94 protein-coding genes (1 of these 94 running past the window's edge) are annotated in these 52,180 nt (G+C 29.5%); 92 read left to right on the forward strand and 2 right to left on the reverse strand.

Going from position 1 to position 52,180, the window contains the following annotated elements; all coding sequences use genetic code 11:
- The 15 genes from ACIPKN_RS14060 to ACIPKN_RS14130 all read left to right on the forward strand — a co-directional run.
- Positions 1-327 carry the 3' portion of a hypothetical protein gene (locus ACIPKN_RS14060; RefSeq protein ID WP_400937018.1) on the forward strand. Its footprint begins 102 nt before the window's first position, so only the last 327 of its 429 coding nucleotides appear in the window; its start codon lies off the left edge, out of view; it ends in the stop codon at positions 325-327.
- A gap of 244 nt (positions 328-571) precedes the next feature.
- Positions 572-1,198 (forward strand): hypothetical protein, encoded by a 627-nt coding sequence (locus ACIPKN_RS14065; protein ID WP_400937021.1) that lies wholly within the window; start codon positions 572-574, stop codon positions 1,196-1,198.
- Positions 1,199-1,549: 351 nt separating this feature from the next.
- On the forward strand, positions 1,550-2,041 hold the full coding sequence (locus tag ACIPKN_RS14070) for a hypothetical protein (protein ID WP_400937024.1): 492 nt from the start codon (positions 1,550-1,552) through the stop codon (positions 2,039-2,041).
- Positions 2,042-2,078: 37 nt separating this feature from the next.
- Positions 2,079-2,618, forward strand: a complete 540-nt coding sequence (locus tag ACIPKN_RS14075) for a hypothetical protein (protein ID WP_400937027.1) — start codon at positions 2,079-2,081, stop codon at positions 2,616-2,618.
- Positions 2,619-2,711: 93 nt separating this feature from the next.
- Positions 2,712-3,044 carry a helix-turn-helix domain-containing protein gene (locus tag ACIPKN_RS14080; protein ID WP_400937030.1) on the forward strand — a complete coding sequence of 111 codons (333 nt, stop codon included), beginning with the start codon at positions 2,712-2,714 and terminating at the stop codon, positions 3,042-3,044.
- Positions 3,045-3,048: 4 nt separating this feature from the next.
- Positions 3,049-3,321: a hypothetical protein gene (locus tag ACIPKN_RS14085; RefSeq protein ID WP_400937033.1), complete on the forward strand. Its 273-nt coding sequence runs from the start codon at positions 3,049-3,051 to the stop codon at positions 3,319-3,321.
- 79 nt (positions 3,322-3,400) lie between these two features.
- Positions 3,401-3,712 (forward strand): hypothetical protein, encoded by a 312-nt coding sequence (locus ACIPKN_RS14090; protein WP_400937035.1) that lies wholly within the window; start codon positions 3,401-3,403, stop codon positions 3,710-3,712.
- Positions 3,713-3,822: 110 nt separating this feature from the next.
- Positions 3,823-5,052 (forward strand): hypothetical protein, encoded by a 1,230-nt coding sequence (locus tag ACIPKN_RS14095; RefSeq protein ID WP_400937038.1) that lies wholly within the window; start codon positions 3,823-3,825, stop codon positions 5,050-5,052.
- A 63-nt stretch (positions 5,053-5,115) separates the two neighbouring features.
- A complete protein-coding gene (locus ACIPKN_RS14100) occupies positions 5,116-5,445 on the forward strand; it encodes a hypothetical protein (protein WP_400937041.1) in 330 nt (109 codons plus the stop codon).
- 11 nt (positions 5,446-5,456) lie between these two features.
- Complete coding sequence (locus tag ACIPKN_RS14105) at positions 5,457-5,651, forward strand: hypothetical protein (protein ID WP_400937044.1); 195 nt, start codon at positions 5,457-5,459, stop codon at positions 5,649-5,651.
- A gap of 106 nt (positions 5,652-5,757) precedes the next feature.
- Entirely contained in the window at positions 5,758-5,916 is a 159-nt protein-coding gene (locus tag ACIPKN_RS14110) for a hypothetical protein (protein ID WP_400937046.1), read from the forward strand.
- Complete coding sequence (locus ACIPKN_RS14115) at positions 5,917-6,159, forward strand: YopX family protein (protein WP_400937421.1); 243 nt, start codon at positions 5,917-5,919, stop codon at positions 6,157-6,159. It begins immediately after the preceding gene.
- A 118-nt stretch (positions 6,160-6,277) separates the two neighbouring features.
- Positions 6,278-6,484, forward strand: a complete 207-nt coding sequence (locus tag ACIPKN_RS14120) for a helix-turn-helix domain-containing protein (RefSeq protein ID WP_400937049.1) — start codon at positions 6,278-6,280, stop codon at positions 6,482-6,484.
- 119 nt (positions 6,485-6,603) lie between these two features.
- Positions 6,604-6,747, forward strand: coding sequence for a hypothetical protein (locus tag ACIPKN_RS14125; RefSeq protein ID WP_400937051.1), 144 nt, complete (start codon positions 6,604-6,606; stop codon positions 6,745-6,747).
- Positions 6,748-6,789: 42 nt separating this feature from the next.
- Positions 6,790-7,062, forward strand: a complete 273-nt coding sequence (locus ACIPKN_RS14130) for a hypothetical protein (RefSeq protein ID WP_400937054.1) — start codon at positions 6,790-6,792, stop codon at positions 7,060-7,062.
- A 108-nt stretch (positions 7,063-7,170) separates the two neighbouring features.
- Here the strand turns inward: ACIPKN_RS14130 and ACIPKN_RS14135 are convergent, their stop codons facing one another.
- Complete coding sequence (locus tag ACIPKN_RS14135) at positions 7,171-7,956, reverse strand: abortive infection family protein (RefSeq protein ID WP_400937056.1); 786 nt, start codon at positions 7,954-7,956, stop codon at positions 7,171-7,173.
- A 168-nt stretch (positions 7,957-8,124) separates the two neighbouring features.
- Here ACIPKN_RS14135 and ACIPKN_RS14140 point away from each other — a divergent pair, with 168 nt between their 5' ends.
- The 45 genes from ACIPKN_RS14140 (at position 8,125) to ACIPKN_RS14360 (ending at position 29,784) form a co-directional block, all read left to right on the forward strand.
- A complete protein-coding gene (locus ACIPKN_RS14140; RefSeq protein ID WP_400937059.1) occupies positions 8,125-8,337 on the forward strand; it encodes a hypothetical protein in 213 nt (70 codons plus the stop codon).
- Between the two features lies 1 nt (position 8,338).
- Positions 8,339-8,587, forward strand: coding sequence for a ClpX C4-type zinc finger protein (locus ACIPKN_RS14145; protein WP_400937062.1), 249 nt, complete (start codon positions 8,339-8,341; stop codon positions 8,585-8,587).
- A complete protein-coding gene (locus tag ACIPKN_RS14150) occupies positions 8,584-8,799 on the forward strand; it encodes a hypothetical protein (protein WP_400937065.1) in 216 nt (71 codons plus the stop codon). Before ACIPKN_RS14145 ends, ACIPKN_RS14150 begins: the two co-directional genes overlap by 4 nt.
- A gap of 36 nt (positions 8,800-8,835) precedes the next feature.
- Positions 8,836-9,075, forward strand: a complete 240-nt coding sequence (locus ACIPKN_RS14155; RefSeq protein ID WP_400937067.1) for a hypothetical protein — start codon at positions 8,836-8,838, stop codon at positions 9,073-9,075.
- Positions 9,076-9,362: 287 nt separating this feature from the next.
- Entirely contained in the window at positions 9,363-9,716 is a 354-nt protein-coding gene (locus ACIPKN_RS14160) for a hypothetical protein (protein WP_400937069.1), read from the forward strand.
- 37 nt (positions 9,717-9,753) lie between these two features.
- Entirely contained in the window at positions 9,754-10,023 is a 270-nt protein-coding gene (locus ACIPKN_RS14165) for a hypothetical protein (protein ID WP_400937071.1), read from the forward strand.
- Positions 10,024-10,155: 132 nt separating this feature from the next.
- Positions 10,156-10,566, forward strand: a complete 411-nt coding sequence (locus ACIPKN_RS14170; protein WP_400937074.1) for a YopX family protein — start codon at positions 10,156-10,158, stop codon at positions 10,564-10,566.
- A gap of 157 nt (positions 10,567-10,723) precedes the next feature.
- Positions 10,724-10,927, forward strand: coding sequence for a hypothetical protein (locus tag ACIPKN_RS14175; protein WP_400937076.1), 204 nt, complete (start codon positions 10,724-10,726; stop codon positions 10,925-10,927).
- Positions 10,928-11,242: 315 nt separating this feature from the next.
- Complete coding sequence (locus ACIPKN_RS14180; protein WP_400937079.1) at positions 11,243-11,602, forward strand: hypothetical protein; 360 nt, start codon at positions 11,243-11,245, stop codon at positions 11,600-11,602.
- A 54-nt stretch (positions 11,603-11,656) separates the two neighbouring features.
- Positions 11,657-11,920, forward strand: coding sequence for a hypothetical protein (locus tag ACIPKN_RS14185; protein ID WP_400937082.1), 264 nt, complete (start codon positions 11,657-11,659; stop codon positions 11,918-11,920).
- Positions 11,921-11,933: 13 nt separating this feature from the next.
- Positions 11,934-12,146 (forward strand): hypothetical protein, encoded by a 213-nt coding sequence (locus ACIPKN_RS14190; protein ID WP_400937084.1) that lies wholly within the window; start codon positions 11,934-11,936, stop codon positions 12,144-12,146.
- 37 nt (positions 12,147-12,183) lie between these two features.
- Positions 12,184-12,909: an MBL fold metallo-hydrolase gene (locus tag ACIPKN_RS14195; RefSeq protein WP_400937087.1), complete on the forward strand. Its 726-nt coding sequence runs from the start codon at positions 12,184-12,186 to the stop codon at positions 12,907-12,909.
- Positions 12,910-12,931: 22 nt separating this feature from the next.
- Positions 12,932-13,501, forward strand: a complete 570-nt coding sequence (locus ACIPKN_RS14200; RefSeq protein WP_400937090.1) for a hypothetical protein — start codon at positions 12,932-12,934, stop codon at positions 13,499-13,501.
- Positions 13,502-13,559: 58 nt separating this feature from the next.
- Complete coding sequence (locus tag ACIPKN_RS14205; protein WP_400937092.1) at positions 13,560-13,850, forward strand: hypothetical protein; 291 nt, start codon at positions 13,560-13,562, stop codon at positions 13,848-13,850.
- 153 nt (positions 13,851-14,003) lie between these two features.
- The gene (locus ACIPKN_RS14210; protein WP_400937095.1) at positions 14,004-14,342 is read left to right on the forward strand and encodes a YolD-like family protein; all 339 of its coding nucleotides are present in this window, start codon (positions 14,004-14,006) and stop codon (positions 14,340-14,342) included.
- Positions 14,335-14,676 carry a YhjD family protein gene (locus ACIPKN_RS14215; RefSeq protein ID WP_400937098.1) on the forward strand — a complete coding sequence of 114 codons (342 nt, stop codon included), beginning with the start codon at positions 14,335-14,337 and terminating at the stop codon, positions 14,674-14,676. Before ACIPKN_RS14210 ends, ACIPKN_RS14215 begins: the two co-directional genes overlap by 8 nt.
- 88 nt (positions 14,677-14,764) lie before the next feature.
- Positions 14,765-15,667, forward strand: a complete 903-nt coding sequence (locus tag ACIPKN_RS14220; protein ID WP_400937101.1) for an ATP-dependent DNA ligase — start codon at positions 14,765-14,767, stop codon at positions 15,665-15,667.
- Between the two features lie 121 nt (positions 15,668-15,788).
- The gene (locus ACIPKN_RS14225; RefSeq protein WP_400937104.1) at positions 15,789-16,010 is read left to right on the forward strand and encodes a hypothetical protein; all 222 of its coding nucleotides are present in this window, start codon (positions 15,789-15,791) and stop codon (positions 16,008-16,010) included.
- A 178-nt stretch (positions 16,011-16,188) separates the two neighbouring features.
- Positions 16,189-16,674, forward strand: coding sequence for a hypothetical protein (locus ACIPKN_RS14230; protein ID WP_400937106.1), 486 nt, complete (start codon positions 16,189-16,191; stop codon positions 16,672-16,674).
- Positions 16,675-16,721: 47 nt separating this feature from the next.
- On the forward strand, positions 16,722-16,883 hold the full coding sequence (locus ACIPKN_RS14235) for a hypothetical protein (protein ID WP_400937109.1): 162 nt from the start codon (positions 16,722-16,724) through the stop codon (positions 16,881-16,883).
- Between the two features lie 36 nt (positions 16,884-16,919).
- Entirely contained in the window at positions 16,920-17,240 is a 321-nt protein-coding gene (locus ACIPKN_RS14240) for a hypothetical protein (protein WP_400937112.1), read from the forward strand.
- Positions 17,241-17,277: 37 nt separating this feature from the next.
- Positions 17,278-17,547 carry a hypothetical protein gene (locus tag ACIPKN_RS14245; protein ID WP_400937115.1) on the forward strand — a complete coding sequence of 90 codons (270 nt, stop codon included), beginning with the start codon at positions 17,278-17,280 and terminating at the stop codon, positions 17,545-17,547.
- Between the two features lie 44 nt (positions 17,548-17,591).
- Positions 17,592-17,768, forward strand: coding sequence for a hypothetical protein (locus tag ACIPKN_RS14250; protein ID WP_400937117.1), 177 nt, complete (start codon positions 17,592-17,594; stop codon positions 17,766-17,768).
- 41 nt (positions 17,769-17,809) lie between these two features.
- Complete coding sequence (locus ACIPKN_RS14255) at positions 17,810-18,124, forward strand: hypothetical protein (protein WP_400937120.1); 315 nt, start codon at positions 17,810-17,812, stop codon at positions 18,122-18,124.
- Between the two features lie 259 nt (positions 18,125-18,383).
- On the forward strand, positions 18,384-18,635 hold the full coding sequence (locus ACIPKN_RS14260; RefSeq protein ID WP_400937123.1) for a hypothetical protein: 252 nt from the start codon (positions 18,384-18,386) through the stop codon (positions 18,633-18,635).
- 242 nt (positions 18,636-18,877) lie between these two features.
- On the forward strand, positions 18,878-19,303 hold the full coding sequence (locus ACIPKN_RS14265) for a hypothetical protein (RefSeq protein WP_400937126.1): 426 nt from the start codon (positions 18,878-18,880) through the stop codon (positions 19,301-19,303).
- A gap of 185 nt (positions 19,304-19,488) precedes the next feature.
- A complete protein-coding gene (locus ACIPKN_RS14270) occupies positions 19,489-19,677 on the forward strand; it encodes a hypothetical protein (RefSeq protein ID WP_400937128.1) in 189 nt (62 codons plus the stop codon).
- Positions 19,667-19,912, forward strand: a complete 246-nt coding sequence (locus tag ACIPKN_RS14275) for a hypothetical protein (protein WP_400937131.1) — start codon at positions 19,667-19,669, stop codon at positions 19,910-19,912. The genes ACIPKN_RS14270 and ACIPKN_RS14275 overlap by 11 nt, the downstream gene beginning before the upstream one ends.
- A gap of 38 nt (positions 19,913-19,950) precedes the next feature.
- Positions 19,951-20,340: a hypothetical protein gene (locus ACIPKN_RS14280; RefSeq protein ID WP_400937134.1), complete on the forward strand. Its 390-nt coding sequence runs from the start codon at positions 19,951-19,953 to the stop codon at positions 20,338-20,340.
- 377 nt (positions 20,341-20,717) lie between these two features.
- On the forward strand, positions 20,718-21,791 hold the full coding sequence (locus ACIPKN_RS14285) for a tyrosine-type recombinase/integrase (RefSeq protein WP_400937137.1): 1,074 nt from the start codon (positions 20,718-20,720) through the stop codon (positions 21,789-21,791).
- A 67-nt stretch (positions 21,792-21,858) separates the two neighbouring features.
- On the forward strand, positions 21,859-23,205 hold the full coding sequence (locus ACIPKN_RS14290; protein ID WP_400937139.1) for a hypothetical protein: 1,347 nt from the start codon (positions 21,859-21,861) through the stop codon (positions 23,203-23,205).
- Positions 23,205-24,182, forward strand: a complete 978-nt coding sequence (locus tag ACIPKN_RS14295) for a phage lytic cycle repressor MrpR family protein (RefSeq protein WP_400937141.1) — start codon at positions 23,205-23,207, stop codon at positions 24,180-24,182. The genes ACIPKN_RS14290 and ACIPKN_RS14295 overlap by 1 nt, the downstream gene beginning before the upstream one ends.
- Positions 24,183-24,448: 266 nt before the next feature.
- Positions 24,449-24,898, forward strand: coding sequence for a hypothetical protein (locus ACIPKN_RS14300; RefSeq protein WP_400937144.1), 450 nt, complete (start codon positions 24,449-24,451; stop codon positions 24,896-24,898).
- A gap of 109 nt (positions 24,899-25,007) precedes the next feature.
- Positions 25,008-25,217: a hypothetical protein gene (locus tag ACIPKN_RS14305; protein ID WP_400937146.1), complete on the forward strand. Its 210-nt coding sequence runs from the start codon at positions 25,008-25,010 to the stop codon at positions 25,215-25,217.
- A 26-nt stretch (positions 25,218-25,243) separates the two neighbouring features.
- The gene (locus tag ACIPKN_RS14310) at positions 25,244-25,585 is read left to right on the forward strand and encodes a ribonuclease H family protein (protein WP_400937149.1); all 342 of its coding nucleotides are present in this window, start codon (positions 25,244-25,246) and stop codon (positions 25,583-25,585) included.
- A gap of 78 nt (positions 25,586-25,663) precedes the next feature.
- Positions 25,664-25,903: a hypothetical protein gene (locus tag ACIPKN_RS14315; protein ID WP_400937151.1), complete on the forward strand. Its 240-nt coding sequence runs from the start codon at positions 25,664-25,666 to the stop codon at positions 25,901-25,903.
- A 261-nt stretch (positions 25,904-26,164) separates the two neighbouring features.
- Complete coding sequence (locus ACIPKN_RS14320) at positions 26,165-26,338, forward strand: hypothetical protein (protein WP_400937153.1); 174 nt, start codon at positions 26,165-26,167, stop codon at positions 26,336-26,338.
- Between the two features lie 33 nt (positions 26,339-26,371).
- Positions 26,372-26,974: a 3'-5' exonuclease gene (locus ACIPKN_RS14325; RefSeq protein WP_400937156.1), complete on the forward strand. Its 603-nt coding sequence runs from the start codon at positions 26,372-26,374 to the stop codon at positions 26,972-26,974.
- A 38-nt stretch (positions 26,975-27,012) separates the two neighbouring features.
- Positions 27,013-27,192, forward strand: coding sequence for a hypothetical protein (locus ACIPKN_RS14330; RefSeq protein ID WP_400937159.1), 180 nt, complete (start codon positions 27,013-27,015; stop codon positions 27,190-27,192).
- A gap of 48 nt (positions 27,193-27,240) precedes the next feature.
- Positions 27,241-27,423 (forward strand): hypothetical protein, encoded by a 183-nt coding sequence (locus ACIPKN_RS14335; protein WP_400937161.1) that lies wholly within the window; start codon positions 27,241-27,243, stop codon positions 27,421-27,423.
- 406 nt (positions 27,424-27,829) lie between these two features.
- Complete coding sequence (locus ACIPKN_RS14340) at positions 27,830-28,021, forward strand: hypothetical protein (RefSeq protein ID WP_400937163.1); 192 nt, start codon at positions 27,830-27,832, stop codon at positions 28,019-28,021.
- 2 nt (positions 28,022-28,023) lie between these two features.
- Positions 28,024-28,479: a macro domain-containing protein gene (locus ACIPKN_RS14345; protein WP_400937166.1), complete on the forward strand. Its 456-nt coding sequence runs from the start codon at positions 28,024-28,026 to the stop codon at positions 28,477-28,479.
- A 37-nt stretch (positions 28,480-28,516) separates the two neighbouring features.
- A complete protein-coding gene (locus tag ACIPKN_RS14350; protein WP_400937169.1) occupies positions 28,517-28,774 on the forward strand; it encodes a hypothetical protein in 258 nt (85 codons plus the stop codon).
- Positions 28,775-28,785: 11 nt separating this feature from the next.
- On the forward strand, positions 28,786-29,412 hold the full coding sequence (locus tag ACIPKN_RS14355) for a sigma-70 RNA polymerase sigma factor region 4 domain-containing protein (protein ID WP_400937171.1): 627 nt from the start codon (positions 28,786-28,788) through the stop codon (positions 29,410-29,412).
- An 81-nt stretch (positions 29,413-29,493) separates the two neighbouring features.
- Positions 29,494-29,784, forward strand: coding sequence for a hypothetical protein (locus tag ACIPKN_RS14360; protein WP_400937174.1), 291 nt, complete (start codon positions 29,494-29,496; stop codon positions 29,782-29,784).
- Between the two features lie 12 nt (positions 29,785-29,796).
- On the opposite strand, the gene ACIPKN_RS14365 is transcribed toward ACIPKN_RS14360, so the two are convergent.
- The gene (locus ACIPKN_RS14365; RefSeq protein WP_400937176.1) at positions 29,797-29,958 is read right to left on the reverse strand and encodes a hypothetical protein; all 162 of its coding nucleotides are present in this window, start codon (positions 29,956-29,958) and stop codon (positions 29,797-29,799) included.
- A gap of 118 nt (positions 29,959-30,076) precedes the next feature.
- Between ACIPKN_RS14365 and ACIPKN_RS14370 the strand changes: the two genes are divergently transcribed.
- The 32 genes from ACIPKN_RS14370 to ACIPKN_RS14525 all read left to right on the forward strand — a co-directional run bounded on the left by ACIPKN_RS14370 (position 30,077) and on the right by ACIPKN_RS14525 (position 52,164).
- Positions 30,077-30,220, forward strand: coding sequence for a hypothetical protein (locus tag ACIPKN_RS14370; RefSeq protein WP_400937178.1), 144 nt, complete (start codon positions 30,077-30,079; stop codon positions 30,218-30,220).
- 124 nt (positions 30,221-30,344) lie between these two features.
- Positions 30,345-30,647 (forward strand): coiled-coil domain-containing protein, encoded by a 303-nt coding sequence (locus ACIPKN_RS14375; protein WP_400937181.1) that lies wholly within the window; start codon positions 30,345-30,347, stop codon positions 30,645-30,647.
- A 47-nt stretch (positions 30,648-30,694) separates the two neighbouring features.
- Positions 30,695-30,895 (forward strand): hypothetical protein, encoded by a 201-nt coding sequence (locus ACIPKN_RS14380; protein WP_400937183.1) that lies wholly within the window; start codon positions 30,695-30,697, stop codon positions 30,893-30,895.
- A gap of 48 nt (positions 30,896-30,943) precedes the next feature.
- On the forward strand, positions 30,944-31,501 hold the full coding sequence (locus ACIPKN_RS14385) for a phage tail tape measure protein (protein WP_400937186.1): 558 nt from the start codon (positions 30,944-30,946) through the stop codon (positions 31,499-31,501).
- A 36-nt stretch (positions 31,502-31,537) separates the two neighbouring features.
- Complete coding sequence (locus ACIPKN_RS14390; protein WP_400937188.1) at positions 31,538-32,137, forward strand: hypothetical protein; 600 nt, start codon at positions 31,538-31,540, stop codon at positions 32,135-32,137.
- Positions 32,121-32,336 carry a hypothetical protein gene (locus ACIPKN_RS14395; RefSeq protein WP_400937190.1) on the forward strand — a complete coding sequence of 72 codons (216 nt, stop codon included), beginning with the start codon at positions 32,121-32,123 and terminating at the stop codon, positions 32,334-32,336. Before ACIPKN_RS14390 ends, ACIPKN_RS14395 begins: the two co-directional genes overlap by 17 nt.
- 57 nt (positions 32,337-32,393) lie before the next feature.
- Positions 32,394-33,632: an RNA ligase gene (locus tag ACIPKN_RS14400; protein WP_400937192.1), complete on the forward strand. Its 1,239-nt coding sequence runs from the start codon at positions 32,394-32,396 to the stop codon at positions 33,630-33,632.
- Positions 33,625-34,437 (forward strand): hypothetical protein, encoded by an 813-nt coding sequence (locus ACIPKN_RS14405; RefSeq protein WP_400937194.1) that lies wholly within the window; start codon positions 33,625-33,627, stop codon positions 34,435-34,437. The genes ACIPKN_RS14400 and ACIPKN_RS14405 overlap by 8 nt, the downstream gene beginning before the upstream one ends.
- Positions 34,430-35,413, forward strand: a complete 984-nt coding sequence (locus ACIPKN_RS14410; RefSeq protein ID WP_400937196.1) for an AAA family ATPase — start codon at positions 34,430-34,432, stop codon at positions 35,411-35,413. Before ACIPKN_RS14405 ends, ACIPKN_RS14410 begins: the two co-directional genes overlap by 8 nt.
- Positions 35,414-35,455: 42 nt before the next feature.
- Positions 35,456-36,175 (forward strand): DNA cytosine methyltransferase, encoded by a 720-nt coding sequence (locus ACIPKN_RS14415; protein WP_400937199.1) that lies wholly within the window; start codon positions 35,456-35,458, stop codon positions 36,173-36,175.
- 9 nt (positions 36,176-36,184) lie between these two features.
- Positions 36,185-36,352 (forward strand): DNA cytosine methyltransferase, encoded by a 168-nt coding sequence (locus ACIPKN_RS14420; RefSeq protein ID WP_400937202.1) that lies wholly within the window; start codon positions 36,185-36,187, stop codon positions 36,350-36,352.
- A 151-nt stretch (positions 36,353-36,503) separates the two neighbouring features.
- Positions 36,504-36,746: a hypothetical protein gene (locus tag ACIPKN_RS14425; protein ID WP_400937204.1), complete on the forward strand. Its 243-nt coding sequence runs from the start codon at positions 36,504-36,506 to the stop codon at positions 36,744-36,746.
- A gap of 47 nt (positions 36,747-36,793) precedes the next feature.
- Positions 36,794-37,354 (forward strand): hypothetical protein, encoded by a 561-nt coding sequence (locus ACIPKN_RS14430; RefSeq protein WP_400937206.1) that lies wholly within the window; start codon positions 36,794-36,796, stop codon positions 37,352-37,354.
- An 84-nt stretch (positions 37,355-37,438) separates the two neighbouring features.
- On the forward strand, positions 37,439-37,600 hold the full coding sequence (locus ACIPKN_RS14435) for a hypothetical protein (RefSeq protein ID WP_400937209.1): 162 nt from the start codon (positions 37,439-37,441) through the stop codon (positions 37,598-37,600).
- A 30-nt stretch (positions 37,601-37,630) separates the two neighbouring features.
- Positions 37,631-37,999, forward strand: coding sequence for a hypothetical protein (locus ACIPKN_RS14440; protein ID WP_400937211.1), 369 nt, complete (start codon positions 37,631-37,633; stop codon positions 37,997-37,999).
- 106 nt (positions 38,000-38,105) lie between these two features.
- A complete protein-coding gene (locus ACIPKN_RS14445) occupies positions 38,106-38,693 on the forward strand; it encodes a hypothetical protein (protein WP_400937213.1) in 588 nt (195 codons plus the stop codon).
- The gene (locus ACIPKN_RS14450; protein ID WP_400937216.1) at positions 38,686-39,099 is read left to right on the forward strand and encodes a DUF1064 domain-containing protein; all 414 of its coding nucleotides are present in this window, start codon (positions 38,686-38,688) and stop codon (positions 39,097-39,099) included. Before ACIPKN_RS14445 ends, ACIPKN_RS14450 begins: the two co-directional genes overlap by 8 nt.
- 237 nt (positions 39,100-39,336) lie before the next feature.
- Positions 39,337-40,368 (forward strand): hypothetical protein, encoded by a 1,032-nt coding sequence (locus ACIPKN_RS14455; protein ID WP_400937219.1) that lies wholly within the window; start codon positions 39,337-39,339, stop codon positions 40,366-40,368.
- 75 nt (positions 40,369-40,443) lie between these two features.
- The gene (locus ACIPKN_RS14460) at positions 40,444-41,583 is read left to right on the forward strand and encodes a hypothetical protein (protein WP_400937221.1); all 1,140 of its coding nucleotides are present in this window, start codon (positions 40,444-40,446) and stop codon (positions 41,581-41,583) included.
- Between the two features lie 66 nt (positions 41,584-41,649).
- The gene (locus tag ACIPKN_RS14465; RefSeq protein WP_134020738.1) at positions 41,650-42,330 is read left to right on the forward strand and encodes a hypothetical protein; all 681 of its coding nucleotides are present in this window, start codon (positions 41,650-41,652) and stop codon (positions 42,328-42,330) included.
- A 10-nt stretch (positions 42,331-42,340) separates the two neighbouring features.
- Positions 42,341-43,795, forward strand: coding sequence for a replicative DNA helicase (locus tag ACIPKN_RS14470; protein WP_134020735.1), 1,455 nt, complete (start codon positions 42,341-42,343; stop codon positions 43,793-43,795).
- A gap of 26 nt (positions 43,796-43,821) precedes the next feature.
- On the forward strand, positions 43,822-44,859 hold the full coding sequence (locus ACIPKN_RS14475; protein WP_400937224.1) for a hypothetical protein: 1,038 nt from the start codon (positions 43,822-43,824) through the stop codon (positions 44,857-44,859).
- Positions 44,860-46,533: a DHH family phosphoesterase gene (locus ACIPKN_RS14480; RefSeq protein WP_400937227.1), complete on the forward strand. Its 1,674-nt coding sequence runs from the start codon at positions 44,860-44,862 to the stop codon at positions 46,531-46,533.
- Between the two features lie 13 nt (positions 46,534-46,546).
- Entirely contained in the window at positions 46,547-49,732 is a 3,186-nt protein-coding gene (dnaE, locus tag ACIPKN_RS14485; protein ID WP_400937230.1) for a DNA polymerase III subunit alpha, read from the forward strand.
- Between the two features lie 63 nt (positions 49,733-49,795).
- Entirely contained in the window at positions 49,796-50,098 is a 303-nt protein-coding gene (locus ACIPKN_RS14490; protein WP_400937232.1) for a hypothetical protein, read from the forward strand.
- Between the two features lie 56 nt (positions 50,099-50,154).
- Positions 50,155-50,313, forward strand: a complete 159-nt coding sequence (locus ACIPKN_RS14495) for a hypothetical protein (RefSeq protein WP_400937235.1) — start codon at positions 50,155-50,157, stop codon at positions 50,311-50,313.
- A gap of 36 nt (positions 50,314-50,349) precedes the next feature.
- Complete coding sequence (locus ACIPKN_RS14500; protein WP_400937238.1) at positions 50,350-50,529, forward strand: hypothetical protein; 180 nt, start codon at positions 50,350-50,352, stop codon at positions 50,527-50,529.
- A gap of 46 nt (positions 50,530-50,575) precedes the next feature.
- Positions 50,576-50,770, forward strand: coding sequence for a hypothetical protein (locus ACIPKN_RS14505; protein WP_400937241.1), 195 nt, complete (start codon positions 50,576-50,578; stop codon positions 50,768-50,770).
- Between the two features lie 28 nt (positions 50,771-50,798).
- Positions 50,799-51,203, forward strand: a complete 405-nt coding sequence (locus ACIPKN_RS14510; RefSeq protein WP_400937244.1) for a hypothetical protein — start codon at positions 50,799-50,801, stop codon at positions 51,201-51,203.
- 52 nt (positions 51,204-51,255) lie between these two features.
- The gene (locus ACIPKN_RS14515) at positions 51,256-51,507 is read left to right on the forward strand and encodes a hypothetical protein (RefSeq protein WP_400937247.1); all 252 of its coding nucleotides are present in this window, start codon (positions 51,256-51,258) and stop codon (positions 51,505-51,507) included.
- A gap of 26 nt (positions 51,508-51,533) precedes the next feature.
- On the forward strand, positions 51,534-51,749 hold the full coding sequence (locus ACIPKN_RS14520) for a hypothetical protein (protein WP_400937250.1): 216 nt from the start codon (positions 51,534-51,536) through the stop codon (positions 51,747-51,749).
- A gap of 31 nt (positions 51,750-51,780) precedes the next feature.
- The gene (locus ACIPKN_RS14525) at positions 51,781-52,164 is read left to right on the forward strand and encodes a hypothetical protein (protein WP_400937253.1); all 384 of its coding nucleotides are present in this window, start codon (positions 51,781-51,783) and stop codon (positions 52,162-52,164) included.
- Positions 52,165-52,180: the final 16 nt, after the last annotated feature.

Consider the following 52,180-nt stretch of genomic DNA (forward strand, 5'->3'; position numbering starts at 1 on the left):
TTTATGATGGGAAGAGTTATCGGAGTTGAAGATGCTAATTATAGTGATAGTTATGGGTATATTTTAGATATGAGTGAATTTGTAAAATACAATAAATCAGTGACTATTACAAGGTGGAAAGATGATTTAGGCTTTGGTACTAAGACTTGGTTTGATACAAATCATTACCCTGAAGACCATAAAGAAACTTTATACTTTAAATTAGAAAATGATATTCCTTTTGAAATTGTCGATAATTATGATCTAGTAAAAGAATACTTAGACAGTGAAGAAAGTGCACCTTATATGACATGGTTAGAAAATTTGGTTATAAAGCTAAGAAATTAAATTTTCAACTTTCATTAAAACACATCTATTATAGAGAGTGAGGTGAATTGCATTGCAGTCATGTGAAGAAAAGTCAGAGAGACTACATGGTAAATTAAAAGAAGGATTTAATTCTATTTGTTGGAAGTGTGCTGAAGAGGAAAATTTTCATCATAACATTGTTGAGTCGCTTAAAAGCAAAACGATACAAGACTGTGTGCTCTGTCAATTTAAAATAGAAAATACATAAAAGGAATCAAAATGAATGAGTGAGGAGAAAGCAATCTGGTTACAAGTACCAACTGAAATTGTAAGAAATATAGGATTCAATGTTGATGAGAAGTCTTTTGCTATTTATGCATTTTTGTTATTTAAGAAGTTTAAAGCATTTAATAATTGCAAAATAGACGTTTCACTTAAAGATATAAAAGTTGTAACAGGAATTACTGATAATAGAACTATCAAGAAGTGTTTTGTAAATTTACATGACCAAGGTTTAATTAAGTACGAACTAGACAAAGACAAACTACCGATTAATAAACCATTACAAATTATAATGTTAGAACCTTATAAAAGTGACTATTTCACACAAATTCCTTTAGAATTAATCAAATCAATTGATAGAATAGGCTTAATTGGATTTAGATTAATGTATTATTATGAGTCCTATATTAACAGAAGCAATATTACAAAGCTATTTTGCTATCCAAGTTATGAAACTATTCAAATTGATTTAGGAATAAGTAATTTCTCTGTAACAAAGTACAATAAATTATTGGCAAAAGAAAAACTAATTACTATTACTAAACACAAAGCAGAATACGATCCATTTGGAGATGGAGGATTAGAAAAGTTTAATAACCATTATACTGTTAATTTAGATAAGTTATAGAAGTCTCAAAAAGGAAGAAAAGGAGGAAAATTAAACGATTAGAATTTTACCTGAAAAGGTGAAATTATAAATCGTAAATACTGTATATTATGTATCTTAATATCTTATTCTTTATATACAAAGATTTATGCAACCTTTACTTGCATTTCGCTTGGTCGATACTGGTAATCTAACTTTCGGAAATGTTGCATACGGCTTTACTAATGAATTAACGCTTATTTAATTCATATAGAGCTCCAATTTATTTGATATATAAAGTGTGCTGAATAGTAATAAAATGTCTAAAATCAATTGGAAATAATATTAAAAGTTAAATAAAAGATAGATATTATCGAAAATGGAGAGGTTAATATGAAAGAGGTTTATGTAATTACTTGTGGTTGTTATTCGGATTATGGAATTGAATGTATTTTTACAGATATTGATAAAGCAAATAAGTATGTTGAATTAAAAAACAATTCTGGTGGAGATGAATATAGAGTTGAGGTATATCCATTAGATGAAATTGTATTCGATTCTTCAAAAATCATTGAAGTAAAAGCCATGAAAGAATTAAATAACGATGAATATGAATTTAACTATAAAATTATTGATGTTGTCGATGAGGATTTCGATGTCAATCGGACTTGGGTTGATGTTGAGGATTATAGTCATAAAAAAAGTTCTAAAATTACATTACGTAGAAAATTTAAAGGAGATGAAATCAATGTTGTAAATAAATATAAAAAAGTTATTGAGGATTACTTCTTTAAAGTTGAAGCAAATTGGGATCTATATAAGACATATGAAGGTAGAAAGTTAATTGAGGCTGAGACAAAAAATAACGTTGATAGTATTAAATAATAACTGAATATTATTAAGTAAGGAGGGATGAAACTTCATGACTCATGAGGTAGTTTATAAAGGTGATATTGTAATTTTCAATAATAAAGATAAGGTTTCGACATCCGATAATAGGGCAATTTTAGAGAACGGAGTTCCTTATTTTGTAGTAGAGTTAGGAGCAAGTAAAGGTGCTTTTTATATTCAAGTTTATGGGAAAGAAATTCTTCTATTTGATACAGATATGAAATATATAGAGCATGTACAAATTGCAAATAGATACAATTTTGGAGTTAACAATTATGTTAAATTATTAAATATTAGTAGAATAGATAATGCAGAAAAGAATAACTTCAATAGTTCTGAAATTTATAAAATTACAAAATTAATTATGGACAATGGATTTTTAATTACGAATGGTGAATCAGAGTTATGGATTAAGGATAATGAATTACCATACGTTGAATTAATTAAAAACAATATAGCTATTGAGCCAAATAAAGAAAGTGCTATTACAGATATTCAAGCATTGATTGATAAAGCATTAGATGAAAGAGATTTTAAAATGTTGGAGAGACTGCATAAAAATATTAAATAAAAGTGATTTATTATAAAAATATACTGTAGGAAAATAATGTTTATTTAAAAAATGGTATAATGACATGAAAACAATAAATAAGGTGGTAATGTCATGGAAAAAAGAAATCAATTTTCAAAAGTATTAGGAAATGAACTAAAAACTCTAAGAGACGAGTCTAACTTGACGCTTGCTGAAGTTGCTAAAATAATAAATGTATCTCATTCACTAGTTAGTTATTATGAGAAAGGTATGCGTATTCCATCAGTAGATGTTCTTAAAGGGTATGGTAATAAATTTGATATTGACTTTAATTTGCTATTTGAGTTGAGAGTACAGTGCATTAAAGAAAGTTATGACGTATTAACAGATGATGCAAATGTTAATTTAAAAAATGAATATGAGTTGATCATGTATTATGAAGAGAAATTAAACAAAAAGGAATGATTAAATGGAAATTAATGCAGAATATTTACGTGAGTTATCAGGTGTAAAAGCACCAATATTAGAAGTAGTTGATAATGTTCTAAGCGAATGCGAAATAGTTGCGAAAGAAGGGCGTTACAGAAAATTATTTAAACACTTTGATTGTATACTGGATACTGACGGTATGAATGAAGTAATGATTGTCTTAAAAAAGAAAGGTTTACAAGTGAATAAATTTGAAATGGATTCAGTAAGTTTAAAGTATTCATTTGAAGTATCTTGGGGTAATAAATTATAAAATACATAATAAAGTAAATTTAACTATACAATATTATAAAATGTTCATATTATATAATGAAGAGGAGTGGACGGTTACAGTGAATGCAAATGAAGCGAAGTCATTAACTGATAAAAATTTTGAAAATGAAAGAAATAAATTGTTAAAAGATATACTTAATTCAATTAAAAATCATTGTAAATCAGGACTATATAGCTGTGACTACAGATTTAAAGATAAAATATCATATATGGATTATAATTACATAATGACTCAATTAGAATCTTTAGGGTATATTGCTGAAAGGATTGAAAAGCCTATAAGGAGAGGTAGTAAAACCAGACCCATTACTTTCAGTATAGAAAAATTTGAGAATATGAGAACTGAAATACGTATTTTCTGGGGAAATTAAGTATCGAATATTGGATAAAAGATTCGTATTATAGAATAGAAGGAGAATATTGTAAAAACAAATACTTTTTAGTACGATATAACAAACAATAAAAAGGATGGTTGTTATCTTTGTCTTATCTAGAAAAAAGATTATTTGGTAAAGAATTATACCCTTACTTATTTTCTAAAAAAGAAATTATTAAAACTTCTATTCAAGATGAGAGTGAAGATTATATCTTGAATATTGGGCAAGAACAGTATATTGATTATTTATTCGAAAAAAATAAAATTGATATTATTGAAATTTTTGATGAAAACATAATTGGTGATGAAATAGAAGAATCTTTACCAGTAGAATTATCTTATCAAATGTTCAATTCAAATTCTAATAGTAAAGTGCCTATTATTTACTACAAGATACCATTTGCAGGCGAGGAAGAAACTGTTAACTACATTTCTTCATCCGTACGATATCATTCAGTAATTAATGCGTATGTAAGTAATAATGAAATAGTAAAGAGGATCACAGTCACTAAGAATAATTATTCCGAAGCAGAAAGAAAGTTTAAAGATTTTAAAGTCAACTTAGATAATCATGTTAGAAGTTTAAATTTTGATTTAAAAGAATTTAATTCAAATCTGAAGGAATATATTACAGACATTTTTATGTCAAGGAAAAATGAATTCTTAAAAAGAAGGGAGATAAAAGCAGGATTAAATATACCTGTAAGAAAGAAAGACGATATTTCTAAAACATTTTCCATTCCTAGTGTAAAGGTGAAGAAGAAGATTACTGTTAAACCGATTGAAACAACAGAGAACTTTATTCCAGACCCAACATTAGATGATAAAACCTACAACGATATCTTGAAAATAATAAATGATATGGGTAAACAATTCGAAAGAATTCCATCAGTATTTAGAGATAAAGGCGAAGAAGTATTAAGGGATCATTTCTTAATGATGTTAGAACCAAACTTTGAAGGCAGTGCTACTGGAGAAACATTTAATAAAAGTGGTAAGACTGATATCCTATTAAGATATAATGGAGGAAATGTTTTCGTAGGTGAGTGCAAATTTTGGACAGGGGGAAATGGCTTTTTAAAAACAATAGACCAACTGTTGGGATATTTAACTTGGAGAGATTCTAAAACTTCTGTGATAATGTTTGTCGATAATAAGGACTTTACAAATGTTATTAAAACGGCAAAAGAATCAATCCAGACTCATAAAAACTTTATTAAGTTTGTTGATGAAAAGGATGAGAGTTGGTTTAATTATATCTTCCATTTAAACGGTGACAGTAATAAAGAAATTAAAGTAGCAGTAATGCTGTACCATATACCAAAAGATGAGTAGCTTATGTAGTTACTCATCTAAATAAAAGGATAGTTTTATAAAAAGTTAAGGGAGGGGTATAAGGTGAAGAAATACGAATATCATGAAGACAATCAAACGTATATTTCTATAAGTATTGATAATGATTATATGGTTCACTTGTACAATACAGTAGGATATGAATCCGCAAGTGTAACAATGACACTAGATGAAATGAAGGACATGGTTAAATCATTACAAAACATGATTAATATTTCAGAAAAAGAAATTACGGATAAAGAGTGGAGTGAATGGGATTTAAAGAATTTCTTATCTCAAACTCACTATTTTAGAGAGGAAGAAGAGTTTGAACTAACTTGTATCGAGAAAGGATTTGAAAAAACTGAGTTTGGAACTTATAAAAAAGTTTACTAGGAGGTACTAAAATGAACACAAGAGAGTTAAACAGAATTGTCAGTGGTATAGGTTCGAATCCGTTAACTACAATTGCAGCTATGATGTTAAGTGCAAATAGAAATTATAATGAAAAGTACACAAAAGAAGAACTACTAGAAATGAAACAAAAACGAGATGCAATTCGAACAGAAGAAATACGTTGCTCACATGTAATGGTAAATTAATTAGAGGCAAGAAAGATAAGAGAAATAATTATAAAAGATCATGGGAATGTAAAGAGTGTAAGGAAACACATTTAGTATAGTAGTAAATTAAAGGAGGAAATACATAATGAGAGAAATTAAAATTCGTGGATATGCAGTCGAGGAAATGGTTAACAGTCAATGGATATATGGTACAGGAGTTCATACAACAAAATTTACGAAAGAATTTGCAGAAGAAGTGGGTAAGTCTGGTGAGACACTTGTTTTTACTGAAAGTGGAGGTTGAATCGAGGTTTATCCAGAAAGCGTAGGACAGTATTCTGGATTAAATGATAATAACGACAATGAGATTTATGAGAATGATGCTGTATCGGTTTATAGTGACCGTGTTAATGGCGTTGTGAAATTCCAAAATGCCATGTTCGATGTAATTGAAGAAGGTGGTAATATTTCTTACTTAGCTGAACATAAAGACAATATTAAAGTTATCGGAAACATTTACGAAACCCATGAATTACTAAAGAAATGAACATTATAGGACTAATAGTAAAAAATAACAATAGAATAATATGATTCTATTATCAAATCATAAAGTGTTGTTTAAAGTACTTTTAAGTGTTAAAGTAATACTGAAAGGAGTGGTTAAAATGAAATTAAACCTTAGAGTATTACTAGCAGAAAGAAAACTGAAAATGACAGATGTGATTAGAGATACTGGATTATCTAAAACTGCAATAAGAGGTATTTTTCATGAAACATCTAAAGGAATACAATATGATACTTTGGAGACATTATGTGAATATCTAAATTGTGGAGTTGAGGAATTATTAATTTTAGAAAGGAAGGATGAATAATAGATAGTCTATATTACCAAAAGAAGCGCAAAGATGAAAATAAGCATCAACCAAAAGAAAAGTGGATAAGCAAGAATGATATATCTCTAGCACTTGTAATAATATTTGGGTTCATTTTCATGATCGGTTTATTAACTATAACAACTATTGCAAGTAAAGAATCAGAAATAGATTGTAAGTCAATTGGTGGAGAATATAAAGTTATCGATAGAACATTTGCTGGTAAATCAGTAGTTGATGTTTATGGGTGTGTTAAGAATTAAAAATAATGGTCACGTTTTATGAAAAGGTAGGAGGTTGTTTATATGGATAAATTTATAAATGAAAAGATTATTGAAATAGATTTTGAATTATCTAAGTTAGATGAGGAAATGAATAAAAATATTCATGAGTTGTACGAAGCTTTACCTGTTATTTATGATATAGATTGTAATATTAATCGTATTAAAAAAGTTATGGAATCATTTGAAATCGGTACTTTAGGATATAAAGAAAATTTAAAGCTTATAATTAAATTAGAGAAAGAAAAATTACAGCATATGAGTGACTATGCAAATAAATTAAAATATATAAATTAAGCTTAATAAAATATTTGGAATATTTGTTTTATAAAATACATATCAAAATAACTTTAAAAGCAACCAATCGACGTAATTATACAACAATCATTGGTTGCTTTTAAATATTTAAAATGACTTTTGAACAGTACTGTTTTCTTCGATTTCATCAATAAATTTTAGTAAGGATATAACATGATTACAAATTAATTTGCTTTCGCTTTTATTTAGAATTACATTATCATGTGCGTAACTTTTGTCGTTTCTAACGTTATTAAAGTTATTCAATATATTCGTATTTGTTTTTAGGATCTGTATTGTCATATCTGACTGTATACTTTTAGATTTTTCTAATGCTTTCCAATACGATGCTATCAAAGTATGCAAAGCATCATCTTTTTCAAATTGCAAATCATGCTTTATGCAAAGCTCTCTAAAGAACTTCACACTATATGTATGTAATCTATCTAAAGCTAATTCTGGATTGTTTTCTAACAACTTTTCTTTAATTTCGGAAGATAATAAATCAACTCCTTGAGTATTATTAATTGCTGAAATATTATCAATATCTTCTATTGCATTATTATCATTTAGTGTAGTTAAGATCTTTTTACATCTTTCGAATGACTCATCATTATTGAATTCATAATCATAAGCAACCATCTTTTTATACCAGATTGAGAGTAATTCCGACAATAATTTTTGTACAACAAAATTACTTTCTGTTTCTATAAACAAACGTAATCTACTTGCATCTGACATTCTAATACCAGAATAGTAGCCGTCATAAATATCAATACCAGTGGATTCAAGAACAAAAATCCCAAATGGTAAATTGTTGAAATCTAACACACGTCCACTTCTGACCAAAAGTTTTTCGAACAAAAGTCTATCTTCACTACTTAAAGAACTCACATAATCACCCTTCAACATATACAAATCTTTTATCTATTTTATTATACAGATAAATTGTTAGATTGTAATAAAATCCAAAAAGTAATTAAATTATAAAATACATAAAATTGGTTGTATATATTATAATTGTGTGGTAATATTTAGTTAAATAATAAAGGAGTGATTGAAATGAACGAACAAGAAAGAATTGATTACCTACAAGGATTGGCAGATAATGGATTAATAAGTGAGTTTAATAATGACGATATTAATTTCCTTCTTAGTATTGCGGGACAATTAAAACAGGTGGCAACTGAATTCGATCCAATAATTAGTGAAAGGCAAATGAACGCTTATGCTGAAGCTTTTAAAGTTGAGATGATGGAGGGGAGTAATCATTAACATGGAAAAATATAATAATGAACTTATGAAAATGTTTAAGAAGGCTGAAAAATACGATGAGCTATCATTTTTAAGTGAGGAGAAAGTTTTACATTGTTCATTTTGTGGAAAGCGACAAGAAGACGTAAGGAAATTGATAGCAAGTCCATTAGCAATTATTTGCGATGAATGTGTTGCTGAATGTAATAAAATACTTAAAGATGAATTTGAAGATAAAGAAGAGGACACTGAAGAGAAGGTTACTAAATGAGTATATTCTTAATAATACTCATCTACATCTTTACTGTTCTATGGGCTAGATACGAAGTAAGAAGAAATTTAATTAAAGAAGGGTTAAAGGCGGAATTAAATGATGTGCTTTTTGTAATGATGCCTTTTGTGAACATAGGGGTTGCTATTGGAGCAATGGTAAATAATAATGAACTACCAATATTTTCGAAAAAGTTTTTTAATATTAAATGAAACCAATATATATTATTAAATGTAGGAGTGAATTAAATGAGTAAAAATGCAATCATTGATACAGGTAGAAGCCTAAGAGAATCATTGGACATGTTATCCAGAACTTTAATAGAAGTACATAAAAATGACGATACCAATCCGATTAATTTAGGTATCACGATGGAAGAATATATTGAAATGACTGAAGCTATGAATTCTAAATCTAAATCTAAAAAGAAAAGTAATGGATTCCTAGAAGGTAAGAAAATGAATAAGATATTAGGCAAACGAAAATGATGAACTTAAATATAAAGGAATTGATATTGTGAGCGTTTATTTATGTCATATTGATAACCTTCATAAGGATTCAGTTGGGTTCAAAGGAATACTGTATAGGATTAAATTTAACAACACAGAAGAAGTTATAGAAGAAATGAAACAGCGTAATTATAATGGAGAATTCGTTGAAGATGACAATGGTAATAAACTAGATCTTAATTTAAGAGAAGTTTGTTCCAAATGATTTAAGTAATATCACGCTTTTATAAAAGAAAATACATAAATTATAATACGGAGTGGTTCAGTTGAAACTTGATGTTATAAATATCTACAAAAATCAATTATCTAAGAAGAAGTATTTGAAATTAATTACCGAAATTACAGGTGTGAAAAAATTTAAAGGTACAAATTCATTTCAATCATTCATCGGAGAAGACTATATAATAACTGTTACAGATAGATTTAACATTAGTATAAGCTCACTAAATGATGAGTGTGCAATTGCTAATAAGGTTGTAGATGGATTAGTGAGTAAATTAAACGCAGAAAAGATATGTCATTCTTTCAATGGTCATGATACTTGGTATGACTTAGATAAATATAAACCGAAATTAATCAATCGCATTAGATATAAATTAATAGAGATATTAAAGGATTAGATAATACTAAACTTTTATGAAAGGTGGTAAGGTATGCATGAATCACATAGAAGTTAAGGAATTTACATCGCAGGAAGATCATGATGAATACATAAATAGGCTTAATGAACAAATAAAGATAATCATGCATAGCGTCTATCAACATTGCATGAATGAATTACCTTATTATCAACAGAAGAAGATATTTCATGATTGGTGGCATGGGAAGTCTGTATATACAGATGAATATCGAAAAGGTATTGATGAAAAATTATTATATGAAGTTGATAGTTGCATTTTAGAAGCTTGTAGTAGAGGGTTTGGATGATGAAGAAATTAGAACGTGTTCAACAGGTAATTGTGTAATTGCGGGTACATAAAGAGGATACGAGTATTATCGTGTTGAAAACTCCATCTTTAATTTGTACAATTAACTTATCAAAAGTTAGGAGAGAATGCTATGCGTGAAATAAAATTTAGGGCTCAGGATAAAGTAAATAAAAAATGGATTTATGGAAATTTAGAAATACCGTTATTAACTCAAAGTAAAAGCAAACACTATATTCTTGGGTACTCCTATGGTCAATATCAAAAGCATGAAGTAGAATCCAAAACTGTTGGACAATACATCGGGCTATCTGATATTAATGGAATGAAAATCTATGAAGGTGATATCGTAAGACTATTTGTTCCGACTGACCCTGAAATGCCAGAGTATATTTCAAAAGTATTCGATTATCACGGAGCTTACACTGTTAAATGTGAAGGTATGGATATTTATAATGATCACTTTGTAATGGGGTGGATTGAAGAATATGAGTTTGAAATTATCGGCAATGTCCATCGGAATCCAGAGTTGGTGAAATCTTAATGGTTGACTTTTTAAACCTCTATAATTCAACACCAAATTCATCTTTATGATGTTGAATTATATGAATCGCAAACGAACATGATTTATTTACTTAAACAAGATTTAGATCCTCTACAATATATATTTATTATATAAAATACATAAACAGGGTGATTGTATGTTATTTTTTAAGTTATTATTTTTGGCAGATGGCACTAGTGAATATGGTCAAGCAATTAGATGGACTTACCTACTTGGTCATTTTGGTAAAGATCCTAAAGCTTCTAAGAAAATGGACAAAATCGATAAAATAAATTTCAAAAAGTGGAATAAAATTAATAAAAAAGACTTTGATGAATATTTAAAAGTAACAAGAGTTTAAATAATATTGGATTTTTATAAAAAAAGAAAACGAGACAGAGAAATAAATCCCTACCTCGTTCCTTTAGGACATCTAACGACATTACATTAGAGAAGCTCTTGCTTCTTTATAATTATATGGAACTTTCTTAGGTTTTATACATTACATTTAGTCATTTCTTGAAATAATAGTGAAAGCAGATACTTAATGATACAGTCATGTTATAGAAAGGATGAGTGTATGGAGAGATGGTATGTGAAAGCTAAACATATTAAAAATAAGCCAAAATTTAATGAAAGATACTACAAAAACACAAGAAGTAATAGGAACTTTAGAATGGGTTGCTATACTGTTTATCAATACTTCGGACATATTTCATACGGTATTTATCTGGATTTAGAATGTAGTAGAGAGGATATTTATTTTGAATATCAAGGAGATAAATTGATTGTAGGGGACAACCTAGTCGCAAATGGAATTAAATATAAAGTGAAGAGTATTGAGTATAACATTGATGATAATTATGGTGTATATATCATGGAAGACATAATTAACGATAACATTCCATCTAAAGACTTGTTAGAAGTTGAAATAGAAAAGTTGTACGAGTACATACCTAAGTTCAGAAGAATGATTGAAAGTAAACTTGCTAAACGAGCATTTTCTGAGGTGATCAAAGATTGGTTCAGATATTAAAAGGTAATTACATAAAAACAAAGCATTATTCAATAGTAATAAGGAGGAAGATGTATGATTGATTTAGATAAAGCAGAAGTATTGTTAGTAGATAGTGAAACAAATGAGGTATTACTAACAGCAAAACCACTTCGAACTATTAGTATTAAGCAACTACCAAAGAAAAAGTTTAAGGTTGAAATTAAAACTGAAGATGGTCAAGTCTTCACAAGATATACTGATTACTTTGATATTAGCGATGACGGTAAAACAATTCATATGGAAGGTATGAAAGCTGAAGGATGCGAAATCAATTTTGATAAAACGAGCCTATTATAAAGGAGTTGATTAGATGATTAATCATTTTATCGGAACGAAAAGGCAAATGAAAGTAAAAGATATGATTGATAATACTATGAGAATAATTATGCTACCAATCACATTTCCAATATTTATTCTAAGATGGTTGGCTTATAATGTTGAGCAGATAATGTTTGGATTAGATAAATATATTTATGAACCATTCATATTGAAAATTTCAACATGGATAGCTAGGAAGTTTTAATTACATAAGAAAATACAAAAAATAGGGAGAGATACTAATGTTAAAATTCATCGGTTCAGGAAGTGCATTCAATACAAAGTTAGGAAACAATTCAGCATATTATAAATCAGGGAATCAGATGTTGCTTATTGATTGTGGAAGTAACGTATTTCAACGCATTAAAGAAAACAACTTACTTGAAGGAATTGAACACATCCACGTATTAATTACTCATACTCATGCTGATCATATTGGTTCACTAGCTGATTTAATACTTTATACATACTATTCACATGGAGAATTTGCTAAAAGTAAAGTAACTGTACATTCACCTTTTGATACAGGAGTATCTGAAATATTAAAATTAAATGGATGTATAAAAGGATATCATCATGATGAAAATTTAGTAGGGGGCTCTTCTGATATTATTATTATCAATGAATCATTAACTATCAGTTTTGATAGAAATTCCCATGTAGAAGAGTTAAATACATATAACGTATTTATACTTAGTAATAAAAATCCTATTTGGTATTCAAGCGATTGTAATAAAATCAGTAACAATGTATTAAGGGTAATTAATTATGGTGGCTATAAACAGGTATATATTGATACTTGTAAAGCTGATTATGAAGGTAATGTACACCTTTCATTACGTAAGTTAAGCGAACTGATTAAACCAGAGTTCCGTGATAAAGTATGGTGTATGCATTTGGACGAAGGATTTAATCGAGAAGAGGCTGAAGAATTAGGCTTTAATGTAGTTATTAATGAGTTTAATTAGAGTGGAAATGGAGGTAACACATATGAACAATATTATTGAATTTTTTAAAAATCTTCAACACGAAATGAAGATACAAGATACTGACCACCAAGCCTCACCTAGATTCTGGACAGTAGGGCACTATAAATGGGAGCGTGTCGCAGATGGATGTGGAGACAGATGGAGTGTCTTTGATGCTAATAATGCTGAAGTGTACGATGCTGAACTATTTCGTAAAGATTTCCTATCCAAGTTAGAGGTAATGAAATCTGATGGTTTGAGTGAAGAGGAAATACTTGAAGAATGGGGTTTATCTGATGAGTCATATGCATTGGATGATTTAAAATACTCCATTGATGACGATTATGAATTTTGTGAATGGTATAAGAATTACATCGATGAAGATATTGATATATTCGAGGAAGCAAAAGTTCACCATTGCAACAATGATGCATTCTTTTTAACGAAGTCAGAATGTCAAAAACATATAGATGCTAATCATTATCATTATTTAGAACCACATACATATGCACGTACATTATTCCGTTGTCCAACTATGGAAAAGTTAATGGGAATTATTGAAGAAACAGACTGGAACAAAGTAAAGCTGTAGATTACATAAAATGAGAATATTATAAAATACATAATATTAAGAAGGAGAAGAGTGATTTATGATTTTACTACTATTAGCATTATTTATTGTCTTTTATGTTGCACCTGCACTGATATCATATTTAGGTATTCGGTGGCAATATCAAAATGAATGGAAAGGTCTAGAACCAGAATTAGACTCATTCATAATGGTATTTACTCCTGTATTAAATTGGGCATATTCTATCTTTATTATGATGGATTTATTATTCAAGAGCCTTGATGAAACTGCTGACAACATGGACAAATCTAAATTGAATAATGCTATTAAAGATAAGAAAATTGGATCTAAATTCTTTGGTGTTAAATAATAGTTATCTTTTATTTAGTAAAATACATATTTAATGGAGAGTTGTTTGCAGACTCTCTTTTTTTGTTTATTATTTTCCCATTGCATAAATAGGAACGAATATTCTATAATATATACAAACAAACGTTCCATTTTGAGTTAGGAGTGCTAAAACATGATAAAAGACAGAGGAAATCAAAAGTGGACAGCGATGATGTTACCTGAGCATTTAGTTGAAATCAAAAAGTGGAAACAAGAGCAGTTTTATGATAAAAAGCGAGAATTAACAGAGTGGGAAATAGAGGAGATTGAACAAACAATACAGCGAGCCGCAGCCATGCAAAAATTAGTTCAGTTAACTCTATGGAGCAACAATAATTTGCATAACAAAACTGGATTAGTTACAGGTATTGATCCATACAATAAAGAGCTGTTGCTTGATACAGATATCTCAGTAAAACGTATTTCATTTTATGAAATCCAAGATGCAAAGTTGGTGGATTCTGATGATTAGACCAGAGGATCGAAACGATGTGTATGAGTATATAAAATTAGACATGGCTATTCGCTCATTACATCATGATTATCCTTCGCTTGAAAAGTTAAAAATGTCAAAAGTTTATTTAAATATTATAGATGGCTTATTAAAAAACTTAAGAAATGATTTTTACAACAAGAAGCGTATGCTTGCCAAGAAAAATATTGAGATAGTAAAGTGGGTAAATGTAAGTGAGTATTTTAGTGATGTTATAATAAAAACAGGCGGGGAAGATGAAGTATTAAACTATGCAAAGCAAGCACTTAAATCTCATACTGAAGATCTGATACAACGATATTTAAATAAATAGCACCAAACTTATTTACCATTCATACCTTGTATTTCTTGTATTTTTACACATTTAATCATGAGATAATGGTAAATAAGGAGATGATACAATGTTGTTTACTCCAATAAAACCAATGTTGCTCTCGATGGGTAACAATGATGAAGTAATTGATAATCCGGATTGGATATACGATATAAAATGGGATGGTTGGCGCATCCTTTTGCATAAACAAGGTGAGAGAATAGAAGCATACACACGTCATGGCAACAATGTAACAGCAAAGTTTCCAGAGTTACAAGCAGCAGGAAAATCAATAAAAGAACACTCAGCGATCATCGATTGTGAAGGTGTAGTTTTACGGAATGGTATATCTGTATTTGATGATTTTGCATATCGAGGTAAACTTTCTAATAAAGAGAAAATCGAACAAGCTACAATAACTCATCCTACTACATTTATCGCTTTTGATGTTTTAGCGACTGATAAATCAATTGTAAATAAACCATTGGTAGAACGTAAGGAGATATTATCGTCAATAATCGAACCTTCGAATAATTTGTCAGTCACACCTTTTGTACTAGGTAATGGTAGTGATATCTTTCATTTGACTAAAGAAAGAGGTATGGAAGGTATCGTAGGAAAGCGTAGTAATTCCACTTACAAAACTAATCATAGGACGCATAATTGGTTAAAGTATAAACACTTTAAAGTAATGGATGTTGTTATACTGGGTTATAAAGAAAATCCATTTACAATGATAGTAGGTACACAATTAAGCAATGGTAAATATAGACCTATTGCAAGTGTAGAGTTTGGCTTTAAGTCTGATGAAAAAAGAGCATTTAGAGAAATTACTAAACAGATAATAACTAAAGTGGAACGAGACATAATGTGGTTAGAGCCAAGATTATTCTGTATAGTACAGTATCTTGAGAAAACAAATACAGGATTATTAAGAATCGCATCATTTAAGAGCTTCAATTTTGATAAAGTTCCTGAAGAAAGTATTTAACAGTCACTCAAATAAAAATGGGTGGCTTTTTACTTGTCAGTTCAAAATAAGTGATGATTCAATAAAATTTAAGTATGATAGATATTGAGTTGTAATTCAAATTCGAAGGGCGTTGATTTAATTGCTAGATATTAAGTATGTTGCACAGTTTGCAAATAAATATTTTATTAGCTCATATTCGGAAAGTAGTATTACAGAAAATATCGAAAATGCAACTTTATATGACTCTGAACAAGAAGCGTGTTATGACCTATGGTTAGGGCAATATATGAGCAAAAATGATGTTACATGTAAATTGAAAAAAGTAAGAATAACAACGACATTTGAAATAATAGATAAATAATTTGTACGGAATGCTCTTGAGAGGGTCAATAATGACTCTCTTTTTTTATTAGATAATATTTCCCTTTTATCTAAAATTAAATAACAAAATACATAAATAATACTTGATTTTATGTATTTTGTTATTTATACTTAGGTTAAGAAATCAAGCACTACTAAATATTAGGAGGTATGTACCTATGAGTGAAAAAACCAAGTTTTACAGCAGATGCTATATAGGAAAAGGAATTGATGGTGCAGATGAATATGGTTATACATACAGTTGGAACTCTTCACATCCTGAATTAGTGGAAACAAAAACAGTCAAAATATCACGATATACATATTGTGCTTATTGTGGAGAAAACGCAAATCCAATCCAAGCAGGACTTGTAGGAGATGGTAGGGACTACTCTGTGACAGGCTATACTTGCTCTTGTAATTGTAAAGGCTCTCAAAATGAGGTTGAATACTTCAAAGAACTAGAAGAATTAAAACAAAAATTTTACAAAGAGGAAGAATCTTTGGTAAACAAGTATTCAGAGTTATTACAGGTAGATGTTGAAAAATTGATATGTATTAAACATCAATATGAATTAGCTCGAATTGAACGTGAGAAAAATCGTAATATTGGTAAAAGAGATTATTTCAATTTTGATGGCGATGTTAATAGCTTAGTTTACTAAAAGTTTTAAATAATATTCGTATTTGATTTAAAAAGGAGAATGGTTGAATGAAAAAGTTTAGAGTTCATATTCAGAAAGATAGTTATGAAACATATGATGTTGAAGCAGAAAATGAGGACATGGCTAAACAAGAGTATAAAACAAAAGGCATTAAGATCGGTGAAAACAGTACTGTTATTTCTGAAACAGTTGTAGAGAATGAAGATTAAATAATAATTCGATTTTATGAAAGGAGGTACATAAAAATGTTGAAGAAAAAATATTTTAACATTTACGCAAAAGTAGGAGATACAGTAGTAACGACTTCTAATCCGTTTAATAATGGAGATTGGGTCACTGGTTATGAATATGAAGTTATTGAACTAGGACATGGCTACATTGTAGCGACCAGTGATAGACTACCTTCATATAAAAAAGAAATAACTATTGGAGATGCATATTATCAAGTAGTTAAAATGGTTGAAGTACCAGATCCACCTAAAGTCAAAGAAAAACAGGTTAAAGTTTATAAATTTTTAGGAATTCCACTTGGGAGAAGAATTACTTATACATACGAAACTAAATAAAAAGTTAATATCATCAAAATTAAAGGAGTAATATTAGGTGATAAATAAAAAAGAATTTAAAGGTTATCTAGGTGGGTCATATGAAAAGTTAGGCTTGTGGGATAATAAGAAGGATGCTGAGATAGGAATAGTTGGCGGAGAATATTTACATGAATTATTATCTGAGTATGATGGTAAATGTGTAAAAATCACTGTAGAAGAAACGCTACCAGACCATGTTATTGATGAATGGAATTCTATCGGATGTACGTCATTCGCCTTCACAGAAGAACAATTGGAGAAGATGAAGAAAAATAAAGTGGATTAACTTTCCGTAAAATAACGAATTTATTAAATGAGGTGATGTTTGTAGTGTATTACGTAGTTGAAAATGAAGGTAAATATGAAATTCGTATAAAAGGATTAGAGGATTTAAATTTCAAACCAATCGTAGTATTGAGTGATTTGGAATTTGCAGAAAAATACTGTGATAATTTAAATACTTCTTATGAAATTGGTTATAAACATGGTGCAGAATTAGGATATTGATATCAAATAATAGAACGCTTTTATAAAAGGAGAGATGGGTAATGATTGAAAAATTATTAAATGGAAAGTTTAAAGAAAATAAGGGCAGTATCAATAAAAAAGTAGTAGCTCTAGTTTATTCTGATGATGGGAGAACTCAAGGTCAATGTGCTTATTACAGAGAAGAAGAATTAAAATCACATATTTTAAATAAAGGTATCGATCTAGAAAATATTAAGATACTCCACATGGAGAATAGTAGAATATTCGGTACAGACATTGAATTCAACAAAGTATATTACTGTAAAGAAATTACTTTGGGTACATATAGAGAATTGAAAAAGAGATTTGTTAATCTCGAAGAGTTTGAGATTTAAATGAATTAAACAATAAATTACTTTTATAAGAGGAGATTAAATATAAAAAAATTAGATGAAGTATTAAATAACTATGATAAGTACTCAACGTTTTTAGATGACAGATTTGGATCACGTCTGTGTGAATTCTTAACAAATGAACAAGCAGAGAAAATTGGATTCAATCTCAAAGAAGACACTAGACCTTTATCAGAAGAAGATAAAATTAGATTCATTAAACAGGCTTAGGTCGCATTTTATTAGAAGGAGTGTCTAATGTATGATACATAAAGATTATGTAGGAACAACGCTACATGCGTATAATTTACGACCAGATAAAGGATATAACCTGATATGTAATTTATTTGAGAAAGTAGATAAATTACTACTTTCCGACAAAGATGAGTACAAGAATCTCCACAAATTCAAATACAGTAATCCTACAGATGAGGAAGTATTTGAATATGGTAGGAAACTTGGAATGGGTGTTTATGGGAGCATACTGTTTCAGTATTACTTAGATAAGATATGAGATTTAATAAAAGCCGTCTATTATGAAAAAAGGAGATGATTCTAATAGAAATAGAGATTCGATTTAAAAGTGGTAAATACTTAAGGATAACATTTGGAGCATATATAAAATCAGATAAATACAAGGTTTTTAAATATCGCAATTATGGACTTGTTAAACATTTAAAGATTGGGTTCATAAACTTCCATGTTAACTGAAAATAGACTTAATAAAACAGATGTATTATTGAAGGGAGAATGCTTATGGAAGCAATGCTAGATTTTAATGTGTTAATTAGGAAAGAAGACGGTTCAAATTTTCAGTATGAAGAAGTATCAAAGGCTTTAATTGATGCAGGTTTTACATGGGATGGATATATGAACATGTACACAAAGAATGAATTAGAAAATGCGGCAATAAAGATTGTTGATTCGATTGACTTCGATGCATTTAATGCAATTAAAAAACTGGAATACGATACTCATAATTTCAAAGATGAATCGGAATTCAAAGATCATTTATTTATGGGATTGCGAAGTTTATATAACATCATAACACCTTATTTAAATAAGGAAATGAAAATGTTAGCAGAGAAATATGATAAAACAAATTGGCAGGTTAGTGATATTTTTAATGGATATTTGGAAGGTGAATTCGTTAATAAGTTTTATGACGGTGAATGGACTTAATAAAAGAGATATATTAATATTTATCTAAAGGAGGTTGTAAGTTGCTTAAATGGTTAGTGAAGAAAACTGAAATAGAGATACATAACTTCCTATGGTTGAGTTTATCTTACTTAGTTTTATGTGGATTTTACTATATTTTAATTAAATAATAAATATGAATCTATTACGAAAAAGGGGGATATCTTATGAAGGATATTCTAAATTTAATTAAGCTTGTGTTCTATGCTCCAATTATAACTTATCACTTGAATGGACGCGAAAAGTACAATATGGATGAACACCCGACTCTAATGAAATACCATTGTGAAAAGTCTATTTATTATTACGAAAAAGCTTATGGTAAGAAGTTTGGAGGTAGTAAAATTGTCAAATGAAAAGAGTGTATTAGATTTAGCTAAGGATATTCAGCGTGAAAAAGAGTTGACGCAAGATAAAAGTATAAAAGAAATATTTACTTACAATACGTTGAACGCTTCAGAAGAACTAAATAGAATGGCAAACAATATTTTAAGATATAATGTCTCTAAAGAAGATATTATAACAAGTTTGAGACAAGTAGCAGACCATCTTAGTAGTCAGTATGGTGAATATATTGATAAGTTTAAATAAAAACTAAATATTATTAAATACATAATGGAGGATTATTAATGAAAGAATTCGTGTTTAATGAAACTGCTACGGTCTACGCCAATAGCATTGAAGAAGCAAAAAAGTACTTAATGGACAACTTAGAAATTAATAACGATGTAGAGCATTTAAGAGAAGAAGCAAGAAAAGAAGATTTGTTTGGTGCATTAAAATATGCATTTATCTTTACAGAAAAACAAGTTAATAGTATTTATGAAGCAGATTACGATAAATTCAAAACATGGATTGATTTAGAGGAATTAGAACTGGAAGATGCATATTATTGTACTGATATAAGACCATCATTAGGTTTAGCGTTATTACCGTCATCTAAAGCAAAGAAATACGATTGTTATCAAGAAAAAGTGAAGAGCATCAAGATTCCATCTATCTCATGGTGGCAAATTTAGAGATTACATAAAATTTAACATTTATTGAAAGGAGCAGATGATCATTGAGTAAAAATGAAATGACGTTTACATCGATGACGTTAGATGAAGACGATAAACTAAGGTCGAAATATTTAACATTTTCCAGTGAATCAAATACTAACACTGTTGACATGTCATATGAAGGGTTTAGTTATGGAATAAGCAAAGACGAATTGATTGAGATAATCAGTAAGCTGTAGATTAAATAAAAGGAACATATTATAAAACATTAAGAGTCGATTTAGGATGGTCGACTCTTAAAATTAAAATAATAAAATACATAATTTACTTTACAATTAACAAAATAATGGATATACTATTATTAATAAAAGGAATCATAAAGGTGGTTGTAAATTATGGTTATGAATAATTATAATACTTCATATATGAGCAACTATATAGGAGATTACATTGAAGAGTTTTTAAAAGTAAAAGGTAAAAAGTCAATTAACACAGAAAAAACTTATAGATCCAGCTTGAATCAAGTATTTAAGGATATCTTAGGTAGTAATGATTATACTTATATAACAGATAAAAATATTGAACATGACCTACGTTCAGAAGTTTTATTTGAATACTTTGATTCGTTATATGACGCTGAAAAAGAAGATGGTTCTAGGATGTATGCTAATCAGACGATTAATAATAGACAATCAGCGATTAAGTCATTGATCACTTATTTAAAAACAAAGAAAATCAATGGAGAAAATTTAATAAAGTATGATTTAGATGATTTGAAGGTAATTGAATCGCTTAAAAATATAGGCGAAGAAATTGAAATGATACCATTTGAATTAGCAATGAAATACATTAAATATTTTGGCGAAGAAGAACAAGGATTAGAGAAATCATTAATTATAGAATTAGCTATAGATTCTGCACTTAGAGCATCAGAATTATTAAAAATAGAATGGTCAAATTTTACACCAGTAGAAGATGGTGTTATTATGAAATCTCATGGTTACAATAAGGGAAAAGGTAATGAAGAATGGATAGATAAGATATCTTTTGAGTTATATAATAAATTGTTAAAGCTAAAAGAAATCGGAAATACAAATAGACTATTTACTTTGACTTATAAAAAGCTAGTTGGGATGATGGAAAGAGGCAATAAAATATTGAATAATACAGAATTAGAGTACTCTTTTCATTCATTCAAAAAATTATCTGTTACAATGTGTTACTTAAATAATGGAAATTGTATAGATTCTGCAATGAAAAAGGCTAGACATAAGAATGTAAATACCACTATGCGATATTTAAGACTAACTGATCTAAATGTCACAGGTATTATATCTGCAAAAATGACTACTTCCGAAGAATTATATAAAACAGTTTCCCATGAATTATTGTTAGAATGCTTAGAAGAAATGCGTCCAGAGATGTTGCTTTTACTAAATAATAAAATTAAGAATAAAATAACAAAATGAATAAATTTATGTGACATCACAGATGAAAAATGGTAAAATCAACATAGTAGTGAAAGGAGTTTTTTAAATGAAAATTAATAAAGATAGAGAATCTTTAGAGACAGAAGTCAAAAGTTTAATTTCTTTATTTGCTAAAACCTTGGATAAGGAAGAAGTTGAGTTAATAGTAACACATTTAAATGGTAAACACGGAATTAAAAAATCCAATGTGTATATGTTGTTTAATAATTCAAACAATGTAAGTAAATTAACACAAGAAGAATTAGCATTATTCGGAAAGCAATTAACTGTAAAATTAGGAATTGATAACATCGAATGGATGAATACTTGGTTCACTGAAAGAGAAATTAAAGAATACGAAAGATTTCAATTCGTTGACACCCAATCAATTGACGATTTAGATTTTCCTATAACATTAGAAAATGTTACTTATCTTGGAAATGGATATTATAATGCAACTATCACAAGACAGATGCTTGGTAGATTATATAAATACGGTAAATTAAATTATAATCCAAATGTACAAAGAGGTATGAGAAAAGTTTATCGTTATGGTAAAGAGATGGAAGAGCCGATTGTATTTAAAAGTAAAGTAACTGAAATGCGTAAATTAATATTAGAAGATAAATTAGAACCTTCAACGATCACGTTAAATGCGGCACAAATGTCATCTGACGAAGGGGAAGAATTAATTTACGATGAGAGAACACACAAATTGACAATAAATTCAGGAACAATTTTAGATATTGTAGATGGTATGCATAGAACACTGGCAACATACAGTGCATATTCAAAAGAAAAAGATATTGAAGGTTCTTATCCAATAACTATTTCTAATAAATCGGATGAAGAAATTCAGAGATATCAAGTAAATATGGATAAACAAACTCCACTAACAAGAAGTAAGATCGTTGAGTACTCTGGTGGTCACGTTAGTAATGTGATTAATATTCTAAAATCTAAAGGTGAATTAAAAGACAGAATCAGTTCAGTAGGGGATAGTAAGTCTACTTTAAGAGGTAGCGATATTATTCCTTATAAAATGTTACATGATGCTATTAATAATGTTTATAATATTGACTCTGTACTTCAATCAAGAAAAGTTGCCGAAGAAATAAATGAGTATTTAGTATATTTATTTGGATATTTTGGTAAGCATGAAAGAGATGAATATAAAGTATTGTTTGATGCGGATTTATTCGAAGCTCATTTAACATTAGCTAGTAAGATGAAAGAAAATAAAATTCCATATGATAAGCTATCTGAAATAATTAAAATTGAAGCATTTAATATAGAGAACAAGTTCTGGAAAGATACAAACGTAATCAATAATGAAGGTAAAATCGTAAACAAGAAAATGCGAAGCAAGATAAGTGATTTCTTTGAAGGTATGTTAGAGGAGGCAGATTTGTAGTGTATAACAAAGAATATAAAATGAAGTTTATTAAAACTTTAGATGTCAAAGAAATAAGTGAGGAGCGCTATATATATCTTTTTGAAAAAACAGCAGAAGTTGAATTTAGAATTGATAAAGATTTGTTTGATATGAATTTTGAAGAGTTGGAAATTGTTTTTTATTCATCTAAGAGAAGTAAGCATCGATCCCTAATTTCCTTTATTACAACTATAAAAAATTACATTACATGGGCTAAAGATAATGGTTATAGTTCATCGTCAGTTCATCCAATAGTAGAAGCTATCAACACTGCTTTTGTTGATAAATATTTATATAAAGAAGGATTAACTTACTATACGAGAGAAGAATTATTATCAAATATTGATAAGCTAGTTAACGTCCGTGATAAAGCAATAGTCTTAGCAGTATTTGAAGGTATCAGAGGTAAAGGATTATCAGAATTAATTAATTTAAGATTTGAGGATTTATCTAAAAAAGAAGATAAGTATTATGTATCTTTACTTTCTGATGAAATTAATTTTAGTAATCGTCAAATTGAAATATCTAAAGAATTATATGATCTACTAGAACAAACTTATTGGGAAAAAGAATACACTGGAAAGAAAGGAAATAAAACTCGTGTTGCTGATGGAGAATATATATTAAGAAAGAACAGAGTTGGTGAAGGTGATATAAGATTTACGGTCAGTATGATCAACAGTTTATTTTCAAATGTCATTAAAAATGAGTTTGAAGATTCTCAAATAACAGTAACATCATTATTAGAATCTGGGGCAATGTGGTATACAAATTCATTGTTAAAAGAAGATAGAATTATAACTAAAGATATAGCTACTGATGTAATGAATAGATACGGCTTATACTCGTTCAAAGGTGAAAAGAAAGATTATCCTTCATTTATGAGATATAAAGAAATTATAAATGATGAGTTTTTTGATGATAGTTATGGTAGCTTTAAGTATGGATTTAAATAAACTTCAAAAGGACTGAATGTTAATCATTCGGTTTCCTTTATACATAAAAATAAATAAATAACTGTATTCTGTTTGATTTTTGCTAAATTTATTTAAAGAAATAGAAATGGAGAATATTTCTAGGAACAATCAAACAAAAATAAGAACAAATGTTTGTATTTCGATATTGACAATACTGTATATGGTTGGTAAAATTGTATCAATGGAGATGATAGCGGATGCTACATCTATACTAAAATTAATGGAAAATGGAGGAATATTACAATATGAGCGCACTTTTGGTATCATTTGAAGCAAATCTAGTAATAAAAGATAAAAGTCCAGAAGAGTTAGGGGAGTTGTTTGATGGAATGATACCGTCAAATGGACTCCGTATAGAAAACATAAAGGGTAGAAAATTAGTAGTTGAATGCATGGATTCGCAATTTACAGAGATTTTAGAAATCGATGAAGATGGTAAAGAGGTAACTTTTTTAAATCGTAAACCAGAATTAAAGTATTATCCTTCAACAAATAAAACTTTTAAAACTACTGATATAATTAGGATTGATGGCAAAGGTGATTACAGTATCATACTGACTCCTATGTTTGCATTCTTATACAATAGTGAGTCACAGATTACTATTGATATGGAAAATGTGAAAAATATCAATGATACGAAGCTATATTTAGAACAAAATTACCCGGAATACATAGTGCTTCGTAAGATTACCTAATTAAATTAAATAAATAATATTGTTTAATGTTAGGGTGTGGTATTGGCGGTGATTCTAATGTCGCACCTTGAAATTAATATATTAAAAAATACATAAAGGTGGTATGTAGATGATTAAAAAGTACGGTAAAACTCGATATGAAGATTTTGGATTGTTCACTATTCCTAATAAACGGGGAGAAGGTTTTAAGATAATAAGAGATGAGGATGGGTGGATATTTGACAAAACATATGAAGATAAACAGTCTGCACAAAGTTGGATAGATGAAATGATTAACCTTATAGATAATTCTAAAGCCAAGTGGAAAGCAAATACATAAAATACATAATAATAGAGGTAATACATATGATTAAAATTTATACTGACAGCAGTTACAAGGATGGATCATCTACTCATCATTACTTTGTCATGAAAGGTAATAAGCGAATTAAAAGAAGAACATTTATTGGATTTGATGAGTCATCAAATAAAGCAGAAGCAACAACAATAATCAAGGCTTTACAGATGGTATTAAAGAAAGGATGGGAAGGAGTAACAATACATACAGACTCTTTAGTCACTGTTTTTGGAGTTAAGCACAGTAAGTTTGATAATGAAGATTTTCGATACATAGCACATTTACTCAAAGTAACAAAATCAAACATATTGTGGAAGAACAGAAGACACTACAGGATCAAAAAAAGCTGATACTGAATGTCGTAAAATGATGAAAACAAAATTAAGACGAGTAGTTTAAAATACATATACATAAAGGTGAGATGAAAAATGAATAGCGATATCACAAATTTGAAAAATACGTTTGATTCAATTATCAACGAATATGACAATAGTTCATTATTCCATAACGATGACAGTATGATTACTTGGAATGCAAAGTGTGAATGGTTTATTAAACAGATGGTAGATTTAAGAGTAGGAGCAGGACTTGAGTATTTTCAATCACAAAAAGAATTTAATCCACTCCAAGAAAACAGTAATGTAGGAGAGGGTGAAGAATCTGAATAATTTTAAGGATTCTAATGCGATTGGACAGTGTGCAAATAAAGATTGCCTAAATGATTTAACTAGGGAAGATGAGTATCTGAGTGATGATGATCTTAACTTATACTGCGATTCAATCTGTTACACTAAGTACATGTTAAACAAATTAAATATTAAAATACATAAAATATAGATATTATTGAAAATTAGTTATACATATTTGATGTTTAAGATGAATTATTAACATAATTATCAAAAATACAATACATAATAGAGGGCAAAAAGATGGAATTCAATAAATTTAACGGAAAGAAAATTATTAAAGCGAGTAATGAAATTGAACTACATGAGAACATTTTAGAAGGTAACAAGAATGGATGGCAAGTTGGAAGTAATATACGATACATATCTAATGATTATCGTCCATTCCAGATATTAATGAAGTACGTAGGTCTTTAAAAATTATACATACATAAAAGGAGAATTTATATTATGCGTAAAGATATTATGGTTGACATTGAAACATTAGGTACTGGAGAAAATGCAACAGTATTTCAAATTTCAGCAATGAGCTTTGATTTAACAACAGGGGACAAGCATGATTCAATTAACTTGATTGGTGATATTGAAAAATACAGTAATTTGAATGTAGACGGTTCAACATTAAAATGGTGGCTGAATACTGATAAAGAATTGCTTACTGAATTGATTAATAAAGGTACATATGAAGAATATGATTTATTTGAAGCATTACATGAATGGTTAGAAGCACAATCAACAACAGGCGATATGAAGGATGTTTACTTATGGGGTAATGGTATCTTATTCGATAATGCTAAATTACAGACTAATCTTAATGGCTGTAGTGGAATGAAGTATCCAATTTATTATAGGAATGATCGTGATGTACGTACAATTTTAGAGTTAGCAAGTATGAAGTCAGGATTAACGGAAGATGAAATTAAAGAGTCTGTGACTGATGAAAATGAACGTAAACATGATGCTTTTGATGATATTGCTTATCAAATTAGATTAGTAGTTAAATGCTATGAAATTTTAATGAATGAGAAACTAGTGGACACTGATAAGTTTTAATGAAACCACTCTATTATTTAAAAAAGGAGATTAGAATAATGACAATAGAAGTATATATAAAACGCAGAGAAAACGGTCAATCATTAGAGGAAATTCAAAAGGAGAAGTTGTTTAGTGAAGCAACAGTATGGACATTAGAACTCGGTTATCAATGTTACTTACGTAAAATACCTTTAGACGAAGCCGTTTCAATTATCAAAAATAATCCTGAAAATTAAAATTTACTGTAATTTGAGGATATTAAAGTAAGTAGGAGGAAGATTTTAATGGAATTTAAGAAACTTATGGATTTTGTTAAAGAAAATAAACATGAGTATTTAGAGCGTGAATTAACTGTCACATGTAAAGAGTGTGGTGGAGAAGGATATTTTTCAGAAGATGGTGTTAATATAGAACCATGTGACAATTGTTGCACTGAAGGTACTCTTTCTATCAATGACATGCAATAATAGTGGAATTTTATTGAAAAATAAAGGGAGTACTTCATGAAAGAATTTATAGTAAGAAACATCTTAGTCGCAAGTAATAGTCTATTTTTCTGGTCTTGGTTTTGGTACTTTGTAAACTATTACAGTAATAGTTACTTATTTAATAGGTGTAATTGGTGTCATTGTAGCTATTATAATTGATATCAGTAGTTCAGGTAATAATGAGAAGTTTAATGCATAAGAAAATTAATTAATAAAATACATAAAATATACTTGAAATTAACAGGATGGTAGTTTAAGATATATTTAACAAGGAAAACAAATAAATGAAAGTTATAACATTCTCATGGAAAATAAATAGTTGTTATGTAGCAAAAGTCGGTGTTTAGTTAACAAAATACATAATAATGAAACGGAGATGTTGATAATGTTTGAAGAGATAAAGCAGATAAGTAATGATTCCATAATAGAAGATAAACTAAAACAAGCCATGATAGAGCAAATGAAGATAGGTTATCAAGAAATGGGAGAATTAAATTTGCAAATATCTGGTGAATGGTATTGTACGGAAAATGAAGCTGAAGTAATAAACGATAAAATAGTTAAAGGTGACTGGTGAAAATGATTAAAATTGTACAAGGTGACATTTTACAAAGCGATAATGATGTTATAGGGCATCAAGTAAATTGTTTAGGTGTTATGGGCGCAGGACTTGCTAAACAAATAAAGGACAAGTATTATGAGACATTTTTGGAATATAAAAAGATATGTGATGATCATAAAAAAAATAGGGAGGAGTTAATGGGTCATGTCTATATGGCTCATAACTCTGACGGAAAGATAATTGCTAACGTATTTAGTCAACTGGATGTAGGCAGGTATGAACGTAAAACTGACTATAAGAAGTTAAAAACAGGTCTGAAAAAGGTGTGTAAATACGCAAAAGAAAATAGTCTTTCAGTTGCATTACCGTACAAAATTGGTTGTGGTTTAGCAGGAGGTAATTGGAACATTGTCTATAAAATCATTGATTCTGTATTTGCGGATTATGAAGTAACGCTGTACGAGTTTAAATAATATGATGTTTTTATACAAATAGAAAAGAGGTGTAGGAATGGTTATACATATAGTAGATGAAATGCGATCCAATAGAAGAACATTTCAGCAATACATTATTACATACGAAAATAAAGAAACTATTAAAGAATTATCTAAATTAGGTTCAATCACATATAAATCACAAGTAATTAATGTATTATTTATTGATACATTGAAAAGTAGAAATGAGTTATTGAACGTGAAAGGAATTATGAGCGTTACATTGCCGAAGAATGGTAGATTGATAAATAATAAAGAGAAAAGCGCATATTAGAGGAATAATGAATGGATAAATTAACAAATGAAGAATTAGTTGAATTATATCAAAATGATAATAATGAAATGGTATTTGAATACCTTTATAAACGAAATAAAGGGCTTATACACAAGGTAATAAAGAAGTTTAATAATGTCATTGTCATTAGCAAAGAAGATATAGAAGATGCATGTGTTTTAGGTTTTGTAAGGGCTGTAAAAGTTTATAGTGGAGAGAACAAATGCAAATTTTCTTCTTATTGCTATATCGTGATGGTTAATGAAGTTAATGTCAGTCTCAATAATGCCAGTAGGAAGATGAGAAACGACTTAGATCAGTCATTCTGCTATTTAGACGAAAATGTAAATGACGGCGACGGAAGCAGATTGATTGACATTATTGATATGTCTGAAAAAGATGTACTACATAAAAAAGATTATACATACCTACATAGTGCAATTGAATACGCAAAGGGATTTATTATGGATAAATACTACCCATATTTTATACCTTTAGCACTTAAAGAAATACCAGTACCGAAAACAGCTTCGTTGATTGGAGTAAGTCCAAAGACAGTTCATTACACTATGAAAATTTTTAAAAAACATACACAAGAATACATAATTAAATATATGAACAATGAAGTTGTTTCTTAGTTTTAAACAATAGAATGATTTTATGAAAGGGGAAGTAGGATAGTATTTAAATTCAAAGGACTAGAAAAGTATGTGCAAGAAATGCACGAAAAGCAATATGTACTATTGGAAGATGAAAAACAAAAACATGTAACGGAGTTTAATGATAGAAGTGTATCCAATGACGAGTATTCAAAATTACGTATGAATTCCTATGCGAGAGATAAGTTTATTCCAAAACTAGATGATAATGCATTGATTGATACAGTAGGATATTATGTTTCTCAGTGTGAACAATATAGATATCCTGCGACAACATATAGCGAGGCGATCATTCATGTTATTGTTCCAGAATTACTTCAACGATTTGAACTGATGATAAACGAAAAATAAAAAAGGATGAGATCATCCTTTAGGTTTTGTTTCAGTATTCTTATTGACCTGTTCTAAAGCTTCTATATACTTTTTAGCAGTTTCTAACTCATCGTCAGAAATACTGTTTATAAGGTTTTTCAAAGCAATGTGCTCATCTAGATTAACTACTTTAGAATTTTGATTTTCAGACATTATGATCAATCCTTTACGAATTATATAAAGGTTATAATACATCTCATGATAAAGTGATTCAAATAAAATGATTGTGGAGCTTAAATAAAAAATAAGTATTATCGAAAGGAAATTGACAATGAATAAATTAGAAATAATTAAGAAGCAATGGAATGAATATGAAACAGAATTTGGTGAGAGTGATTATATGGATATCGATACTCACACTAGCATGGCATTTAATGTACCAATATTATTAAATAAATTAGATAAAATAAATTAGATAAAATACACAAAGACTTATTGCAGATGAAGAAAATTGGCAATTGTGCTTATGTAGATATTGATTATATGTTAAACGCTATTGAGAACGATAAATATTAATTAATAAAAAGGAGAGTTACACCATGGCACATTACGATTACATGTATGAAAGCTTCTTATTGGAAGATGTTGAAGAAGAATTAGTAAAGTTAAACAGACTAATAGAGTCAATTTCTAGTAAAAGAAAAGTCCTGAAACAAGATCTAAATCTTGTTAAAGGTGAATATTCTAAGATGGTTGTAGACAAAGAACTTAAAGTTTTAAATAAAGAATATGATGATTATAATAAGAAACTTTCAAGATGGAATACTATTAAAGATAACATTATTAATGGTGAGAAATATAACTATATCGAAGCGCATGACTATGTAAATAAAGTGTATTGAGATTAAATAATAATTCACTTTTATAAAAAGAATGGAGGAAAATACATATGAAATGCAACGTTAAAGATTGTTATTGGAACATGTGGCATCCTAAGTATGCATTATTTAAAGATGAAAACTTAAAAGTTTGTGTTAGTGAAAATATGGATGAACATTTTGATGATAAAAAAGAATTTGTATTAAAGCCAAACACAGAAGACTGTAAAGGATACTTGTCTTATAAGGAGTTCTGTGGAACAGAAAAATAAATAATAGTACAATATTAATTAAATAAATACATACAAGGAGAATGTGATATGAGAAAAGAAACATGGGTTAGTAGTAATAAGGAGCTTTTGATCAATTTATTCGAACCTAAAACGGAAAAGGAAATTGAAACATTATTTTTAAAACTGAACACTATCAAAAACGCATGGTCGAATAGAGAATTTGATATGTTAGATTTAATTGATTTATGGAATGAAACCGTAAATAATAATCCAGTGACACTGAATCAGTTGTTAGATTCTTTTGCAAAATGCTCTGCTTCTATAAGTATAGAAAATTTATCGGTTGAAGAAGTAAATGAATTAATTACTAAAGTTTGTTCAGTTACTAGGAATAGCGGAAATGAAGTAGGTTGTTTTCTAAAATCAGTGGTGAGTCGTTTAAACAGTGACAGTATAAAGAAGTTCTTAGAAAAGAAAATTGGTATCAAAGAAGATGAATCTTTTATGAAAGTAATAGAAAAAGTAAAAAGTTATCTCAGTAATTATCAAGATGTAGAAGAAAGACAATTAAAAACAGTTGAGATATCAGAAGTCTTAGCAGGAAAATATAATATATCTAGAATGACATCATTGTTAGCAAATTAATAAAATACACGTATTATTGAAAAAGGAAGTGAAAATTTGAATACAGAATACTTAAAAGAACAGCTAGCCAATATTATGAATTTTCGTGATACATATAAAACTTCAAGTACTGAAGATAAATATTTACATAATGAATTAACTAAAGTAGTAAGAGTGATTAAAAGTAAGATTTGGAATGAAGAACATGATGAGCGCAATAAAAGTCAACTTAAAACAAAAGTGTTTGATGGTGTAGAAATTGTAATACCTGAATTTATGAACGGTTTTGGTGAGGAGTATCATTATAAATTAATCGGTGGTGATTTATATGTAATCCCAACTAAATATAAAGAAGATAAAGATGGATCATTTCATCAATGGGCATATGTGTACATAAAAGAAAATGAGAATAAACATACTCATCTTACTATAAGTATATTAGGTAAAGATGAGTATGGTGATCGGATTTTTACTGAAGCAGAGTATTTTAAGAAAGTAGAAAGTTTCTTTAGATATTTAAGTAAGAGCTATGGTAAGAATGATAGATTTCCAGAGAAGTTTAGAAAACAAGTCGAAACAATAATTGCTGAATATAACAAGTTAGATGGAGTTAATGATTTTAACCCACTTAAAGGAGGTGTTGTTAATAGTGATTGAATTAAAATATGAAAACGAAGATAAATCATTAAGTAGTGGTGGTTGGGTAATCGATCACAATCAGCTACAAGATATATCAAATCAATTAACTTCATTAGGACTTAATTATGATATGGAGATGATTGAATCTGTACTATTAATTGCTAACGGTGAATTTGACTTGTTGAAAAGAGTTCTAAATGAATTAGAGATCTTCTAAATAATATTCTGCTTTTATAAAATTAAATAAAAATATACATAAAATGAGTTGTTTAGTATGGACTATTCGTGGAATCCTGTTTATAATTTAGTTATAGAAATAAAAAAAGAGTATAAAAAACTTTATACTGATGGTTCTTTACACTTTGAGAAATGGTTAGATAAATTAAATAATGAAAAATTTAACGAAGTATTTGAATGCCTACAAGTTAATCAACATAAAGAATTTTTATTAATTAGGTATGGGTTACAAGAAATGCAGAAGGGTATGTGGGAGGATTCAGATTCAATCTATCGAGAATGTCGTAGTGTAGTAATTGACCTCCTAAACGAAGAATTAGTTTTAACACCTTTCCGTAAATTTTTTAACTTAGACGAAGTAGAAGAGAACAAATTAGAATTAGTGAAAATGAAGTTTAACAATGCAAAAGTTGTAGAGGCTTCAAACAAGTTAGATGGATCGATGCAAAATGCTCGTTGGTATCGTGATGAGGTATTCATGACTGGCAGTATGTCTCTTTCAAAAGAAGATTCTTGGAGGCTTAACGAAGGGTATTCAATGCTGAATCAAAACTATGTACAAATGCTTAAGGACTATGATGAATATACATTTATCTTTGAATATATCTCATTGAAAGATGCTCATGTAGTCCTATACGATAAGAAAGATGAAGGACTTCATTTGATTGGGATGAGAAATACATTCACAGGTGAGCAGGTTAATTATAATGAATTAATCGAAATCGCAAATACATATAGAGTAACTGTAGTTGAAATGGAAAATAAGTCTCTAGAACAATTGTTAGATGAGATGAAATCAGTAAGTTCTCATGAAAAAGAAGGGTGGGTATTGAATTTAGATGGTCATCTAATCAAGTTAAAATGTGATGACTATGTAAGTATCCATCGATTATTAGATAAAGTTTCATCTGTAAATGTAATAATTGAAAACATTGCAGAAAATAGATTTGATGATCTGATTGCGAAAATTCCAGATAAATATAAAGAGCGTGTACATAACATTGCTAATTTAATATTTGAATACATAAACACGAATACTGGATTAATTAACGAATACTATGAGAAAGCACCTAAGTGTAATAGAAAAGAATATATGATTTGGGTAACCCAAAGTGTACCTAAAGAAATTCAAGTTTACTTACGAAATAAGTATTTAGGGATTGAATATCACTTATTGAAAAAAGGAAATAACGGTTATAAACGAATGAGTGAATTAGGGTTTGATGATAAATATTCAGTATTGTTCGCAAGTGTAGGAGGAAGTAATAATGAATGATTTACATAATTGCTTATTAAAACAAAAACAAATTTTAGAATCTCAAGGACATGCTGTAGCTTATATTTCAATTTATGGCTCTCAAAATTACAACTTAGATATCAATGACGAAAATTATCAATCTGATATTGATATGAAGGCTATTATCGTCCCTACATTAAATGATCTAATCTACAATAGTAAACCAATTTCAACTGTTATTGAAACTGAATGGGGACAGTGTGATTTAAAAGATATCAGAAGTTACTTCCAAACGTTAATCAAAGCAAATCCGGCTTATATTGAAACTTTGTTCACCGATTATTATATTGTAGATGATCGTTTCAAAAAGGAATTTAATGAAATTTTTAGTCTTAAAGATGAGTTAGTAGAGAAGTTATCAGCACAAATGATAAGAGCCATGTATGGGATGATGTGTGAGAAGCAAAAAGCATTATGTCATCCTTATCCTACAATTGCTCATAAGATTGAAAAATACGGTTATGACGGAAAGCAATTATCTCATGCCATCCGATTATATGTAATGATGCAAGATTACTATTTACATAATAGATCAATGAAAGATTCTTTGATTCCTTCAAATTCAATTGAATTAATTTTGAGTAGTAAAAAGAATGAAATTAGTTTAAGTGAAGCTACGTTTTTGATGGAGACAGTACTAAAACAAGGTAAATTATTTAAGGATAATGTTTTAAGTAATATAGAAGAAAGTACAATTGATTATTCAGTAAAAGATAAATTTATCAAACTGTCACAAGACATTATCAAGAATAAAATTATTGAGGAGTGCCGTAACTATGAGTAAACTTCATGTTCTTATTGGTCTACCTGCTGTCGGTAAATCAACAATAGCAAAAGAAATGGCTAAACAACTTGATGCAGTAGTATTATCTTCAGACAGTTTACGTGAGGAACTATTAGGAGATGTAAATGATCAGTCTCAAAATGAATTGATTTTCAAAGAATTACATATTCGTATTAATAAGCTATTGAGTGAAGGTCAAGATGTAATTTACGATGCTACAAACTTAAACCGTAAACGTAGAATTCATTTAATTAAAAATGAAATTAAAGCTGAAGAGTATCATGCTTATTATTTCAACTCATTGTTAGGAGAATGTTTACATAATGATTCTCAACGTGAACGAAAAGTTGGATTTGAAGTATTGAATAAGATGTACATATCTGTTCAAATTCCTACAATCAATGAAGGATGGAATGATGTTAAGTATATTCATCCAGACCTAAAGTTGGATAAGTTTTATAGTGAACGATTCGAATACTTATTATCTGATGAATCACCAAATCATGAAGATCTAATGGAAGAAATGATGAAAGTTGTCGATTCCTTTGAAGATGTTTATGACATTCCACATGATTCTAAATATCATTCATTTTCAATTAGCCGACATATCTTCTATGTTTATGAATTTGTAATGAAAAACTACAAAGGTAATCGTAAAAAAGAAATGTTGATCGCTTCACTATTTCATGATTTAGGTAAAGGTTGGTGTAAATCATTTATCAATTATAAAGGTGAAGAGAAACGATATGCGTCATATATTGGTCATGAATTTGTAAGCGCACAGTTAGCTTGCTATTGGTTATCTGTATTAGGATATGAAGATAACTTCATTAAGTACATAGTTGATTTAGTTCAATTCCACATGACTCCTATGGATATGAGTGTAAAACAGGAGCGTAAATTACGTGAGTTACTGACTGTAGAGCAGTATGAGGATTTAATGTTCTTACATTCAGCAGACTTAAATGCTAAATAATTTAATAATATTTCAGTTTTATTAAAAATACATAATAGAGGAATGGTAACTATAAGTATTAAAGTACTTTCGCTATTTGATGGAATGTCCTGTGGACAAATTGCATTGGAGAGAGCAGGAATAGATGTTGATACATATTATGCTAGTGAGATAGATAAATACGCTATAAAAGTTACACAGCACAACTATCCTGTCACAATTCAATTAGGTGACGTAAGAAATAATGAGGACTGGGAGTTACCTAAATTGGACTTAATGATGGCAGGAAGTCCATGTCAAGATTTATCGAGGATAAAGTCAAAAAATCGCAAAGGATTATTGGGAGATAAGTCTTCATTATTTTATCAATTTTATAATGCTTTAGAAAGTAGAAATCCACGTTACTTTCTATTAGAAAATGTGGTTATGCCAGATAAGGATGAGAATGAAATAAGTGAAATGTTGGGATTTAATCCTATAGAAATTAATAGTGGATTATTTAGTGCTCAAGATAGAAAAAGATTATATTGGACAAACATAGAAATACCGAAATTACCTGAAATAAATAATCTTACATTAAGAGATATAATGCAGAGCGATATTGATGATAAGTATTATTACATAGATGACAAGTATACTTATAATGAGGGAAAAAGAGTGATAGCTAATCTTAATAGGTATTACCCTAATGGTAAAATGAAATTTACAGAAGCTTTAGCGAGGGTTTATAATCCTGATTTTAAATCTCCTACACTAACAGCAGTTGCAGGTGGACATCAATAAATTAAAGCGATGGATGATCGTGGAATTAGAAAGTTAACTCCGTTGGAATATGAAAGGCTACAGACTGTACCAGATAATTATACTTCCTGTGTTTCAGATAGTCAGAGATATAAAATGCTCGGTAATGGATGGACAGTGGATGTTATTGCACATTTACTCAAAGGGATTAAATTATAAAATACATAAATTAGTTGTTTTTATATTAATGATACTCTATAATTTAGTTATACAATAGGTTATTGGAGGAATTTATTATGAAAACAATGGGAAAAATACACATCAATTTTTAGAGAGTTATACTAGTAGATGTGGGAGGGGTAATAAGGAAATGGATAAATCGAATATTAAAGATTATTTGATAAATTTATTAGATTCAGTAGAAGATGATTTTACTGAAGAAATTATTAGAAACATTGTAAGCAATGTAATTAGAGAATTTAATACAAAATGTGATTATTTTCATGCAGGTAATTATGATGACGGTGGATACGCTTGTGATTATTTCAATATTGTATGGATTGATGCGAATGGAGAATTGGATGCGGTTGATGTACAGGCGAATCCACATTAAATAGCCTTAAATAATAATCACATTTTATAAAAACTGGAGGAAGATAAATGCATAAATTTTATGATGATCTTAAGGATTTCATTTTAAATCAGGAAGAAAAAGAACGTCTTATTCCTTACTATGAATCATTGATTCAATTAGAGAGCTATCCAGAAATGAAAGATTTGCTAATTCAATACAAAGACAGTAGCTATAACATCGATTATAATGAACCAGATGAATTTGACGGCTATTCTAATGGATGGTTAGAGTTTTATGAAGAAAATAATCCTATTACATATACAATTGAATTAGATATTAGTCAGATGCAGGGTGGTTATTGTCAGTGTAAACCTAAAGATGAAGGTTATAATTCTGACAAAAAATGCTGTGGAATAAGTTGTGACGTGCATTTACCTAAAGTATCAATTGTTAAAGAAGTAAAGCTTTTGAATCATGAATTCCAAGGATATGAACGTGATTTATGGGCTTTAGAAGAGAAATGGCTAATGGAGTACGAAAAGGATCTATTACAGAAGAAACAGCTTGAAAAGGTAAGTAATATAGAGGCACAAATTGCACAATTGCAAAAAGAATTAGAAGTAGTAAAATCAGGTCTTAAAAATTAATTAATAAAATACATAAAAATACTTGAATTAATAAATTGAAATGTTATAATAAATATATAAGTTAAGAGAGAGGGAGTGATGATCATGGTCAGGAGATTGACTTATAACGAACAGGAGATTTTGAACGAATTAGATTATATGAATGATCAAAAAGAATTTACTCGTGATAATGCTGTTTGGTGCAATAAGACAATCAAGAAACTGCTACTGGAGATACATTTTCTAAAAAATAATATCATTAGTTAAGAAAATACATAAAAGTAAGGTGAATTGATTTTGATAGAAACTTTAGTAGAAGAAAAGAGTGTAGTGCAGCTAACTGAAGATTATCGAATTACAAGTGATCAACGCAACATTATCTTACAGAAACGTTATCAAAAGCGTGAAGGTAAAGGTCGAAATGCTCCATTGATTAATGAGTACGATTATAAAGATGTTGGATACTTCGGAAACTTAAAATCGTTATTAAATGGATTAGTGAATTATGAAGTGCCATTATCTGCTACAATTACAGGGAAAATTGAAGATGCTCATTTACGAATTGAAAAGTTGCGAGATGATATTATGCAGTATGTTTCTGATAAAGTGACGATTCTTCAATATAATCCTAAATTAAAAGAAAACGTTGATGGTGATGCCGATTGACAAAGTACGATGCTAAAAAAAGTAGTAGAAGAAAGGAGTATTCAATATAGCAGGTAAAGAGACGCATAGATTATCCAAAACAAAAATCTATAGAAAATGGGCAGACATGATTCAAAGATGCACTAATCCTAATTCAACTAATTACATTTATTATGGAGGAAGAGGAATTAAAGTAACTGAAGAGTGGTTAACTTTTGAGGAATTTTATAAATGGTCTATGTCAAACGGTTATTCAAAGGAGCTTTCCATTGATAGAATAAATGTTAATGGTAATTACGAACTGTCTAATTGTAGATGGGCGACTAGAGAAGTTCAAGACAACAATAGATCTGATAGTGTGAAAGTAATGATTAGAGGAGAAACATTAACTTTAACTCAAGTAGCTAAAAAATATGGATTTAAAATAGCATGTATTCAGCATAGATATAATGTTGGTGATAGAGGAGAAAAGTTAATAACTCCGTTAAAGAGAGGAATTAAAAGAGACGGTACTAGGCAACATAAACCAGAACTTAAATTAACTAAAAAAGAAGTATCTGAGATAAAATGGATTTCTTTAAATACAAACATTTCACAAAAGGTGATCGGTGAAAGATACGGTATTATTCAAGCTATGGTTAGTCGTATTAAACTAGGTAAATCACATCCTACAATTGAATCAGTTAAGCCGGATTGGTGGTGTGAATTTGACTAAATATAATGCTAAATCAGTAATTGAGGACGGTATTAAGTTTTCATCTAAAATGGAAAAAGATTATTACTTATACTTAAAACAACAGAAGCTACAAGGTAAGATTAAGGATTTCTCACTACAACCATCATTTGAACTGCAACCTAAGTTTGAAAAAATGAATAAGAAATATCGTCCTATTGCATATGTTGCAGATTTTAAATTGATACATAATGATGACAGTATTGAAATAATAGATGTAAAAGGATTTACTAATCAAGTTTTCAATCTTAAAGAAAAGATGTTTCATTACCATCATGAACATCCTTTGACGCTCATTACATACAGTAAGATTGATGGTGGATGGATTGATCTCGATACACTTTCTAAAAATAGAAAAGAACGCAAGAAAAACAAGATAAAGAAATAATGTTATACATAATTAAGACTAACTATCGAACCTTGAGTGATGTAAATAATTAAAATTTATACATATAAAGGTGAAATGCTAAACAATCGCATGTTCTCAAGTAGTGAGCTTCGCCAAAGCTTATTACATATTCTCAAAATAAAATCCTAATATTATTTAAACTTTAGTTAGGTACATTGTGATCGGTTCGATAGTTAAATGATAAAATACATAATTGAAATGGAGAGATTTATTAATATGGCAAAAACTACTCATGGATTACCAGAAACAAAAGGATTCTTCCGTTTACGTGGACTTGCAACAGGATTGAAAAAAGAGGATGCATTAAAGTCGCATACGTTTACATCAGGCTCAGAAAAAAATACTGCAAAATTCGGTGTAAAAGTTGACCAAGAATCGATTGTATTTATTAATGCAGAAGGATTTAAAACAAAGGAAGCTCACTTATTCAAACAGTCTGAAGTTAAAGGAGAAAAATCACAGAAAAAAGTCGTACCTTGGGATGATCGATACAATCACGAAGATGAAGGATTTAAGGTTATTGGTACTCGCTTAGGATTAGAGAAAGATGAGAAAGGTAAAAATATCATCTCTACGTTTGCTCAATATGATGCGCCTGAAGCTTTAATTAGCGGTCTAAGTGATGATACTTCCATTTATGTACAAGGTAAAATTGAGTATTCTTCATTTAAAAATCGTGATGGTGATGCTATTCGTAACAAAAAGTTGCTTGCTGATGCTGTATTCTTAAACTCTAAGGATATTGATTTTGAAGAAGATGGGTTTGAATCATTATCAGACTTTAAGCAAACTATTGTATTCATCGGAATTGAAAAAGCAGAAAGTGGAGATAAATTCTTAGTTGAAGCAAAGATCATTACTCAAAATTCAATCGAAAATGCAGAGTTTGTAATTTATGAAAAGTCTCTAGCAAATATGATCAAGAAGAATTTAAAGCCATACACATCTATTGATGTTAGTGGAAAAATCATTAATAAAGCTGACGTAGAAGAAGTGAAAGAAACTGACTCTTGGGGTAAAACAAACTCATTTGATCGAGCAAATACATCTTACACTCGTGAGTATGTAATCGAAGGTGCTAACCCAGAAACTATTGACGTTGAAACGTATACTCAATCAATTGTAGATGAAGCATTAGAAAAACTGAATGCTAAAGGTCAACAAAAATCATCTGACAATTGGGGTAAGCAAGATTCAAATAGTGAGAAAAAAGGAGTAGAAGTAGAAGAGGAAGATTTACCTTGGTAGTAGCTAACTAATACATAAGACAAAAAAATTACTTTAATATAAAAAATACATATTTAAGAGGAGAGCAACTTATTCATGGCAAAAGCTAAACGTGGAAGTACAGTAAAAAAAGGTTTAAAATTCTTTAACTTTGGTGAGGCAGGAACTTGGAAATCAACATTTGCATTAGACTTCATGAAGATGACAAGTGAAAATGGTAAGCCATTGCGTGTATTATATATCGACTGCGAAGCAGGTAGCATAGACAACTACTTAGAATCATTAGAAGGACAAGGCATTAATTTAGATAACTTATTGTTAGTCTATACTACATCTTACTCAGAAGTTGAAGAGTGGGCGCAAAAAGCAATGCAAGAAGAGACGCTTTATATCGAAGACGATGAGGGGAATCTAGAAGAAGTATTTGATGCTGATGGAAATCCATTCGTTGCAGACGTAATTGTAGTAGACGGTATTACTGTAATTAGTGATAATGTAAAATTTGCGGCAATTAACGTATCTGAAAAACGTGCTAAGTTAAAAGCTAAATCTCAAGATAAGACAGCGACAGAGCAATTTGTAGCAGAATCTACAGCAGGATTAGAATTTAAAGATCACGATAAAATAAAAATGAAAGGTAAGAACTTATTGCGAAGCCTTATTACTGGCACAGATAAATATGTGGTAGTAACTTCTCGTGAGAAGACTAAAAAGCAAATGGTTGATGTAGATGGAAAAATGCAATTAGTTGAGGTTGGCAAAGTTCCTGATACATGGGATGGAGTTGAATATGAGTTCTTTACGGTATTACGTCATTTTGAAGATGATATGGGTCAAATCAAAGCGCAAGTAATGCGTAAAGACCGAACTCAAGTTTATGCTCAAAATGTTGTAATTGATGATCCATCGCCTCTACTATGGCAGGAGGTAATTGATAAAAACAAAGGTAAAAAATCAAATGTAGTAGGAAATAGTATGTCAGACTCAATTAAAAAAGATGAAGATCTGCTGTCTGAAACAATGACAAACCAAAAAGAAAAAGTTCAAGAAGAAGTAATCCAAGAAGTTACTGTTGATGGTTTACGTGATGAAATTGGAAAGTTAATTTCTGCCTTAACTCCACTGAAAAAGAAATCGTTAGGTGCAAAAATTAAGGCTTCTGGATTAGATACTGATTTTAATCAAATTGAAGCTATTCCAGACTTGGAGAAATTCTTGAAATTAGTTAAAGAATAGTACATATAACATCAGGGGATTGAATTTTTTCTTTCCCCTTATTTTATAGAATGAGGTGTAACTATTATGAAATACAAGTGTAATTCATGCGATACAAAAAAGTTAAAAGAGTTAAAGTTACAAGGGTTAGATAGAGACGGTGATGGAAAGCTGATAAGATTGCAGTCAATCGATACTGAAAAAGATTCATATTTAAAAATAAATAATAGGTATTACCATGAGGAGTGTTTTAAAAATGAATTAATTAGGAAAGGCAAGATGTCTGAGCAAGAAATAGAAAGAAAGATTATTAGCTATCAATTAGAGCAACATAAAGATAAACAATTAGCAGAATCTAAAAATAGATTCTATGAATGGATAAAAGAGCATTATCAAGTTACGTTGCCTAATTATTATTGTATGAGGATCGATAAGATTACACAGGGAAAAGATGAAAAGGTTTATGGATCTATTTCATACGATGAATTTCTAGAGATGTATTCCATGTTGGTTAATTATCTAGCTAAACAGACATTAAATAAAAAATTCAAAAACACTTCCCAGAGAATGAATTATGAGTTAGCTATTGTTATTAGTAAATATGAAGACTACAAGAACTACAAAGAAAGACTGGAAGAAAAGAACCATCAAGTAGTTGATATCAAGTCTAAAATTGAATCATCTAGTAAGTTTAATCAGGTAGTTGAAAAAGCTAGAAAAGATGCTGAAGATTTTAGAGTAGCAGACATTCATGATGAATTGATTTAGGAGGAAACAGATGGTTGAAAAAAGAAAAGATAATGACTATGCGTCAGAAGCATTACTAGTTGGTTCATTATATAAGAATGTAGATTTATACATAGAATATGCAGATTTAATTAAATCAAAATATGATTTTCATGATGAAGAGCTTAGATATCTATATGACATGTTTGAATTGTTTTATATGACATTTTCACAGGAAATGAACGAGTCGAAGTTTACAATTTTTATGAGTCAGGATAGTGAACGTTCTAAGAGATATAAAGATATAGGCGGTTGGCGAACAATAGAGTATCAAATGAGCCTAGCTGATGATAAAGATGTTGACAAGTATTTTGATACAGTAAAAAAGTATTCACTAATACGTGAATTTGCTAGAAAAAACTTCCCAACAGATAAAATGTTACAGCATCCTAAGTTTCCTCAAATGAAAGCAGAGGATATTATTAGCACAATGCGTTATGCAGTAGATAATATTAATACTGTTGTTGGCGGTGGTAAACAAGCAACTTTGTTGGGTAGTAAATTTAAAGATAAATTAGAGTCATGGAAGCAGACTCCAGATATCGGTCATCCATTACCTTTCCCCAAGTGGGATGAATACTTTAGAGGGTTACGTAAAAAGAAAGTGCTCGTTGATGGTATGTTATCGAATGAAGGTAAAAGTAGACGTATGGCAAAGGTTGTTAATTTCATTGGTGTATTAAAACGAGTTCCTGTCTTAGTTTTAGTTAATGAGCAAGACGAAGACGAATGGTACGCCATGCAAGCATCAACGATCTGTAATAATTATGAGTTTAACTTCTTAAATTCGAATACTGATAACAAGGAGTCACTAACTAACATCACTGAATCGGATATATTAAATGGTGTCTACGAATCAGAAGATCAATATCGCTTAATTACTGAGATTGTTGGAGAGTGGATCAAAGAAAATACAAGAGTTTACTTTTTGGAACTAAATAAATATTCAGACGAGGATTTACAACGTGAAATCAAAAAGCATGTATTGGGGTTAGGCGTAGAAGTAATTTATTACGATACATTAAAAGGGTACAAAGGTGATCAGTGGGAAACAGTAAAGCAGACAACGACAATGATTAAAAATGTTTGTGGAGAAATGAATGTAGCAGGATACTGTACGATTCAATTAACCGATGAGACTCATAATATCGATATCTTTGATTTAAACTCTAATAACATAGCTAACGCCAAGCAGTTATACCATGTAGTTGATCACATGATTCTGGAGAAACGATTAAATCCGAATGATTATCATAAATATAGAATCACTAACGAATGGGGTACATACGAATTAGATAAAAACAAAACATACTATGGACAAAAAATAGCGAAAAATAGGGGTACAGGTAAGGGAACTGTCTTAGTTACAGAGGTGAACTTAGATAGAAATACATGGTATGAAGTAGGCTTTCTAACTAAGGTATTTAAACCGAAGAACGATAAATAACTTTATGTGTAATTGAGGTGAATACTTTGGATGCTTTAGATTTAAAAGAAAGGATTATTGATGATGATAAAATTAGATTAATCCTAGAAGAATTAGGTATGCATTCAATCGAATCAAACAGCGGGTATTATTCTTGTGGTATGCCTGACGGAGACAACCAAAACTCTACTGTTGTATATAAAGATAATTTAAAAGTAGATGCATATACAAGAAATATAAAAGATGCATATGGTAACAGCGACATTATCTCATTAGTGTCATTTGTGAATGAAAGTTACTTTTCTGACAGCTTAAAATGGATATGTGATGTTTGTAACTATGATTATTACGAAAAGCAAAAACCAAAATCAAAATTAGCATCATGGGCTAGAGATATGATGAGAATAAAAAATAGGGAAAAAGATTCTGTTGACGAACATCTTGAACCCATAGACGAAAGTATCCTAGATTATTACAGATTGTATGTAACAGACTTATTTAAAAATGATGGAATAGGGTATTATACACAAGAAGAGTTTGAGCTTGGTTATGATATAGAATCAAATATGATCACCATTCCGATTCGAGATGAATTAGGTAATTTAGTGGGAATCAAAGGGAGACTAAATAGAAAAGATGTGCTTCCACATGAGAATAAATACATATACTTACACCCTTGTGCTAAAACAAAAATTTTATATGGGTTAGACAAGGCAAAACATTATATTTTAAAACATAAAGAAGTGATAGTGCTAGAGGCTGAAAAGGGGGTTCAGCAATTATGGGACAAAGGGATAAAGAATGCAGTCGCTATTGGCGGTCACAAACTATCAAAAACGCAAGTAAAGAAATTAACTTTGTTAGGCGTAAGAATTGTTATAGCTTATGACAAAGGCGCAGAGATAGGTAGAGGTGGACTTGTAGATAAAAACTTCTATCCAGATGAATTTGATAAGTTTATGAAAAATCAAGAGCTGTATTGTATTTATGATACCAAAGGTTTACTCAAAGATAAGGAAAGTCCTAGTGATAATTTTGATAACTGGTGTAAACTCTATGAGAGCAAAAGAAAGGTGAGAGGTTGATTGTTTAAATACGAATTAATTGGTGACAATGATTACATATTTGATGTTATTGGTACTCTTTCACAAAATAGAGATGTATCAAACCTTAACGATTATCTTGAGTTAGATAAATCAGTTACTCAGGATTGGAAAATATTAAAGAATATACATAATGTTAAAAATACAATTGCTAAACATGTTGATAATGGCTCAAAAATATATATAGTTGTAGACTCAGATGCTGATGGTTATACAAGTGCATCAATTTTATATCAATACTTAAAATTACAAAACGAAGAATTAGATATTACTTATCACATTCACGACAAAAAAATACATGGTATCGCCAGTGTAAGCGATGATTTAGAGATTGATTTGCTATTAATCCCAGATGCTTCATCAAATGAAGAAGAGGAGCATAAACGATTTCATGATAAAGGTATAGATGTAGTAGTAATTGATCACCATGAAGTCGATTGTGAAGAAAGTAAATATGCAACAATTGTTAACCCTTATTTGAATAATCAAGGTAATTTATCGTTAAGTGGTGCAGGAGTTGTATATAAGGTGTGCCAAGCGTTAGATGAGCACTACAATACTGATTTTTCAGATTACTTCTTGGATTTAGTAGCAGTAGGAAATGTAGCAGATATGATGTCATTAAAAGAGTTAGAGACACGTTACTTAATTAATGAAGGTTTATTAAATATCAATAATTCATTCCTGCAAGCATTAATTGCAAAACAGGAATATTCAATGAAGAGTAAATTAAACCCTACTACTATTGGCTTCTACATTGCACCACTTATCAATGCTGTTACTAGGATAGGAACAATTCAAGAGCGAGAAGATATGTTTAAGGCATTTATAGAGCATAAAGAATTAGTTGAGTATAAACCTAGAGGAAAGGATAAATCAGAATTAATCCCATTCATAACTGATTTCGCAAGGCAATGCGTAAATATAAAATCTCGACAAGACAGAGCAAAGAATAAGATGGTTGACAGTATTATTGAGAGTGCTGTAATAAACGAGAGCGATAAGGTTTTATTACTAAAGGATATGAACATTGATAACGGATCAAAGGGTTTAATAGCTAATCAGTTAGCAAGTAAATTCATGAAGCCAATCATCATTGTCGATTACAATAAAAAAGAAGATTTATATACAGGCAGTGGACGTAGCTATGGTGGGTTTGATGAGTTAAGGGATATCTTGAACGAGAGTGAATACATAGAGTACGCAAAGGGACACGGTTCTGCATTTGGTGTAGGAATTAGCAATGAAAATATTGGAAAAATTACGTTACATTTAAATGAATTAATGTCGAACATTGATTTTAGTAAGAAATTTAAAGTGGACTTTTTAATCCCTTTGAAGTCAATGAACTCATCAATCATTGAGGAAATAAGTGAACTGTCTCCAGTATGGGGAAAAGATATTATTGAGCCTAAGCTAGTAATTAATGATTTTAAATTAAATGATGTAAACTTTGAAATTATAGGCTCTAAATTAGATACAATACAAATGCAACGTGGGAACATTACATATATCATGTTTAAGCAAAAAGAAGAAGATATTCTTAATATAAAAAATGCAAAAGAAATTGAAGTTGTTGGAACTTGTAGTGTTAATACATATAAAGGAGTTAAGCAGTATCAGATCATTATAGACGATATAAATATTATTAAGTAATGGAGGTTGTGAATTGAATAACTATACTATGTATCACCTTCATAGCGATATATCTAATTTAACAGCAGGAACAGGTGCAGACAGTATAACTAAATTTACTGATTATCTTGATAAAGCACAGGAATTTGGAATGAGTGCAATTGCCTTTTCAGAGCATGGAAGTGTAATGAATTGGATCAAAAAGAAACAAGAAGTTGAGAAGCGTGGTTTAAAATATATTCATGCTAATGAGATTTATTTAACAAAGGGTATAGGAGTAGAAGAGGTAAAAGGAAAAGATAAGCTAATTCTTCAACGTGATAATTATCATTTTATGACTATTGCCAAGAATCATGATGGAGTAAAAGAGCTAAATGAATTAACATCTCAATCATTTAATCGTGAAGACGGACACTTCTATTATAATCCACGACTTACTTTCGATGATTTAAAGAATACATCTGACAACATTATTATGACTTCTGCTTGCCTAGCTTCTCCAATTTGGAGATTATATAATAACGCTTATGAAATTATTGGTGGGAACAGAACGATTAAAAATAATGATTTACACATTGAGTATGAAGAGTTGATGCAGTGGTTTATTCAAAATAAACATAGGATGTTTTTTGAAGTTCAGTATCACACACATCCAGACCAAATTAAGTTTAATCAAATGCTATCAGTCTTATCTAAAGATACGGGCATTCCATTGATAGCAGGAACAGATACACATTGCTTAGACAAAGTTCATGCGAAAGGTCGTGAAACTCTTCTTAAAGCTAAGGGTGCTAGTTATGGTGATGAAGATAAGTTTGATTTAACTATGAAGTCATATGATGAATTAGTAGATATGTTTGAAGTTCAAGGCGCTTTATCACGCAATGAATACTTAGAGGCAATTGAAAATACTAACGTTATGGCGAACATGATTGAAGAATTTAATTTAGATAAAACTCCAAAATATCCAAAGCTATACGATAATCCAATTGAAGTATTTAAGAATAAAATAAACGATGGATTTGTAAAGCGTGGATTTAACAAATTACCAAAGGAAGAAAGAAGAGTTTACTTAGACCGTGTACACGAAGAATTTAATACATATGAGAAATTAGATGCAATAGACTACATGTTGCTACAAACTAACATTATTGAATGGTGTCATGAAAACGATATTTATCAGGGATATGGTCGTGGCTCTGTAAATGGATCGTTAATTGCTTATTTATTAGGTGTTACAGAGATGGATAGTGTTAAACACAACTTGAACTTTTTCCGTTTTTTAAATCCAGATCGAGTATCAATGCCTGATATTGACGTAGACTTTGAACCTTCTCGTAGACAAGATGTAATCGATTATTTAGCCTCTATTGAGGGAATTGATTTTGCAGAAATTATCACATTTAACACAATTGCAACTAAAGGTGCTATTCGAGATGTATCTCGCGCCTTAAATATTCCTTTAAATGAGGTTGACGAAATTTCAAAAGCTGTTGATAACAATACGTTAGATAAATACAGAAATAAATATAAAAAGTTGTTCGAATATGTTGATTTATTAGAAGGTACTATTGTTTCTATGGGGAGTCATCCTTCTGGATTTGTAGTTTCTCCGATTGACCTAAATAGCAATGTGTCAACTATCTACACTAAGGAAAGTAAATACAAGGTAACGTCAATCAACATGAAGGAGTTAGACGGACAATCGTATGTGAAATTAGATATTCTAGGACTAGACAATATTGAGATCATTAATGAGGCTTGTAAATTAGCAAATATTGAACGACTTACGCCTGATAATATTGATGTTAATGATATTAATGTTTGGAAATCGCTACGTGACTCAACGCTAGGCGTGTTCCAATTTGAATCAGATACAGCGTTTGACTATGTACAGCAATTGTTTAGTGACAAGACATTATCAAATATAAAGAATGATGTCGGTGAAATTGACTATATCAGCCTGCTTAGTTTAGCTAACGGTGCAATAAGACCCGCAGGTGATTCTTATAGAAGTAAATTATCTAATGGCATTACTAACGATAATGGGCACACATCTTTAAATGAATTTCTTAAATCGAATTTAGGATATTTAGTTTTCCAAGAGGACATCATGAGGTTCTTAACTGATTTCTGTAATCATTCAGGTTCTGAATCTGACAGTGTTAGACGAGGATTAAGTAAAAAAGAGGGAACAGAACAATTCTTACCTAAGATTAGAGAAGGATTTATTGAAATAATGACATCTCAATATGGTGAAACAATAGAGAAATCAGAAGAGATATTACAAAGCTTCTTAAAAGTAATTGAAGATGCATCAGATTATGGATTTTCTCTAAATCATTCACAACCATATTCTTTTATTGGCTATGTATGTGCATATTTAAGATATCATTATCCGCATGAATTCATTACAACAATACTAAATGTACGTGAAGATAAGATGGATAAAAGTGCTAAGGTAATTGCCTATGCTAAACAAAAGGGGATTGAAATTAAACCGATTAAATTCGGTAAATCAAAGTCTAAGTATGAGTACAGTAATAGCGATAAGGCTATATATAAAGGCTTAAAGTCAATTAAATATATTAATGACAATATATCTGAAGAGCTGTTTGAGTTAGCAAATTCTAAAAAGCATTCAAATTTCTTAGAGTTGCTAATTGATATTACAGAAAATACATCCGTCAATACTAGACAGCTCAACATTCTGATACGATTAGGATTCTTTAGTGAGTTTGGTAATAGTCTATACTTAGAATTAATTGCAGAAAAGTTTAATGATCGTTATAAGAAAACACATAAAGATAATACGAAAGATAAACGAATTGAAGAGGTAGAGGAGTTTATTTCATCTTTAAATGACATTAAAGATTACTCAATTAATGAAAAAATAATGTTTGAGGTGGAAGTGTTAGGATATCCTCAGAGTACAGATGATACTTATGATAAGTCATTTGCTGTAATTTCAGATGTAGAAACTCGTTACTCTCCAACAATTAAACTATACATTGTCAACACTGGAAGTGAAGTGGAGGTTAAAGTTAATAAGAAATTATTCACTGATAATAAAGGTAATCCACTTTTGATCAAAGGAGACTTAATAAAGGTGTTAAAAGTTGATCGTAGACCTAAGCAACAGTTACTGAATGGTAAATGGATGCCAACTGATGTTATGCAGAACTGGCTATCAGCATGGGAACTTACTAAAAAGGCTTAGTAATTAATAAAATACATAAGTTTAAATAAAAATTAAATATTATCAAAAACTGGAGGAGTTATCATGGAGATTTTTGAATCAAATTATAATCATATTACTCAAGAATACCTAGAAAGTGTTTATAAGGCTTCAACAAGAATTAATAAATTAGTAAATTTAGTTTTATCAAGAGCACTTGAAGATGCTAAAAATGGAAACAGTGTGTCCAGATCATATATACATAAGGATGAATTCGATTATGAAACATTAAAGTTGGCTTGTGAAGAATTACAACGGAGAAAATTTAGAGTTAATTGGTCACATGAACAATACACTTCAACAGAAGGATACATTGGTGAAATTCAAATTAATTTCATAGCTTTATAGACTAAATAAAAGAAACCTATTATAAAAGAAAATACAAAATAAAGGAGATATTCTTTATGAAAATAACAAAAGGATATCACGGTGAAATACACAACATTGAAGGATTAGATGCTAAGAAGAAACAAGCATATACGGAGGCAAGACGAAAACTTAAATATGCTCATAGCGTGTTTAAACGAGTGAGTGAGAAACATGCAAATTTTAAGATTAAATAAAAGGAATATATTATTGAAAAACAGGAGGAAAACGAGATGGAATTAAAATTAGAAGTTCCTATGGGACATGTAATTGACACAAATAAGGAAGAACAAAACCTAGTAGTATCAAGGGATGCAGGTGTTGCAAATTATATTCGCCTTAATTTTGGAGAATTTGAAGCAATTTTAAGCACAGATGAATTTAAATCGTATTTTGGAGCATTTTTACTTTAAATAATATTCATCTTTTATTTAAAAATACATAAGAGAAGGAGAAAAAATGCATACAGTATCTTACACAAAAGAAGAACTACGAGCGATTTTAATTCAATTAGGTGGTCGCATTGATGATTTAAAAGGACTTCAAGTTAAAGCAGGTAAAAATGGTGACGTGTCAAGAGTATTAGAATTAGAGAACTTTATGAAACCTATTCTAAGTGGAAAAGAAAAAATGGAAATAGAATTATATAAATAATACTAAAGTAAAATGGAGGAATTAAACTATGGGAGTAGACGCTAGTTATTTATATGGATATGGTGCTGAGGTTAGTAAAATTGAGTGGGATTTAGACTATTTACGAGAAAAATATAAAGATAAATTAGAGGAAAGAGTAGATGTTAGATATAGTCATAGACCAACATGGGATGTATTCATTTCTAGTATGGAAGAAGCTATTGAAGATGAGGATTACAGTTTGATAACTGAACATCTAGAAGATATTGATTATTTATTTGACATCAACTATGATGATGAATCTTATTTGACTTTTGATCATACGCACATCGCTGAATTGTATCCAGATGCTAAGTTGAAAGACTTAGATGAGGTTGCAAAGGTATACGCTAAAGAATTAGGAATTAAAAATGTAGAGGAAATTGAATGGATTGAATGGGGTTATTTTAGTTAGATAAAGTTAAATAAAACACGCATATTAATGAAATAATAGGAGGAATATATTTATGACATTAACAAAACAACATTTAGTAAACACTTTTGAAGGTGCACGTAATAACAATTCGCCATATGTATTTGTTGGTATTGAAGCAGAAGGAATTAAAGAGGTGATTTCTATTCCATCAGTTTCATTTGATGCAAAAGAACAATTTTACAATAACGCTTATTCAAACAAATTAGTACATGTAATGAATAGTAAAGTAAAAATTATAGGTTTAACTCATGGTTATCCAGAAGCGCTTACTGATTTAGTCTAAGAAATTACTGAAAGAAGTTGATTGAAATGATCACTAAAGAAATTATGATCCAAAAAATAATAGACTATAATTTTCAAGATGACAATTTTACTTTAGAAGGAGTTATTAGATTCTTGCCAAGAAGACTGGATAAGTATGGGCATTTGTATGGTTGGAATGATGATGAAGTTCAACAAAGGTTTTTCTTGTACATTTTAAATATTAGAGGATTTAAACATCATTTAGAAAACAAAATTAAATAAAATCACACTATTATAGAAAAGGATGAAGATAATGTTAAATTTCGTAAATACACATATAGTAGAAAAAGGTTGTCCAATCACAGTAGGAGTTTATTATATTAATTTCGAAAAAGCTGTTAATTTGATCGATAAGTTAAAGATTCATGAAAATGTCTTAAGTGAACGTAGATATAAAAATCAATGTGAGATTGTTGTAGAGAAGGATGGATATGAAGTGAGATTAATTGCATTACCTATGTCTGATTCTGCTAGAGGTCACAAAGTTCATTACTCGTTTATTGATAAACAATTGTTTGGTGAGAACAACAGAATTGAACTTTTCATGAATCTAATTATGCCGTCAACGGTTGACTACAATATGAAAAATGAATATAAATCAGAAGAATTCTATGAGCCGAGGTTTTTACTGTATTAGATAAAAGATTAGTATT

This window comes from Lysinibacillus sp. NPDC086135 (assembly GCF_044746345.1).
Classification (GTDB): Bacteria; Bacillota; Bacilli; order Bacillales_A; family Planococcaceae; genus Lysinibacillus.

Coding starts and splice junctions, on each gene's coding strand:
- ACIPKN_RS14075 (WP_400937027.1), top strand. CDS start 2,079: ATGACTCATGAGGTAGTTTATAAAGGTGATATTGTAATTTTCAATAAT.
- ACIPKN_RS14370 (WP_400937178.1), top strand. CDS start 30,077: ATGAATAAATTAGAAATAATTAAGAAGCAATGGAATGAATATGAAACA.
- ACIPKN_RS14265 (WP_400937126.1), top strand. CDS start 18,878: ATGGAAGCAATGCTAGATTTTAATGTGTTAATTAGGAAAGAAGACGGT.
- ACIPKN_RS14435 (WP_400937209.1), top strand. CDS start 37,439: ATGGTCAGGAGATTGACTTATAACGAACAGGAGATTTTGAACGAATTA.
- ACIPKN_RS14215 (WP_400937098.1), top strand. CDS start 14,335: ATGATTAGACCAGAGGATCGAAACGATGTGTATGAGTATATAAAATTA.
- ACIPKN_RS14260 (WP_400937123.1), top strand. CDS start 18,384: ATGATACATAAAGATTATGTAGGAACAACGCTACATGCGTATAATTTA.
- ACIPKN_RS14500 (WP_400937238.1), top strand. CDS start 50,350: ATGGAATTAAAATTAGAAGTTCCTATGGGACATGTAATTGACACAAAT.
- ACIPKN_RS14230 (WP_400937106.1), top strand. CDS start 16,189: ATGAGTGAAAAAACCAAGTTTTACAGCAGATGCTATATAGGAAAAGGA.
- ACIPKN_RS14170 (WP_400937074.1), top strand. CDS start 10,156: ATGCGTGAAATAAAATTTAGGGCTCAGGATAAAGTAAATAAAAAATGG.
- ACIPKN_RS14415 (WP_400937199.1), top strand. CDS start 35,456: ATGGTAACTATAAGTATTAAAGTACTTTCGCTATTTGATGGAATGTCC.
- ACIPKN_RS14325 (WP_400937156.1), top strand. CDS start 26,372: ATGCGTAAAGATATTATGGTTGACATTGAAACATTAGGTACTGGAGAA.
- ACIPKN_RS14155 (WP_400937067.1), top strand. CDS start 8,836: ATGAGTAAAAATGCAATCATTGATACAGGTAGAAGCCTAAGAGAATCA.
- ACIPKN_RS14380 (WP_400937183.1), top strand. CDS start 30,695: ATGAAATGCAACGTTAAAGATTGTTATTGGAACATGTGGCATCCTAAG.
- ACIPKN_RS14365 (WP_400937176.1), bottom strand. CDS start 29,958: ATGTCTGAAAATCAAAATTCTAAAGTAGTTAATCTAGATGAGCACATT.
- ACIPKN_RS14345 (WP_400937166.1), top strand. CDS start 28,024: ATGATTAAAATTGTACAAGGTGACATTTTACAAAGCGATAATGATGTT.
- ACIPKN_RS14185 (WP_400937082.1), top strand. CDS start 11,657: ATGATTGATTTAGATAAAGCAGAAGTATTGTTAGTAGATAGTGAAACA.
- ACIPKN_RS14510 (WP_400937244.1), top strand. CDS start 50,799: ATGGGAGTAGACGCTAGTTATTTATATGGATATGGTGCTGAGGTTAGT.
- ACIPKN_RS14410 (WP_400937196.1), top strand. CDS start 34,430: ATGAGTAAACTTCATGTTCTTATTGGTCTACCTGCTGTCGGTAAATCA.
- ACIPKN_RS14355 (WP_400937171.1), top strand. CDS start 28,786: ATGGATAAATTAACAAATGAAGAATTAGTTGAATTATATCAAAATGAT.
- ACIPKN_RS14520 (WP_400937250.1), top strand. CDS start 51,534: ATGATCACTAAAGAAATTATGATCCAAAAAATAATAGACTATAATTTT.
- ACIPKN_RS14070 (WP_400937024.1), top strand. CDS start 1,550: ATGAAAGAGGTTTATGTAATTACTTGTGGTTGTTATTCGGATTATGGA.
- ACIPKN_RS14525 (WP_400937253.1), top strand. CDS start 51,781: ATGTTAAATTTCGTAAATACACATATAGTAGAAAAAGGTTGTCCAATC.
- ACIPKN_RS14330 (WP_400937159.1), top strand. CDS start 27,013: ATGACAATAGAAGTATATATAAAACGCAGAGAAAACGGTCAATCATTA.
- ACIPKN_RS14465 (WP_134020738.1), top strand. CDS start 41,650: ATGAAATACAAGTGTAATTCATGCGATACAAAAAAGTTAAAAGAGTTA.
- ACIPKN_RS14145 (WP_400937062.1), top strand. CDS start 8,339: ATGGAAAAATATAATAATGAACTTATGAAAATGTTTAAGAAGGCTGAA.
- ACIPKN_RS14445 (WP_400937213.1), top strand. CDS start 38,106: ATGATTCAAAGATGCACTAATCCTAATTCAACTAATTACATTTATTAT.
- ACIPKN_RS14110 (WP_400937046.1), top strand. CDS start 5,758: ATGAGAGAAATTAAAATTCGTGGATATGCAGTCGAGGAAATGGTTAAC.
- ACIPKN_RS14505 (WP_400937241.1), top strand. CDS start 50,576: ATGCATACAGTATCTTACACAAAAGAAGAACTACGAGCGATTTTAATT.
- ACIPKN_RS14140 (WP_400937059.1), top strand. CDS start 8,125: ATGAACGAACAAGAAAGAATTGATTACCTACAAGGATTGGCAGATAAT.
- ACIPKN_RS14280 (WP_400937134.1), top strand. CDS start 19,951: ATGAAAGAATTCGTGTTTAATGAAACTGCTACGGTCTACGCCAATAGC.
- ACIPKN_RS14350 (WP_400937169.1), top strand. CDS start 28,517: ATGGTTATACATATAGTAGATGAAATGCGATCCAATAGAAGAACATTT.
- ACIPKN_RS14405 (WP_400937194.1), top strand. CDS start 33,625: ATGAATGATTTACATAATTGCTTATTAAAACAAAAACAAATTTTAGAA.
- ACIPKN_RS14175 (WP_400937076.1), top strand. CDS start 10,724: ATGTTATTTTTTAAGTTATTATTTTTGGCAGATGGCACTAGTGAATAT.
- ACIPKN_RS14255 (WP_400937120.1), top strand. CDS start 17,810: ATGATTGAAAAATTATTAAATGGAAAGTTTAAAGAAAATAAGGGCAGT.
- ACIPKN_RS14220 (WP_400937101.1), top strand. CDS start 14,765: ATGTTGTTTACTCCAATAAAACCAATGTTGCTCTCGATGGGTAACAAT.
- ACIPKN_RS14270 (WP_400937128.1), top strand. CDS start 19,489: ATGAAGGATATTCTAAATTTAATTAAGCTTGTGTTCTATGCTCCAATT.
- ACIPKN_RS14180 (WP_400937079.1), top strand. CDS start 11,243: ATGGGTTGCTATACTGTTTATCAATACTTCGGACATATTTCATACGGT.
- ACIPKN_RS14150 (WP_400937065.1), top strand. CDS start 8,584: ATGAGTATATTCTTAATAATACTCATCTACATCTTTACTGTTCTATGG.
- ACIPKN_RS14240 (WP_400937112.1), top strand. CDS start 16,920: ATGTTGAAGAAAAAATATTTTAACATTTACGCAAAAGTAGGAGATACA.
- ACIPKN_RS14455 (WP_400937219.1), top strand. CDS start 39,337: ATGGCAAAAACTACTCATGGATTACCAGAAACAAAAGGATTCTTCCGT.
- ACIPKN_RS14340 (WP_400937163.1), top strand. CDS start 27,830: ATGTTTGAAGAGATAAAGCAGATAAGTAATGATTCCATAATAGAAGAT.
- ACIPKN_RS14425 (WP_400937204.1), top strand. CDS start 36,504: ATGGATAAATCGAATATTAAAGATTATTTGATAAATTTATTAGATTCA.
- ACIPKN_RS14300 (WP_400937144.1), top strand. CDS start 24,449: ATGAGCGCACTTTTGGTATCATTTGAAGCAAATCTAGTAATAAAAGAT.
- ACIPKN_RS14190 (WP_400937084.1), top strand. CDS start 11,934: ATGATTAATCATTTTATCGGAACGAAAAGGCAAATGAAAGTAAAAGAT.
- ACIPKN_RS14105 (WP_400937044.1), top strand. CDS start 5,457: ATGAACACAAGAGAGTTAAACAGAATTGTCAGTGGTATAGGTTCGAAT.
- ACIPKN_RS14200 (WP_400937090.1), top strand. CDS start 12,932: ATGAACAATATTATTGAATTTTTTAAAAATCTTCAACACGAAATGAAG.
- ACIPKN_RS14460 (WP_400937221.1), top strand. CDS start 40,444: ATGGCAAAAGCTAAACGTGGAAGTACAGTAAAAAAAGGTTTAAAATTC.
- ACIPKN_RS14205 (WP_400937092.1), top strand. CDS start 13,560: ATGATTTTACTACTATTAGCATTATTTATTGTCTTTTATGTTGCACCT.
- ACIPKN_RS14130 (WP_400937054.1), top strand. CDS start 6,790: ATGGATAAATTTATAAATGAAAAGATTATTGAAATAGATTTTGAATTA.
- ACIPKN_RS14430 (WP_400937206.1), top strand. CDS start 36,794: ATGCATAAATTTTATGATGATCTTAAGGATTTCATTTTAAATCAGGAA.
- ACIPKN_RS14385 (WP_400937186.1), top strand. CDS start 30,944: ATGAGAAAAGAAACATGGGTTAGTAGTAATAAGGAGCTTTTGATCAAT.
- ACIPKN_RS14080 (WP_400937030.1), top strand. CDS start 2,712: ATGGAAAAAAGAAATCAATTTTCAAAAGTATTAGGAAATGAACTAAAA.
- ACIPKN_RS14310 (WP_400937149.1), top strand. CDS start 25,244: ATGATTAAAATTTATACTGACAGCAGTTACAAGGATGGATCATCTACT.
- ACIPKN_RS14165 (WP_400937071.1), top strand. CDS start 9,754: ATGAATCACATAGAAGTTAAGGAATTTACATCGCAGGAAGATCATGAT.
- ACIPKN_RS14400 (WP_400937192.1), top strand. CDS start 32,394: ATGGACTATTCGTGGAATCCTGTTTATAATTTAGTTATAGAAATAAAA.
- ACIPKN_RS14320 (WP_400937153.1), top strand. CDS start 26,165: ATGGAATTCAATAAATTTAACGGAAAGAAAATTATTAAAGCGAGTAAT.
- ACIPKN_RS14495 (WP_400937235.1), top strand. CDS start 50,155: ATGAAAATAACAAAAGGATATCACGGTGAAATACACAACATTGAAGGA.
- ACIPKN_RS14490 (WP_400937232.1), top strand. CDS start 49,796: ATGGAGATTTTTGAATCAAATTATAATCATATTACTCAAGAATACCTA.
- ACIPKN_RS14085 (WP_400937033.1), top strand. CDS start 3,049: ATGGAAATTAATGCAGAATATTTACGTGAGTTATCAGGTGTAAAAGCA.
- ACIPKN_RS14195 (WP_400937087.1), top strand. CDS start 12,184: ATGTTAAAATTCATCGGTTCAGGAAGTGCATTCAATACAAAGTTAGGA.
- ACIPKN_RS14420 (WP_400937202.1), top strand. CDS start 36,185: ATGGATGATCGTGGAATTAGAAAGTTAACTCCGTTGGAATATGAAAGG.
- ACIPKN_RS14120 (WP_400937049.1), top strand. CDS start 6,278: ATGAAATTAAACCTTAGAGTATTACTAGCAGAAAGAAAACTGAAAATG.
- ACIPKN_RS14335 (WP_400937161.1), top strand. CDS start 27,241: ATGGAATTTAAGAAACTTATGGATTTTGTTAAAGAAAATAAACATGAG.
- ACIPKN_RS14235 (WP_400937109.1), top strand. CDS start 16,722: ATGAAAAAGTTTAGAGTTCATATTCAGAAAGATAGTTATGAAACATAT.
- ACIPKN_RS14360 (WP_400937174.1), top strand. CDS start 29,494: ATGCACGAAAAGCAATATGTACTATTGGAAGATGAAAAACAAAAACAT.
- ACIPKN_RS14065 (WP_400937021.1), top strand. CDS start 572: ATGAGTGAGGAGAAAGCAATCTGGTTACAAGTACCAACTGAAATTGTA.
- ACIPKN_RS14515 (WP_400937247.1), top strand. CDS start 51,256: ATGACATTAACAAAACAACATTTAGTAAACACTTTTGAAGGTGCACGT.
- ACIPKN_RS14285 (WP_400937137.1), top strand. CDS start 20,718: ATGGTTATGAATAATTATAATACTTCATATATGAGCAACTATATAGGA.
- ACIPKN_RS14315 (WP_400937151.1), top strand. CDS start 25,664: ATGAATAGCGATATCACAAATTTGAAAAATACGTTTGATTCAATTATC.
- ACIPKN_RS14305 (WP_400937146.1), top strand. CDS start 25,008: ATGATTAAAAAGTACGGTAAAACTCGATATGAAGATTTTGGATTGTTC.
- ACIPKN_RS14125 (WP_400937051.1), top strand. CDS start 6,604: ATGATCGGTTTATTAACTATAACAACTATTGCAAGTAAAGAATCAGAA.
- ACIPKN_RS14290 (WP_400937139.1), top strand. CDS start 21,859: ATGAAAATTAATAAAGATAGAGAATCTTTAGAGACAGAAGTCAAAAGT.
- ACIPKN_RS14210 (WP_400937095.1), top strand. CDS start 14,004: ATGATAAAAGACAGAGGAAATCAAAAGTGGACAGCGATGATGTTACCT.
- ACIPKN_RS14375 (WP_400937181.1), top strand. CDS start 30,345: ATGGCACATTACGATTACATGTATGAAAGCTTCTTATTGGAAGATGTT.
- ACIPKN_RS14470 (WP_134020735.1), top strand. CDS start 42,341: ATGGTTGAAAAAAGAAAAGATAATGACTATGCGTCAGAAGCATTACTA.